Below are 57,671 nucleotides of genomic sequence, written 5' to 3' on the forward strand. Positions count from 1 at the left end.
GTGCAATACTCAAATGATTAAACAAATATACATCGCTCCTTGGTGTGATGGTATAAAATTACAATAACACAACGGATTAATGAGAGCGTGTAATGGTTGGTTATAGTTGTTTTTGACCGATTGGTTCTTAGAAGTACGTAGATTGAAATTTCCCCTTGCCATGTTATAATAAGGGCAGAAATAGCGTAAAATGCAAAGAGAGCCGTGCTCGAACACGACTCCCCGTTTGCAATAGCCGCTTTTAAGGGCGGCGGCTTCGGAATAGCAGTCATGGGATAGACCGTTTCCTTTGGACAGGGCGGTCTATTTCTTTTTGAGGTAGTTAAGCAGTGCAATAATGAAAACAATTTATCCTGATACCCATAGAGAGGTTTTAGAAATGACAACTAACTTTTGGCGTGACTTACCACGCCCGTTTTTTATACTGGCGCCGATGGAGGATGTGACGGATGTGGTGTTTCGTCATGTCGTAAGTAAGGCGGGCCGGCCGGATGTGTTTTTTACGGAGTTTGCGAATTCGGAGAGCTATTGCCACCCGGAAGGGCATCATGCGGTGCGCGGGCGGTTGACGTTTACGGAGGATGAGCAGCCGATGGTTGCCCATATCTGGGGAGATAAGCCGGAATATTTCCGGCAGATGAGCATCGGGATGGCCGAAGAAGGGTTTAAAGGCATCGATATTAACATGGGCTGTCCTGTAGCGAACGTAGCGGAGAACGGGAAGGGGAGCGGCCTGATCTGCCGTCCCGAGCTTGCAGGGGAGATCATCCAGGCGGCCAAAGCCGGGGGACTGCCGGTCAGTGTCAAAACAAGGCTCGGGTTCAGCGAGATCGGCGAATGGCGCGGCTGGTTAACCCATATTTTGCAGCAGGATATTGTGAATCTGTCGATTCACCTGCGCACACGTGAGGAAATGAGTAAGGTGAATGCCCACTGGGAGCTGATCCCGGAGATCAAAAAGCTTCGTGATGAGATCGCACCCAATACGTTGTTGACCATTAACGGGGATATCCCGGACCGTCAGACCGGCCTTAAGCTTGCTGAAGAGTACGGGGTAGACGGGATTATGATCGGGCGGGGGATTTTTCAGAATCCGTTTGCGTTTGAACAGGAGCCAAAGGAGCATAGTAGCGCGGAACTCTTGGATCTGCTGCGGCTGCATCTGGACCTCTATGATCAATATGCCGGACAGGCACCACGTTCCTTCAGCCCGCTTCAGCGGTTCTTCAAAATCTATGTCCGCGGCTTCCGCGGAGCCGGAGAGTTAAGAAATACCTTAATGAACACTAAATCAACAAGTGAAGTGCGTGCGCTGCTTGATGCTTTTGTAAGCAAAGAGTCTGACGACACGGAGAACCTATAGATTAAGCATTCAAGCTGAGGATAGGCGGATGGAGAGGGGAGGAGCCCGGAGCCAGCAAGCCTGTCCTCTGTTTGGTATATGGAGGGAAACACATGTCTTGGAGCAAATTGAAGCAACAGCTGGAAGGCTTTCTCAGTCCTGCATTAATTGAAAGGGTAGAGTACCGCGCGCCGGGTTACCGTTATCTGCCTGATAAATCAGGGATCTGTTACATCTCGGTAGACAAAAAGAACCTGCTCAATATGAGCGATAAAAATAATCCGATCAGGTGGTACCAGACGGAGCTGGACATCAAGAACGATCCGGACATCCGGATTCCTGTCACAAGTGACGACATCGAAGCAGTCAGACAAGCCACCAAAGGGCCAGTGCCGGAGGATCGCCTGATCGTAATGGCCAGAAGCCGCAAAAGCACAGAGCATGCCAAAGAGCTTTTGTCCGCCCAGACGGCATTAACGAAGTCGAATTTTATCGTGGTGGCTAATAAGTTTCTGGTTACTCCCATAGAGGAGAGTATGGAGAGCAGCGACATGATGCTGAATATTCTGGCTCTGCTGGACAGACGGGTCGGGAAAAAGCGGATCTTGAGCATGGCTGAGAAGATGGAGCTGAAGCATCCGGTTGTGCAGTATTTTTATGAGCTGCGGCGGGGGACGTTGTGAGGCTCTGATATAAAGGTATTCCGTCCATGGAATACCAGCTCGTTTACAAAGCTCCACTGACAGCGATGTCAGTGGAGCTTTTTTATTATGCAGGCCACCGGCTAAAGTTTATGGATTATGGAATGATTTTCACAAACGGCAATACAATAGACCTGTGGTTCGGCTTACGTCAGAAACCGGTAAACTAAATAAGGGAGGCTTCCCATTTTGAAAAAAGTTCCCGCTAGAGCCTTATCGCTTCTGGTAGTTGTAGCAGTATTTCTATCCATGTACTTCACGAGCTTAACGCCTGCAAACGCTGCCGCACGAGGAGCATGGGCTCCAAATACTGCCTACGCAGTAAATGATACAGTAACCTACAGCGGAAGTACGTATACCTGTCTTCAAGCACACACTTCCCTCGTTGGCTGGGAGCCGGCTAATGTTCCTGCCTTATGGAAAAGCGGAGGAGGAACAACCACACCGACTCCGACACCAACGCCTCCTCCGGCAACAAACGGAGCTACCTTCTATGCAGATATCAATTACGGCGGAAAGGCAGTCACGCTTGGAACAGGAAATTATGTACTGTCTCAGCTGAACGCTGCAGGTATACCGAATGACTGGATGTCTTCGCTCAAGGTTCCTGGCGGCTGGACGGTTGAAGTCTATGAAAACGATAACTTTGGAGGCACCAAATGGACTTATACGGCTAATTCCTCCTGGGTTGGTGACAATGTCAATGACAAGATGAGTTCGGCTAAAATCTATATCGGCTCACCGCAGACTTCTGTCACCAAGCCTTCCGAGGTTCCAAGCCAAATCTGGACCTATGTAATGAATGTAGACGATAAATTTGGTAAAGGCGGAGACTTTGCGCTATTGCTAAGTGCGGTTATCAAAAAAGAAAGCAGCTTTGGAGCAGGTCTGCCGGGCAGCCCGTCAGCCGGCGACGGCTTAATGCAGGTAGAACCTAATACCCGCAATGCCTATTTATCGCAATTCAGCGCCAAATTTGGCCGCACCTATAATCACAGCAGTGAACAGGATCAGGTAGCCTTAGGCGGACTGATTCTGGATGAGAAAATCTCCCGGTTCGGAAGCATCTATAACGGATTGTTACACTATAACGGTGGAGACAACTGGTATCCGGGAGCTACCGATTCCTATGGCCGTCCTATTCTGGCCGATCAATATGCAAATGCCGTTTATGCTACCTATCAGGGGTACGGCGGTAAGAATTAATAGAGAGGCACGAAGACGCTGGGGGAAGCCTCCTTGGCGTCTTTATTTTTTATAAGCTGCGGCGGGGAACGTTGTGAGGTAAACTATTTCTAATAGATTGTTGAAAAATGAGAGGGCTTATGTGATGCCGAAACAAGATAATATGCTGGCCATCCTATGGATGCTGAACTCCGGCGTGAAAATAACAGCGAAGCAGATTGCTGAGAAGCTGGAAATCAATATACGGACCGTGTACCGGTATATCGATGCATTATGTGCCAGCGGAGTGCCGGTCATCTCTGACTCTGGCCATAACGGCGGGTATAGCCTGCTGAGTAATGTGATCCGAGCACCGCTGCTGTTTGATATGGAAGAAAAGAAGGCACTCCTGCATGCTGCTCTTTTTGCCAAAGAGGCCGGATCTCCTATGAGTGAGGCATTGGACAATGCAGCAGCCAAGCTAATAGGGTATTCCAATCAGGAGCAGGAACAGGTGCTCAGCCGCCATCTGGCCGGCTTTGAAGTCATAAACCGGATGGAGCCTCCGTCTGTCCAGCCGGTGCTTGCGGAATTGGAATGGGCGGTAGCTAATGAATGCTCTGTCGAACTCGATTACCGCAGAAGCCGTGAAGAGCACGCGAAGACGAGGTTAATTGATCCCTACGGCATGGTTTATTGGAACAACAAATGGTACACGGTGGCATTTTGTCATCTGAAGAATGAAGTCCGCCGCTTTCGGGCAGACCGGATTCTGACGATCAAGCGGACGGCATTACCGTTTAAGCGCCCGGAAGCTTTTTCGGCCCGTGACAGCTTCCTGCACAATCTGCTGCCTGATCCGGCAGGCATGGAAGGGTTGATGACTTTAAGGATAGAAGGTATGCCAGATGCGCTGGACGACCTGTGTATGCACTGGTTTCTCGGGCATCATCTGAAGGAGCGGACAGCGGGTCAGGCCGTCTTTACCCTTGAGGAGGAGTCCATTCACCGGTATGTTCCTAATTTTCTTTTACCCTATGGAAAATCCCTTCAAGTAATAGAGCCGCTGAGTTTAAAGGAGAGACTTGTGGCTGTTGCATCGGATTTAGTGGAATATTACCGGCTTTAACGGCTTCACTGACAGCGGATGTCAGTGGAGCTGTTTTATTATGGAGATAATTAGTGAAGGGGGAATTAGAAATGAAGAATACTGTATATCTGTATGTGTGTGACACCATGGCGGACTGGGAAATCGGGTACCTGACTGCCGAGCTGAACTCGGGAAGATATTTTAAGAAGGGGCAAGCCTCGTCTAAGCTAGTCACCGTAGGGCTAGACAAGAAGCCCATAACCACCATGGGCGGATTAAAAATAATGCCTGACCTCAGCCTGCAGGAATGCAGCATGACAAGCGGGGATCTTTTGATTCTACCGGGTGGAGAGACGTGGACAGATAGCATTCACGAGCCCGTCCTGCAAGCCGCCGAGAGATGTTTGAAGGAAGATGTTTGGGTTGCGGCGATTTGCGGAGCTACGATGGCGCTGGCCCGGACAGGCCTGCTGGATACACGCGCCCATACAAGCAATGATCTGGAGTATCTGAAAATGGTCTGTCCCGCGTACACAGGCGAACCTTTCTATAAACCGGAGCCTGCTATTACAGACGGGAAGCTGATTACTGCTTCTGGAATAGCTCCGCTGGAGTTTGCTGTTCAAGTCCTCAGAGCCCTGGATGTATTCTCGGACCAAAAGTTAGAAGCCTGGTATAACCTTTACAAGACTCAGGAGCCTAAGTATTTCTATGAGCTGATGAGCTGACGAGCTAGATGTTTGGAACAGGATCGGCGGAATGGTGCGGGGGAACCCCTGGCCAGGAGGCTGGTCCTCTTTTTATATATATAAAACGTACGATATAAGAGCAGGAAAGCTGGAATATGCAGAAATATTGACGATCTGGCAAATTGCATAAATAGGAGATTGACCTATGGTAAATAAGAGGTTAATATTGGTATAAAATGGAACTAAGAGGGAGTGTGTATGTTGCTTGAACTCGATGGTATAGCTGCCGATTCACTTGTTGACATGATAAAACTATCATTTTCATGGGAGAACTGGCCAGCCGTAATTGAGGTGTCAGATAAGCTATTCGAAGTGATTACCATCACCTGCGAAACCTCACAGAATATCATCGGGATGCCTCCCAAGCCGCACTTAAAAAGAAGCACGGTTTACTATGTCGGATATAGCTTATTAATGAAGGGGGTGGCGTACCAGAAGACGGGACAATACGCAGCATCGAGAAATTGTATTAATCAATACAAAGATCTCAGCTGGATTAAGCATTTAGATGAAGCTGGTAACGCGGAAGTGGATTATTTTAAAAGCATGGCTATGGCGAACGGTTATGTTATTGAACTGCTTGAGGGGAATAGCGGGGTTCTGCGGGAGTATGTCCGTTTCTTGCAAGCGCTGGAAAAGAAGGAACTGTTGAACGGAATGTTGACTGTCCTGGAGTCTGCTATTAAATACAACTACTCTATCGATTGGGTGCTTGATCTATTTAGCGATCAGATCGAGGAGATTAACAGCATAGAGAAAAGAGAAGACGTGCGGAGTTATGTGGATTATAAGTATCTACTCGCTACCTATTTATATAGAAGAAATAATATCACCGATGCGCTAAATAGAATACTAGATATTTTACAAATATGTAGTAAACTAGAAGATGAGGCGGGATTTAGGAAATCTATTGCCTTTTACGAGCTTATCCGACACCGGGCATCAGATTCACAGCAAGAGATGTATCAAGGAATTATAAAAAATATCTTAGAGAGGGAGTTTTTTTATGACGAAAAAGATATCCTTGTTGCTGACGACGTTATTGTTACTTAGTGCAGTTGCTATCGGAGCCTCAGCTAGTGCTGATGCCGCTGCAAAGACAAGCCCTGCGGGCGGGATTACGCTATTTAATCATGGGACTGGGCATTAGAAATAGATTGATGAAAGACTCCGCGGAATGCGGGGTCTTTTTTGTGGTGGGGGAGACCCTCAAACTATTAGGCGATCTGTCAGTTATTATAAAGAAGATTTAAAGTCAGGAAATCTAATCGAGGTATGATATAATAAGACGTTATCAATTATGAAGGAATGATATTGTTGTCAAAACATTACACCGAAGAAGAAATGATAATTCTCGATTGGGTAACTTCAAAAATTTCTTACTCTTATGAAATGAAGGCAACTACTCCAGCGTTATCACGAATTTTAGATCCGACTGATGATACTGTACGGCTTAAATAGAGGATAGAAAGAAAGTACAAGGATTAAAAGGATGGATCATTCCTGCGTAGTATATGGTTTGTAAACAGTAAATCACATGAATTTTAAAAACTCTATGGAAATACTTTCATGACAGATATAAAGATCATCATAGATGCCTTTAAACGATATGCTAGAAGAAAAACAAGAATATTGCATAGTTATCTGAATATGGAAAAGGCAAGAAACTAAGGGGTTAGTAAACTTCTATCTAGAAGTGTTTCTATAATTAATGTATAAAATGAAAAATCGGAGGAATACAAATGTCAAGTGTAGCACAACGTGCCCAACTACAATCCCAAATCTGGAAAATAGCCAATGATGTCCGTGGCTCTGTAGATGGATGGGATTTTAAACAATATGTTTTAGGAACGCTTTTTTATCGCTTCATTAGCGAGAACTTTTCTAGCTATATTGAAGCGGGAGACGAAAACGTCAAGTATGTAAACCTTCCGGATGATATTATAACGAAAGAAATCAAAGAGGATGCCATTAAAACAAAAGGCTATTTCATATATCCAAGTCAACTGTTTGCTAATATTGCGAAAACTGCTAATACAAATGAAAGCTTGAATACTGATTTAGCTGCTATATTTTCTGCTATTGAAAGTTCAGCCAACGGTTATCCATCTGAACTCGATATTAAAGGTTTATTCGCTGATTTCGACACGACAAGCAATAGACTAGGAAATACTGTAAAGGATAAAAACAGTCGTCTAGCTGCTGTCATTAAAGGTGTTGCAGGGCTTAATTTTGGTGGGTTTGAAGAAAGTCACATTGACCTTTTTGGTGATGCCTATGAGTTTTTAATCTCTAATTATGCTGCCAATGCAGGTAAATCTGGAGGAGAATTCTTCACACCGCAGTCAGTGTCTAAGCTTATTGCTCAATTAGCTATCCACAAGCAAACAACCATTAATAAGATTTATGACCCTGCAGCCGGTTCAGGTTCATTGCTGTTGCAAGCAAAAAAACAGTTTGATGCTCATATTATCGAAGATGGTTTTTATGGACAGGAGATTAACCATACCACTTATAACCTTGCTCGTATGAATATGTTCTTACACAACATAAACTACGATAAATTTAATATTGCTTTAGGAAATACGCTATTAGATCCTCAATTTGGTGATGAAAAGCCTTTTGATGCCATTGTATCGAATCCACCTTATTCCGTAAATTGGATTGGTAGTGATGACCCAACGCTTATTAATGATGAAAGATTTGCTCCTGCAGGCGTATTAGCGCCAAAGTCTAAAGCTGATTTTGCCTTTGTACTTCATTCGCTTAGTTACCTTTCCAGTAAGGGGCGTGCAGCTATCGTTTGTTTCCCAGGTATTTTTTACCGTGGTGGTGCAGAGCAAAAAATTAGAAAGTATCTGATTGATAATAACTTTGTTGAAACGGTTATTTCATTAGCACCTAACCTCTTTTATGGGACATCAATAGCGGTTAATATCTTGGTTCTTTCTAAGCATAAAACCGATAATAAAACACAATTTATTGATGCAAGTGGAGTAGATTTCTATAAAAAAGAAACCAATAATAATGTACTTACAGATGATCATATTGAGAAAATTATGAAAGTGTTTGACAGCAAAGAAGACGTTGATCATGTTGCAAAATCCGTTGATTATGAAGCAATCGTTCAAAATGATTATAACCTGTCTGTGAGCTCCTATGTGGAAGCAAAAGACACAAGGGTAGTCATTGATATCAATGAACTGAATGCAGAGATAAAAACGACTGTAGCCAAAATAGATAAGCTTCGTGCTGAAATTGATGAGATTATTGAGGTGATTGAGTCATGATAAGGCCGAATTATATAGAGGAACTCCTTGAGGGGGTTGAGGTTGAATGGAAGGCCTTGAGTGAGGTAGGTGAATTAGTTCGTGGTAATGGTTTACTTAAAACGGACTTCACAGAATCTGGAGTTCCGGCAATTCATTACGGCCAGATTTACACTTATTATGGCACATTTACGACAGAAACAAAATCTTTCGTTTCGTATGAGACGGCAAAAAAATTAAAAAAAGTAGATACTGGTGATGTTGTTATAACAAATACGAGTGAAAATCTAGAAGATGTCGGAAAAGCCGTTGTTTATCTTGGTAAAGTGCAAGCTGTTACTGGTGGGCATGCAACAATTTTTAAACCATCGAATCAGATTTCAGGCAAGTACTTTGCCTATTTTACACAAACAGAAATGTTTGCAAGTCAGAAAAGAAAATATGCAAAAGGGACAAAGGTTATTGATGTTTCAGCTACTGATATGTCAAAAATTATCATCCCCATTCCACATCTAAAAGTACAAGAAGAAATCGTTCGTATTTTGGACACCTTTACAGAGCTTACAGCAGAGCTTACAGCAGAGCTTACAGCAGAGCTTACAGCTCGTAAAAAGCAATATGAGTATTATCGTGATGAGCTTATTTCAAATGTAGCTTTAAATGGAGCCAGAGAAGTACTATTACAGGACATTTCTGAATTTGTGACTGTTGGAATTGCAAATTCTGCAACTCATGCATATTCTGCTTCAGGTACAATTATGTTCAGAAATCAAAATATTAAAGTAAATCATTTAGACGATTCAGATTTGATATATATTACTCCTGAATTTGCAAAAAAATATCAAAATAAGTCATTAAAATCAAATGATATTTTGGTAACAAGAACGGGCTATCCAGGTCAAGCGTGTTTAGTACCAGAAAGATATGAAGGAAGTCAAACTTTTACTACGTTAATTGTTAGACTCAAAGAAACAGAAAGTATTTGTCCTATGTATATTTGTTACTTTATTAATTCTGGGCTTGGTAAATCATATGTGAATAAAATGAAGTCAGGTGCTGCACAACAAAATTTCGGTGCTAAATCCTTAGAAAAAATGCCGATCTTGTTACCCTCGATCGAGCAACAGAATAAAATAGTTTCAATGCTTGAGCGTTTTGATTCTTTTTACAATGACATTTTCACAGAACTTCTTGCCGAAACCGAAGCCCGTACGAAGCAGTATGGATACTATCGTGATAAGTTGTTAACTTTTGAATAGGGAGGTTGAGTGGAAATCGTTTGGCTGATGTTGCTAAATTTCGTCATGGCTCATTCCCTCAACCTTATGGTAAAGATAAGTGCTTCGATGGTGAAGGTGCAATGCCTTTTGTTCAAGTAGTCGATGTTGGGGAAGATATGCGACTTGTACAAAACATAAAAATAGACAAATTCGATGCCTTGCCATCCTCAATCACCGAGGGGTTACCTCGTGACATTAAATTTCGTCAAAAGCGTTACAGTAATATTCTTAGTTTTCCAAAAAGTGAGGTGTAAAAATGGCAGATTTCAAACCCATCGCGGAATCAAACAACTTTATAGTCTTAGATAAATATACGAAAATAGACCAACAAGGGGCTGGCTATCAAACAGAAGCTGATTTAGAACGAGAACTCATTCAAGATTTAGTAAATCAAGGTTATGAACATCTACCAAGTTTAAACACTCCTGAAAAAATGCTTGCCAATGTTCGTGTGCAACTGCAAACTCTTAACAATGTGCAATTCTCAGATGCTGAATGGATTAGATTCTGTGAGCAGTTTTTAGATAAACCCAGTGATAACCACATTGATAAAACCCGTAGAATTCATAACGATTATATATATGACTTTGTTTTTGATGATGGGCATATTCAGAACATCTACCTAGTAGACAAAAAGAATATGGCCAACAATAAAGTGCAGGTCATTTCCCAATTTGAACAAAAAGGAACGCAAGCCAATCGATATGATGTAACCATATTAGTTAATGGCTTACCGTTAGTGCAAGTAGAGCTTAAAAAGCGTGGGATTGCCATTCGTGAGGCCTTTAATCAGGTTCATCGATATAGTAAAGAGAGCTTGAATTCCGAAAACTCTCTGTTTAAATATTTACAGATTTTCGTGATTTCGAATGGGACAGATAGCCGTTATTTTGCTAATACGACGAAACGTGATAAGAACAGTTTTGATTTTACGATGAATTGGGCAAAATCGGATAATACCCTGATTAAAGATTTAAAAGATTTCACGGCTACATTTTTTCAGAAAATTACTTTATTGAATATACTACTGAAATATTCCGTTTTTGATGTGAGCGATAACCTGCTGATTATGCGTCCTTATCAAATCGCAGCTACAGAAAGAATTTTATGGAAAATAGAGAGTTCATTTCTAGCCAAAAATTGGAGAACCACTGAAAGCGGCGGATATATTTGGCATACAACGGGTTCAGGGAAAACACTTACGAGTTTTAAAGCAGCTCGTTTGGCTACTAAACTGGATTTTATAGATAAAGTATTTTTTGTAGTGGATCGGAAAGACCTAGATTTTCAGACGATGAAAGAATATCAGCGTTTTTCTCCTGATAGTGTGAATGGTTCAGAAAGTACCGCAGGATTAAAGCGTAACATTGAAAAAGATGATAATAAAATTATTGTGACGACGATTCAAAAACTGAATAACCTAATCAAAAGTGAAACAGAGTTACCTATATATAATAAGCAAGTGGTATTTATTTTTGATGAAGCCCACCGTTCGCAATTTGGTGAAGCTCAAAAAAATATCAATAAAAAGTTTAAGAAGTTCTATCAGTTCGGATTCACAGGTACGCCTATATTCCCGGAAAATGCGTTAGGTTCTGAAACGACTGCTTCTGTCTTTGGTCGAGAGTTACACTCTTATGTCATTACGGATGCCATTAGAGATGAGAAAGTTTTAAAGTTCAAAGTAGATTATAACGATGTACGTCCCAAGTTCAAAACAATTGAAACAGAACAGGACGAGAAAAAGCTATCGGCAGCAGAAAATAAAGAAGCATTACTACATCCTGAACGAATCAGAGAAATTTCTCAATATATTCTTAATAATTTTAGAGTAAAAACCCATCGACTAAATGCGAATGGAAAAGGATTTAACGCCATGTTTGCTGTGAGTAGTGTTGACGCAGCCAAACTCTACTATGAATCATTAAATAACTTACAACAGGGAAGCAGTAAACCCCTTAAGATTGCGACCATCTTCTCCTTTGCTGCTAATGAAGAGCAAACTGCGATAGGTGAAATTCTGGATGAAACGTTTGAACCAACAGCTATGGATAGTAGTGCAAAAGAGTTTTTAACTTTAGCCATTAAAGACTACAATGCCATGTTTAAAACCAATTATGGCGTAGATAGTAAGGAATTTCAAAATTATTATCGTGACCTTGCTAAACGAGTAAAAGACAAAGAGATTGATTTGTTGATTGTTGTTGGAATGTTTCTAACTGGTTTTGATGCACCTACATTAAATACTTTATTTGTTGATAAAAATCTTAGGTTTCATGGTTTAATGCAAGCTTTTTCGAGAACAAATCGTATTTATGATTCCACTAAAACCTTTGGAAATATTGTTACTTTTAGAGATTTAGAACAAGCAACCATAGACGCTATCACTCTTTTTGGGGATAAAAACACTAAAAATGTGGTTCTGGAAAAAAGCTACAAAGAGTATATGGAAGGATTCACTGATGTAGCAACGGGTGAAGCCCGTCGTGGTTATGTAGACGTAGTAAAAGAGCTACAAAAGCGTTTCCCTAATGTTGATGCGATTGTTACTGAGAAAGATAAGAAAGAATTTGCTAAAATTTTCGGTGAATATTTGCGTATTGAAAATATCCTACAGAACTACGATGAATTTTCAGGTTTAAGAGCTTTACAAACAGTAGATATGACTGACCCTAAGGCTTTAGAAGAATTTAAGTCTACTCACTATGTAACGGATGAAGAGATAGCTGCTATGCAAGAGATTCAAGTATTAGAAGAAAGAGCGATTCAAGATTATCGTTCTACCTATAATGACATTCGTGACTGGCTTCGTCGTGAAAAAACGGGAAAAGAAAAAGACAATACCTCTATTGATTGGGATGATGTTGTCTTTGAAGTAGACCTTTTAAAATCTCAAGAGATCAATTTGGATTACATTCTGGAACTTATTTTTGAGCATAACAAAAAAGTCAAAGATAAAGCATCCTTGGTTGAAGAAGTTCGTCGGATCATTCGGTCTAGTGTAGGAAACCGTGCGAAAGAAAGCTTAGTCGTTGATTTTATCAACCAAGCTGATTTAGATCGTATTCAAGATAAAGCAAGTATTATTGATGCCTTCTTCTCATTTGCTCAAACGGAGCAAAAACGTGAAGCAGAAGAATTGATTCACACTGAAAATCTTAACGAAGAAGCTGCCAAAAGATATATTTTAACTTCATTAAAAAGAGAATATGCCAGTGAAAATGGAACGGAGCTTAATGAAGTTCTTCCTAAAATGAGTCCTCTTAATCCTCAGTATTTAACAAAAAAGCAGAGCGTTTTTCAGAAAATCTCTGCCTTTGTAGATAAGTTTAAGGGAGTGGGTGGAAGGATTTAATAAAAATAATTATACCTAAGTTAAAGGAATGATTTCTCAAATAATTGTTGCTTCCTCCTTCCGACGATTAGGATAAGCTGAAAGAACTTGCTCAGAGATCACTAGAGCAGGGAGTTCCGCTCAGCGGCAATGAAGCGGTTCAAGCGCAGAGCCGTAGGGTGGACGAACTTATTAATCAAATTAATCAATAAAAGAACCGGTATCTAGAGGAGCTACGCTTAAACTTCTGTCATGGAGGAGATATGGTGAGCTTTCCGGCATGATTTGTACGGACGATTCAAGATAGATTAAATGAACTAACCGCACAGATTGAATACGAGTCTGAACCCAGGCTTGTTTTTGAAGAAGAGAGTAAGGCATTTCAGGCTCTGTTTGACTCTATGGACATTGCACGAATGTCTGAGTTTGAGGAGTGGGAAGATAAGCTTCAACTGAAGCTCTCCGTTCTCTATGACCGTTTATATCTCCAAGAATTAAAGGATTGCATGCAGCTTGCCAATGCCTTTACGGCTCCTTCTGTTCTTTCAAATTAGACAGCGAAATCTAAGCATACACATACTTTACATTTGGACTGTCACTTCGACAGTCTTTTTCTTATGTATATGTTTGGAAGGGATACATTCCCATATTGTCGAATAACCATACATATTGTAAATCTCAATGATACGGAGTTGTGCTATGTTTAAAGCGTTAATGTCTCTTTTCAAGAAATCCGACCCTAAACCACCACCAACTGTGCTTAAGGCACCAACTACCAAGGCGAAGCCGAAGGTCGCTGCCACAAGAATCGGAGAGCTAGGCGAGCATAAAATTAATATCCAATTGGATCAGCTGCCTAAGGAGTGTAAATCGTTAAGCGATTTGTTACTCCCTAATCCTAAGTCTCGCACAGGCTACTCTCAGATTGATCATGTTGTTATTTCCCCGTATTGCGTATTTGTCATTGAGACGAAAAACTACAATGGAGAAATAAAAGGTGGGCGAACGGATCAACAATGGTCAGTGAGCAACCGTTACAAGATGTATAATCCGCTGAAGCAAAATTATGGTCATATCAAGACCATCGAGAGCGCTTTAAAAAGTCTAGCTGCAGTGAAATTCATTTCTATGATTTCATTCACAATGAGATGTCGTTTTAGTATTGATCCGGAGCTGCGGAAAATTCAGTCAGATGAACTGGTTGTATATGATGTGGAATTAAGCGAGTACATCTCAAGGAAACTACTAAGTTTGAAAATGGGGGCTCCTGAGCCATCTATTTCTGCTACACAGGTTCAAGTGATATATGATCTGCTTGTTCAAGCCAATATTACCGATCCTGAGATTCGCAAGCTTCATGTACAGAGAATAAAGGAGAACACCAAAAAGTAGCAGTAAGATACTATGAATGTGCCAAGGGAGTTAACATAAATGATCAAGCAACTACGAAGCTGGTGGAAGGATACAGAAATTCCTAACTTAATTGGTCGCAAAAAAGTGGATTTTTCTATCTTTCGAGATGGTACGCATATTCCCGTTGAGTTTCATCCGGATTTTTTGGAAGCCAATCAAGGTCAGCAGCCTAACTTAGGTGAAGGAAGAAAGGCTAAGCTCATCTATAAAGATCGTAACTATGATGCAACACTTATTAAAATTGATCAAGTATCTGCTAGTCGGGAAGCTCTTCAACTTCGCTATAACGGAAACCAGGTGTTGAAGGATTTTCTAATTGAGATATTCGCTCATTCTTACTCCTACATCATGCAAGAAAGAGAAAATCAAAAAACAGACGATGCCAAAAGACCACAGGTCGTCGTTCCTGAAGATCAAGCTGAATATATTGATTTCTATGCGACAGGAGTGCCATTCGAATACCGTTTAGAATTCATTACATATCAGTCAAAGCCTAGCGTATGGTGGGTGAATCAAGGAACTACTATTCAGGCGGAGAAAGAAGAGGGAATTTTGTGGGCACCCCTCCTGAATACTCAAGGCCGAAAGTTATATCACTGGGAGACCATGAAGGAAGTTAAACAAGGTGATATCATCCTTCATTACTCCAATAAAGCTATTCGTTATGTTAGTCAGGTAACAGATGCGGCTGTAGAAGCACCCAAACCAGGTTCTATGGCTAATACGAGCTGGCAAGAGGACGGTAGACTGGTTCGGACTAGTTATACGGAGCTTAATCCGCCCATTGCATTACAACAGTTTAATCAACAAATTATGCAACTGAATATAACCCAAGGCCCGCTCCATTCAGGAGGCGGAGTGAATCAAGGGTATTTGTTCCGCTTTTCTAGACAAGGACTTAACGTGCTTCAAGCACTCACAACAGAAGTGAAATGGCCGGAGTTTACTATTCTAGATCAAGATGAGACTGCCTCCAGTATGGAGAGTTTGCGTGAGGTGATTACTATTTTGCCACCATCAGATCCTAATATTTCAACGTATCTCCACCAAATCCAATCCCACATCCGCCGCCAAGGCTTCTTTTTCCCTGAGCATCTTATTGAGAACTTCTACCTTTCACTAAAAGCCAAGCCCTTTGTCATCCTAGCGGGCATCTCGGGCACGGGGAAAACGCGGCTGGTGAAGCTGTTTGCGGAGGCGCTTGGGGCGACTCGGGATAATGGGCAGTTTAGCTTGATTCCGGTGCGGCCGGATTGGAGTGATCCTGCGGATCTGCTGGGGTATAAGGATCTGTCGGGCAGGTTCCAGCCTGGGCCAATTACGAAGGTGTTAGTGGATGCGCGGCAGCCGGAGAATCGGCATAAGCCTTATTTTATCTGCCTGGATGAGATGAATTTGGCCCGGGTGGAGCATTATTTCAGTGATATGTTAAGTGTGCTGGAGACGCAGGAGTGGCGGGAGGGGGCGATTCAGACGCAGGACCTTATCTCTCCTACCTTGCTGGATACGCCTGAGGATCAAGAAACCTATGGTGGCCTTGGCATTCCGGAGAATGTGTTCCTGATCGGGACGGTGAATATGGACGAGACGACGCATCCTTTTAGCAAAAAAGTGCTCGACCGCGCCAACACCCTGGAGTTTAATTACATCAATCTGCAGCAGTATCCGCAAGAGATTGGGCAGGAGGCGGATGATCCCGCTGAGCTTACGGAGCTGAATCATCTGTTTGTCCGCTCGGATTATCTGCAGCTGGCAGACGCCTATGAACCTCACAAGGAACTCGTTGTCCGGACGACGGGGAGACTGGTTAAGATTAATACGCTGCTTGAGGATATTCATGCTCATGTGGGCTTCCGGGTACGGGATGCGATTTGCTTTTATATGATATATAACGACCGTTATGGCCTGATGGAGGAAGAAGAAGCGTTCGACTGGCAGCTGCTGCAAAAGATTCTGCCGCGCATTCAAGGTAGTCATTCCTCTGTGCGCCGGGTTCTGCTCAACCTGATGAAGGTCGCGATAGGTAGCGGCGCTGGCATAACGGTAAATGTGCAGGACCTAACGGAGGATGCTTCTCCGCTCTATACGAGATGGGCTGGCGGGCAGAATCCGCCTGGGATCAAGCATCCGCAAAGTGCGCGTAAATTGGCTTATATGCTGAGGAGGCTGGAGGAAGATGGATTCACCTCATTCTGGCTCTCTTAATCAGGCGGTGGAATTGCTCCGTATTGAGACGGAGCTTTTTACGCTATATGTGTCAGGAAGGCCCTTTCATCCTACGGTGGAGGCATTGCAGCTTCATCGTTCTGCCGATCAGGAGTGGGTGAATGCGCAGCTTGGGCTTGTGTGCTCTGAGCGGTTAGGGGATGTGCAGATCAAGGTTTTTTCGCCGGAGACTTACGGGCTGGTGGATTGGCAGCCGGGGGAGGCGGTCTTTCCATGCTTTTATGAAACACAGTCGTATGAATTGGTGATTGAGAGCAAAACGGCGGGTAAGCTTTCTTTTTACCATGACAATGTGCTGCTGCGGCAGGCAGTTAAGCCTCTTGGCGGATCGCTTCTCGCGGGTGTGCTGAACTTTGGCAATGAGGTTGGCCTGACGGAGTGGGAGATCCGGAGTGAGGGGGAGATGCTGCTGCGGGTGGAGATGGATATTTTTCCGTCGAAGATGGATTACAAGCTGGATTACCAGAACATTCTGAATGAGGTGAATGCACAGATTTATAATCTGGCATTCGACTTCCTGCGCCGAACTTACCAGCTAACAGGCCTGCGGGAGACACAGCATCAGAGCCTGACGGAGTTTTTTACAATCCTGCAATATATCTTTAGACAGCTTCTGGATGCCGTTGAGCGGATCAACAAAAATCCTAATTATGCGCTGCTCCAGGATCGCCGGCTGGTGGATGCCAATCGGGTCAAAAAGGCCGGAAGAGAGAACATCCGTGAGCTCGCGAAGCACCCGGAACGGTTAAGAGAAGACATGAACCATGGATTCATCACCATCGGCAATCGGAGCTACGCAGCCACACATCTAATGGAGACGCGGAAGCGCCTCGCCTATGATACGAACGAGAACCGCTTCATCCGCTGGATGCTGGAACGTATTCATGGCAAGCTGAAGGAGCTCAAAACCCGCTGGAAGACGAAAAGCCGGACCGCAGATCCTCTGCTGATCAAAAGGCTGGATTCGATGCTTACGCAAATTGAGCGAGTGCTTAAGATGGATTTTTTGCGTGAGGCTGGGGTGCTGAAGCAGATGTCCGTTACGCTGGTGCTGCAGATGGCGCCCGGGTACCGTGAGGTCTATCGCTGTTATCTCATGCTGCTCAAAGGCCTGTCTATTCAAAGTGACCTGTTCCGCCTATCCATGAAGGATGTCGCTCAGCTCTATGAATATTGGTGTTTCCTCAAGCTCAATCAGCTGCTGGGGCAGAAGTACAAGCTGGTGAAGCAGGATATTATTAAGGTGAACCGGAACGGGATTTTTGTGACGCTGGACCGCTCGCAGAGCGCAAAGATGGTCTATGAGAACCCGGTGAACGGGGAGCAATTCATCCTGTACTATAATGCGATTCCTGGGACGGACAAGACGCCAACGCTAAGTCAACGCCCGGATAATGTACTAACCCTGAAGAAGAAGGATGCTGGACAGATTAAGGAGTATAAGTATGTTTTTGACGCTAAATATCGTTTGAACCCTGCTTACGAAGGTACTCCTTACCACAAGAAGTATGAACAACCTGGGCCTGAAGAAGACGATATTAATACGATGCACCGTTATCGGGACGCGATTGTGTATCAGGAGAAAAGCTCTGGGGAGTACGAGCGTAGCATGTTCGGGGCGTATGTGCTGTTTCCCTATCCTGACGAGGAGCGGTTCAAGGACCACCGTTTCTATAAAAGCATTGAGCTGCTGAACATTGGCGCCCTGCCGTTTCTGCCGAATGCCACCAGCCTGGTGGAGCACTTCCTGGACGAGATTATCCGGGACAGTCCGGAAAAAGCTTACGAGCGGTCCACACGTCCACGCGGCACGAGAGAGTATTATGCGGATCAGCTTGCGGGCAAAAATGTGCTGGTTGGCTCTGTCCGGGGGCCGGAGCAGGTGGGGGTGGCGGTTCGGAAAGCTTTTTACCATATGCCGTTAAAGAACCTTGCCAGTCACAAAATACTCACCCAAATCGAATACGTAGCCATGTGCCAATCCCGCAAAAAGTTCGTTGATCCTGCAAAAACAGGCATCCACTGGGTAGGAAAGGTAGCGGATTGGAAGGTGCTGCGGCGTAAGGAGATTACGGAAGTCCCTTGTCGGCCGGGTACGGAGGAGGATCTGTATGTGCGCTTTACGGTTGAGGAATGGAAGCCCTTGGCCGCTTCTATTGCGCTTGGCGGACAAGGGATTTATACGGTGCTCTACACCAGTAAGTACATCCTGGACCGGGCCCTGGAGCTTGCCGAGCTCCGTCTGGAAACAGAGGAAGCACTGCGGGAATGGCGGGAGAAGCGCCGTAAGGGCAGAGTGCAGGTGAAGCTGGATCATGAGGAGTATGTGGATTTGGGGCGGGTTGTGGAGGTTCGGAATATATAGTTTCCAATAACATATAAGATTCAATGTGCAACTAACTTTCATCTTTTAATCAATTACAGTATGTTTGTTATAGATCTATCGCTTAAGATTTTGCATATATCTAAGCAGTGGCTGTAATGGAATGGGAATAATGCTAGTAGGGGGGCAAGATTGTGATTCAATCGATTAGAATTGCAAACGAAATGGCGCTATTGGAAAAAGAAGCTCGTCGATATTGCGATCGAAAAAATAATCGAGTATCTTTAAAAGTTCCACGCTTGGCATTAAAAACTAATTATGAAGGATTCGAGCTTTCTGAACCCAAACATCCATTCGAACATTTGTATGAGAAAAGAAGAGAGCGGGACAGAACAAAATTAGACAGAATTCATTACAACAAAAGTAATTACTTTGGACCGATTGAAGAGCGTTTAGAACAGAGTAGAGATGCTATACATTTGTATTCTGATAATAAAAAAGAGGAAGCAATCAATTTATTTATTAAAGTAGTTGAAGAATCTTTAAGTGTAATAAAAACACCTCAATTATATTTTAATCTTGGGAAGGTTTTATTAGAGGAAGGATATTCTCAGGGGATTTTTTATCTGGTCGTGTATGCACTTCATGTGGATAATGGAGATTGGTATGGAGAGCTTATTCGTGAATGGTTTCCTATTACTGTAAAGCATGACCGAATTTCTGTGATACTACCTGATGGGCAAATTCTTAATATTCTAATTGAAAGCGATATATATAAATTAGATGATAATATTCCTGAGATAGAACCTTTGGTTCTTCCATTACATTATAAAACTCCCATTTCATTAAGATTAGAGAGAGAGGATAAAGATTTAATTACTTATCTTGACTATAAATATTTGCATCGCATATATGACCAATCAGATATATCTATTGTGTATGAAATCATGATCCCTAAAAGCTATTTCCCTGTATTTTATCAGGAATTTATGGGGACTATTGAGCAGATGGGTAATTACTCAATCTTAACTGATTTTGATGCACTTTATTTAGAATGTTACATTCATGAGCTCAAAATGAAATTTGATCATCCGTATCACTTTGATTCTAATGGACAAGAGCCTAAATTGCTGCTGATGAAAGAAGTAGTGTCTATTTTAACAATTAATTTACCTCTGGAATTAGAAGAGGGGTTTATTGAAAGCTTTCGTTACTTTTTAGATAAATTTGTTACTCAGGAAAAAAGCGATGAGGAAATGGATGCTGACGAAGATCAATATATTGAAGATGAAATGGAAAGAATGGGGGAGGAGTTTGAATTACTAAATGATTATGCAGTAAAGATGCAATTTAGTCACGAATATTCTTATTACCAAACTATGGGGGAATTATTTGCCGAGTTAGGCGTCGTTGATGATAATTTATGTAAGGGGATTGAAAACCCATACGAAACTAAAAATATTGTTTTAAATCAACAACTTATTAATGACTATATGGAACTATTTGAGAATATTTTTGATGAATTTAAATTAGAAGAGAAACTTTCTATAGTACAACATCAACCAAAGGATGACATAGAACAATTGATTCAAAGGATTAGAGATTTAGAGACTAAAAATGTTATTGCTCAACGTATCTCGTCTATTAAATCTGTTATTACAGTTGATCCTCCTAGTGCTCTAAGTCATATGCGTGTTGTACTTGAGGTGATAATGAAAAAACTATTCTTAAAATTAAGAAGAGAAATTACATATCCAAACGGCAATGCAATTGAACTGGATAAATTAATGGGGTTAACAAGAAATGATCGTCCAAAATTGATTGATAATGCGATGTACAATATTAAAAGTAAGGCTAATACAGTACTGCATTTTACCGCTCTACAAGAAAAGAATAATATTCCGATGCCTCTCGTTGATAAGGAAAATGCGTTGCAGTTATATGATTCGTTGAAAAAAGTAATGCGTTATTATATTGACAATCACGGATTATAATAGCATATAGACTTGAACTATTCAGATCCTAAACGTACGTTCGCTGACAATTCAGCCAAAGGCAGTATGACCCAATTCGAGGATGGGCTGTTTAGCCCGAGAATGGAGCCGGCTCCTGAGCATCGCTCTATTTTATACCGTTGGACGCAAGAAATTTGCCTTTACAGGCTGCATCATCATTTTGAGCGTAGAGAGCAAAAGCAAGGAGTCATTGAGTAATGGCAATTGTATGGCCTTTATCCTTTCATTTCACATATACCGAAGCAGTACTTTAAAAAGAGCTCAAGCGCAGCCCCCTGCCCTTGAGCTTTTTCTATACCTCCCAAACTCCCCCTCTGGAAATTTTTTCTCCCGTCGTAATACTTCCGCCATGTTCGTTCCGCCTGATTTCAGCGATGATAGAACCTGTAAGCAGCAGCTTTAACGCTTAGCAAGTTGATAACGCCGGGCGCGTTCATCATACATTAGGTTCTTATCCGGGCGGGCGGAACGAGGCGGGGATCTCAAGAAGATCCCGCAGTGCCGGCATGTATGTTACGGTATCCTGTACGGTTCGTTTCGGTAAGAATCCACCAGGGGTTCGAATCCCCAATCGCCTTGGGAGCGATATTTGGTACAGTACTCGATTTCCATCGAGCGACAAATTCAAGCGTATTTTGAATGAAGGAGACCAAGGGGCAGAATCTCTGGCGGCTGGTACAGCGCACTGCGGAAAGGCTTTGCAATCCGTGGATACCGATGGTACGGCAGCAGGGAAGGCTGGCAAGAACAGAAGGATACGAAGGCTGGCTGAAGCAGGGTTTAGCTTTTGAATCACAATGTTCTTCCGGACCTCCCGGCAGACCGACTGTCTCAAACGAGGTTCCGCCGGAACGCAGCGGGGTTCTGTCATACATTGGTCACACATGAAGGGGGTATAACTATGTTAAAACCAATCACGATTCAAGCGGACCAGCGCGGTCTGCTCTTTCATAAGGGAAGTTATGTGAAGCGGCTGCTTCCGGGAACCTACCGTTACTTCTCGTGGTCGCAGCATACGGTGGTGGTGCTCAATATTGGCAAACCGTTCGCGGTGGAGGGTAAAGACCTGCAGCTATTTTTACAGGATGAAGAACTCCTGCGGGAGCTCGATGTCGTAACTGTGCAAGATCATGAGATTGTCTTGCGCTATGAGGATGGTCAATTTGCACAGCTGCTGAAGCCGGGGGTGTATGCCTATTGGAACCTGCTGAAAAAGCAGACCTTTGTCCACACGGATATCCGGCAGCCGGAGCTCCCGGCTGGGATCGACCGCTCGATTATAGCGAAGCTTACTCCATGTGTGCAGTCGAGTGAAATTGCCAGCTATGAGCTGGGCTTCCTGTTCTATGATCATACGCTCCAGCGGGAGCTGACGCCTGGTAAGTATTATTTCTGGAAGGGGCCGGTCTCGGTGGTGGTGAAGACGGTCGATCTGAGGCAGCAGCAGATGGATCTGATCGGCCAGGAGATGATGACGGAGGATAAGGTTACGCTGCGCCTGAACTTTGTATGCCAGTACAAGATTGTGAATCCGCAGCGTGTGCTGGAGCTGAAGGCTTTTGACGAGCAGATCCACATCCAGCTTCAGCTGCTGCTCCGGGAATATGTCGGGACGCTGAAACTGGATGATCTGCTGAAACGCAAAGAGGATGTTGCATCCTTCATCCTATCCCGGATTAAGGATAAGGAAGAAGAGTTCGGAGTGCGTTTCCTCGGGGCAGGCGTGAAGGATGTCATTCTACCGGGGGAAATGAAGGAGATCCTGAACACCGTCCTGCTCGCAGAAAAGAAGGCGCAGGCCAACCTGATCACCCGCCGGGAAGAGACGGCCTCAACGCGCAGTCTGCTCAATACGGCGAAGCTGATGGACGAGAATCAGACGCTGTTCCGGCTGAAGGAGCTGGAATTCCTGGAGAAGATCTGCGACAAAATCGGCTCTATCTCGGTAACAGGCGGCGGTGACCTTCTGGAGCGGTTAAGCTCGCTGATCAGCGTGAATAAGTAGACCGCTACCAGGCGGTCTATTTTCTTTGTCTGATAGAGAATGAACAGGGCCGGTGCCTCGGGTGAGCCGGGTGTTTTGCATGCAGGTAATATAATAGCTAGTATAGAACTAAGCGTGCATAGCCGACTAAGCCAAACGGAGGGAAGTGAACCCATGGACAAAAAAGCGAAAAAGATTCTAATGAACTCCTTCTGGACATCAGCCGGCTGGAGGAGTACCCGGGGGGCTTTTGCCGGGGAGGATTTCGAGTATGCCAAGAGCAAAGGATTGATGTTCGATCCTGTAACGATTACTCACGATGAGATCATCTTACGGCTGCATGAGCTGCATCAGACGATTACTAAGGAGCGGGTAGCCGCTGCGTTCCTGCACAGTCTGTCTACGAAAAAAGTCCATCTGCGCAGTGCTCTCTCCAGCTGGGCTCTTACTTCGCGTCTGCCTATACATATCTATGAGCAGCGGAGTGCAGTACGGCCGAATTATAGCAGCTGCGGGGATTGCAACTTTCACGGACTAATGTCAGACCGGGACTATATAAATGAAGATTTGAATGTGCTGAATTTCGAACGGGTCAAATGGGGCGGGATACGTCTGAACTGGCTTTTATATTGCTGGCTGGATCTTGAGTTATTCAGTAAGGAAGAGTCTTACGAGAGTACCGCCGAGGATGCTGCCATACTCACCGGAATGCTCGAAGCCGTTCGGGCTTGTGCTGACTATGATGGTGCGCGGATGCTGGAGAAGCGGTGGAAGGACGTGGTTCCCTCCAGTAAGAATGAACGGGATGTGCTGATGGAGATCTGGGGGTATGCCGGACTGCTGGTGCCGGGTGATGCTCCACGTAAGCGCAGAGGCGGGAGCTCTGATTACAACGCTATGGCGGAGTGGCAGGGGGATGACGGGTACTCCCAGGAGGCGGCGGCATTTTATTTTGGCGCGTTTTTGTGAGTTCTCTGTGACCAATCATAAGAATAATCAGCGTTATGACCCTTCCTTAAATGGAGGGGTCTTTCGTATGAAATTACCACTAATAGAACTTCGCATTTCTGCCGAAATATAGGTATATCGTATCAATGTGAGGTTTCTCTCAACTATACATAATCTACCAGGAATCATGGAGGGGCCGTCATGGCGTTAGCTTATCTTTTTTCTTTAGTGTTATTTATTGCGTTCGCGCTTTATTTCATTCTTGGGATGTATATTCTGTCCCTTAATACAGGCAGCAAGCTGAACCGGCTCTATTGTGTAGCCTGCCTGTCTCTTTCCATATGGGCCTTTTGTTTTTCGATTACCAATTCTGCACCGGATTATGAGACAGCTATCTTGTGGCGCAGGTTGTCTTCGCTTGGTTATGGAACGGTGTACAGCTTACTGCTGCATTTTTTTCTTATTTTGACTGAAAGAGCTAAGATCCTGAAAAACAGATGGGCGTATGTGCTCTTATACCTTCCGGCCGTAGTGAACGTCTATGCTTTTGGTTATAGCAGTGCCGCGAAGGAACAGTACAAGCTGATCTATACTGCAACGGGATGGGTTAATGTTTCGGCGAACAGCTGGGGCGATTTGTATTTCAACCTGTATTATATTTGTTTTACCACTGCGGGCTTGCTGCTGCTCTGGAATTGGGGGAGAAGATCGAAAGACCCGCTAAAGAAGAAGCAGGGCTATCTCTTTATGTTCTCCTATACTATGGCTATGATCACCGGGACTGTAACAGATGTAATCCTGAATACATTCGCATCGGTTAAGGTTCCTCAGCTGGCGCCAGTCATTGTGCTGTTACCGACAACAGCTATGTTCTATGCGATTAAGCGGTATGGTCTCATGAGTCTGGGAAAAAGCGGCCGGGCTGAACCCGGTAAAATATTAAGTGCTGTGAACATGAACAGATTTATTAATATTATGTCCTTTGTCTATGTTATTGGCGGAATGCTGAATTTTGTTTCGCAGTACTTTTTTAACCAGCAGGCTCCCCGGTTCAGCTTTATTCTGTTATTCAGTCTTTTCTTTTTTGTCACCGGATTACTATTGACGATTATTAAACATATACCGATTAAGGCGGATGTTAAAGAAGGCGTTTTTGTTTTCATCATGCTGGCGTCGATCCTTCTGATTGCCGTTAACTTTATCGATACTGCAAGTGTTACCGCATGGGCGGCACCGTTCATTATTGTGATGCTGTCGGTTCTTTTCAATAAACGGTTAATGATCTTCTGGATAGGGATACCTATTCTAATTACACAAATCTATATTTGGGTGAGGATGCCGGAAGCGATGGTCCAGGTGGATGGTTCGGATTATGTGGCCAGAATCGGCATTCTGGGCATCACCCTTTGGCTGGCCTATTTTGTTAACCGGGTGTATATCCAGCGTCTTGAAGATAATGAAGCTCAAATCAGGTTTCAGAAAATGGTTGCTCAAATATCCGGTGATTTTGTTAAGGTATCTGAATCGGACCTGGATGAAAAAATCAACGGGCTGTTGGAGCTGTGCGGTGAGCATTTTCAAGTAGACCGGGCTTTTTATATTTCCTTGGCGGATCAGCAAAAAACGTATGAATGGTGCAATGCGGGAATTGAACCTGCGGCTGACCTTATTCCAGGGTTGAACGGCGGTGCCTTCCCCTGGTGGATGAACGAGATCGTACACAATGACCTGGTAAAGGTAGCGGATGTGGACATGCTGCCGCCGGAAGCCGGAGCAGAACAAGAGATACTTAACTCTCATAAGATGAAGTCGCTGATCTCCATTGCGGTAAGAAATAAAGGTAAACTCCTGGGCCTGTTATTCTTCGCATCCGTCAAGGCGGCCAGAACCTTCGGCCAGAATCAGCAGGAGCTGCTGCGAATTCTCGCCAATCTATTGTCAGATGCGCTGGTAAAAGTGCAATCCGAACGGGAAATCAGCTACATGGCTTATTATGATGCGCTGACCGGGTTCCCAAACCATACGTTATTTAAAAAAGAGCTGGAAGCGACGATTCAATTAGCCGGGGGAACCGGCAAGCATATTGGTGTTCTTTTCATAGACCTGGATTCCTTTAAAATCGTTAATGACACGATAGGCCACCTCGGCGGAGACGAGATGCTTAAACAGGTGACCAGCAGAATATCCGGGTGTCTACGTGAGCAGGATATGGTATCGCGTTTCGGCGGAGATGAATTTCTGATCAAGCTGGCCGGTATAGAGCGGATAGAAGACATTGGGGAAATGGCTGAAAGCATCATTAAGTCGATTGCCCAGCCCGTGATTGTCAAAGGCCAGGAATTCTTCATTACGGCCAGTGCGGGGATCGCGGTCTATCCCGGAGATGGTGAAAGTACGGAAGAACTGATCCGGAATGCTGATCTGGCGATGTACGCTGCAAAAGAAAAAGGAAAAAATCAGTACACCTTATGCTCATCAGCCATGAAGGAACAAGTATTGAAGAAAACAAAGCTCACGAAAAGCCTGTACAGGGCGCTGGAAAGAAATGAATTTGTTCTTTACTATCAGCCCCAGGTGAGTGTACAAACGAAAGAAATTGTGGGTCTGGAAGCGCTGGTGCGCTGGAATAATCCGGAGCTTGGGATGATTTCCCCGGCTACCTTTATTCCCTTGGCTGAACAGACCGGACAGATCCTTCCGATTGGCCAGTGGGTGCTTGAGACTGCGTGCCGGCAGATGAAGCAGTGGCAGTCGCTGGGGGTGGCGGATATACGCATGGCAGTAAACCTGTCGATTGTTCAGTTCCAGGACCGGAACCTGCTTGGTATTATTGATAGAACCCTTAGTGAAACAGGCCTGGAAGCGAAGCATCTGGAACTGGAGATTACGGAAAGTACTGCAGCTGATGGAGAAGACTATATTGTCGAGGTGCTTCATGAGCTGAAGAAGCTGGGGGTCAGCATCTCTATTGATGATTTTGGATCCGAGTATTCTTCTTTAAGTAGATTAAAGACAATGCCTGTTGACCGCATTAAAATTGACATGCAGTTTGTACGCGGCATTGCAACAGGGAACGATGATGAAGCTATAGCCAAGACCATCATTCAGCTGGCCAGAAACTTGAAGCTGAGTGTGATCGCCGAAGGCGTTGAAACCGAAGAGCAGTTTGCTTTTTTTAACAAGAATAAGTGTGATGAGATCCAGGGGTATTTCTTTTATAAGCCTATGCCTGCGGCAGAGATAGAGTCGATTCTGTTAAATGTGAACCGGATTCCAAATATTCCAAATAATAGATAATTAGTGATAACTATTACAAGTGTTCCTATTCAGTGTATACTTATAGCCGGGAGGTGAAATAGTTTCTGAGATTTTGGCGGAATACTAGAGGCCGTCTGCTGAGAATATAAGTAGGAGGGAACCTTTTGAAGAAAATCACTAAAGCGTTTTCTTTGGTAATGGCATTCTTTCTGTTACATACAATGGTTGCACCGGCACCTGCAGTGGGGGCCGAAGGCAGTACGGTTGCTGTGGAGCAGCTGACGCAGTTAAGCGGAGAAGATATGCTGGACACACTGCTTGAGAACGGACTCCAGATACCGGAAGGCCTGGAAGACGATGAATTCACACGTAATGCGGCCAAAGAGATCGTTACAGGTATTGAGAGCGGGGCAATTACCGCTGATCATATCCCGTACAGTTATACGAAGATGGTTGAATTGGCGCAAAATATATTAGATGTCACCGCTGCTCCCGGCATTGCTGCAAGAAGTTTCTCTGCCCTGGCCGGCTATACGCTGCAGGATAGTACCGCAATCGGGACCTGGTCGAATGACTACAGATATTATAACTGCTACGGATATGCGATTGGCCAGCAAGTATTTAAGGACCCGGGCTACCACTCCGGCAAAAGCTTTTCTGTAAGCATGAGTGTTTCAGAATTAGCGGATTTAACAGTAAGCGACCTCGATGCGCTCGGTTATTGGGGTTACAAAACAACGGCGAAGCCTGGCTCCCTTGCTTATTACGAGCGGGTAGTTGCGGTCCGTAAAGGAAGCAATGATTATCATTTTATGAAGGGCGATACTTCAGGCAGTGACTGGACGCATAAACCGGCGGGAAACCAGCCTATGCGCTGGAACTATGCTTCTCCTGGATATAAGAATTGGAGTAATGAAAGTTCCTTCCAGAATGTAAACTATGCACCGACCGTCTACTATAACAGCACTATTTACTACGTTATTTATTGGGCTAAAAATGGTCCTGGTCCGCAGCCTACCAAGAAAATTCAGCCGGCAATCTAAAGGTAACGGAGGAGGATGCCCGGCACTGCAGATCCACCGACCTTACGGCCTGGAACTGACAACTTTAAAACAACAGCAGAGCAGCGCTTCTACCTTAGCTGGTGAAGCGCTGCTCTGCTGTTTCACTTCTAACACACTGCGATGACCAAGAAAGTGCTGTGTCTGATTGCCGCCTCGATTTAGCTCCTGTCCCTGAATGAGCCGGATTATGGGCTGATGCTGAACCTGTTCTTCTGAAAATGGATTGATTTTTATGCAGAAAGCTGTATAATCTACTTAATTAACGTTAATTAAAATCAAGAAAAGAGGTTGACCATGACCAGAACGAAGCTGAAAGAAGCTGCGCTGAGGCTGTTCGGTGAGAAGGGCTACGACGGGACGGCATTATCGGAAATTGCGAAGGAGGTCGGTGTCAAAACACCGGCAATCTATGCTTTTTTTGCGGGTAAGGAAGATCTGTTCATGGCGGTCTTTGAAGAATCCATGAGCTCCTACAACGAGTTTATCCAGGCTTTGACGGACAGCAGCGAAGGGATGAGCACGGAGAATAAGCTGCATGCACTGCTGCTCCGCCAGTATGATTTTCACCAGAACAAGCAGGAGCTCGCCGTATTTACCTTCAGGTATCTGGTATTCCCGCCCGATTTCTTGCTGGACCGGATGCAGGAGGCCTTCGAGCGTTCTGACCTGCTGTTGGGCGGCATTGTCCGCGGCATTATGCTGGAAGGGCTGGAGCGCGGCGAATTGGCGGAGGTTCAGGTTGAGACGCTTGTGGATGCTTACCTCGCATTAATGGACGGGCTGGGGATTCAATATTACTACTATAAGTCGCCGGAGCTGTTCGAACGGAAACAGCAGCATGCTTTTGACATGTTCTGGAGAGCGGTCAAAGCTTAGCAAACAACAAGACTGGACAGAAAGCAGAGGTTAGGAAATGAGTAACGAAACAAAGATAGAAGATTACGAAAGAGAGCCCGTGCCGCAGCATTTGCGCAAATCCTGGTTGTCCATGGCGCTCGTCTGGATTGCTATCGGTATTGATTTATCCGCGATGTTCCTGGGCGCACAGCTTGGTGCGGGAATGAGCATCGGAGATTCGCTTACTGCAGTCATCGCGGGCTCGGTCATTCTGGGAATCATCGGGGCAGTTTGCGCTTATGTCGGGGCCAAAACCGGCCTCTCTACAGCGATGCTAAGCCGTTTTTTGTTCGGCAATAGAGGAGCGCTGATCGTCTCCGTGATTCTTGGGATTTCATCGCTGGGCTGGTTCGGCGTACAGGTCGGCTTCTTTGCCTCTAATTTTCAGACGGCGCTAAGCGAGCTGCTGGATTGGCACTGGTCTCTGGGGGTATTGTCTGTCATCGGCGGGCTGCTCATGATGTCTACGGCGGTCTGGGGCTACCGGGCAATTGAAAAATTGAGCGTCTGGTCGGTGCCGCTGCTGGTCGTATTTATTATCATCGCGCTTGTGATGGCGCTTCGCGGTGAAGGCGGCAGTACCGTCTGGTCGCCATTTGAAGGTGAAGCACTGCCGATGGGAACGGCAATCTCACTGGTTATCGGTATCTTTGTACTCGGTACAGCGTTGTCTCCCGACATCGCCCGTTGGGCCAAAACGCCTAAGCATGCCATATCGGCAGCGTTTATCGGCTTCTTTGTCGGCAACAGCTTTATGACCATCATCGCGATTTTCTTGTCCCGCTCGATGAATTCCAGCGATTTGACGGGAATTTTTCTGACGCTGGGACTGGGCATTCCGGCGATTATCGTGCTGACCCTGGCGCAATGGACCACCAATACGAGCAATCTGTATTCCGCAGGGCTTGGCTTCTCCGTTGTATTTAAACGGATACCCAAACCGGTAATTACGATTGTTGCAGGCTTGCTTGCGACGGTGCTCGCTTACTTTGGCATATATGACCGTTTTCTGACGTTCCTGACCTATATTACTATGCTTGTTGCCCCGCTTGGCGGGATTTACACGGCCGAGTATTTGCTGGTCGACCGCAACAGGTTCTCGTTTGAGGGGCTGGACAGCAACCGGAACTGGATTATCCGCTCGATCGCAGTATGGATATTAGCCTCCTTCTTCGGGCTCATGACAACTGCGGGTCCGGACGGACTCGGTCTCTTCCGGGTTACGCAGGTTCCGGCGCTCGACAGCTTCCTGATTGCATTTATTTTGCAGGCATTGATTGGCAAGTGGGCCGTTAAGAAAGGATGACATCATGAATAAGACAGATAGACTAACAAGCTTGGATGAACGGGCAGTTGAATATATCGCGGTAGGCGCTGCTGTGCTCGGAACGGGCGGCGGGGGTGATCCTCATGTCGGCAAGCTGATGGCGCTGGAGGCGATCCGCAAGCATGGTCCGGTACCAATAGTACAGCTTGAGGAGCTGGACGACGAAGGCCTCATTGTGCCGGTATCGATGATTGGAGCTCCGACGGTAATGCAGGAAAAAATCCCTTCGGCTGAGCAGCTGACGAGGCCGCTGGATCTGATGGAAAAAGAGCTCGGCCGCAAGGTGACTGCGGTCATGCCGATCGAGGTCGGCGGCGGCAATTCGCTGGTTCCGGTTCTTGCGGCGGCGGAGCGGGGGATCCCGCTCGTCGATGCCGATGCGATGGGGCGGGCTTTTCCGGAGTCGCAGATGGTGACGTTCCATCTGGAAGGCATCGCCTGCAGCCCGGTAACGATGGCGGATGAGCGCGGCAACACCGCGCTGCTGCATACGATTGACGGCGTATGGGAGGAGCGGCTGGCACGCGCCCTGACTGTAGAGATGGGCGGCTCTGCCTCCATCTGCGATTATCCGTTATCCGGCGCACAGGCGAAGTGCAGTGCGATCGGCGGTACGCTGACACTGGCCTATGAAATTGGCCGTACGCTGTTTGAAGCGAAGCAGCAGAAGCTGAATCCGGTCCGCGAGCTGCTGGCGCAACTGGACGGTCATGCGTTATTCCAGGGCAAGGCCGTGGACATCCGCCGCCGGATGGACGGCGGGTTCACACGCGGCGAAGCCGTATTTGAAGGAACCGGTAAGGATAAGGGGCAGCTGATGAAGCTGTTTTTCCAGAACGAATTCCTGCTCGCAACCGTGGAAGATCAGCCGCTGGCCATTACACCCGATCTGATTGCACTGCTGGATCAGGACACGGGCATGCCGGTGACGACGGAGAACTTAAAGTACGGGGCCCGGGTGATCGCGGCAGGCTTCCCTTGTGATGCCAAATGGCGCACGGACAAAGGGATTGAGACGGCAGGCCCGCGCTACTTCGGTTATGACTTCGACTATGTGCCGATTGAGACGCTGGCTTCGAAGGGAGGTGCAGCGGAATGAATAGTACAGTGAATAATACTTCTGTTGCTGACAAGAGAGAGGTTTACCGCATCGGGATTGATGTGGGTGGCACGAATACGGATGCCGCACTGCTGGATTCGGGCTTGCGCTGTGTCCACAAGGTGAAGGTGCACACGACAGCCGATGTCAATGAAGGTATCGTCGAGGCGGTTCGCCGGCTGCTGCAGGAAAGCGGCGTGGATGCTGGGGATATCCGCTACGCGATGCTTGGTACCACGCATTGCACGAATGCCATCGTCGAGCGTAAGCATCTTGGCCGCGTCGGCCTGATCCGCATCGGCGCTCCGGCGACAACTGCGGTTCCGCCGCTTGCCGACTGGGACGAATCGCTGCGTGCTGCGGTTGGACCGCATAGCTATATTGCCGCCGGGGGCTATGAATATGACGGCCGGATGATTGCGAAGCCGGAAGCCGTGGAAATTACCGCACTGTGCCGCCGGATGGCCGGCGAAGTCGATGCGGTGGCGGTATGCGGAGTATTTGCTCCTGTAAACCGGGCGCAGGAGAAGCTGGCCGGAGACATCGTCCGCGAGGTACTTGGGCCGGACATGCCCGTCACCTTCTCCAGTGAGATCGGCACCATCGGGCTGCTGGAGCGGGAGAACGCCTCCGTGCTGAACGCGGCTCTGCTGCAAGTCATTGCAGGCGTTGTGCATGGCTTCGAGGAAGCGCTGAACGGTTTCGGCATTGATGCGCAGCTGTATATCTGCCAGAACGACGGTACGTTGATGAAAAGCGAGTATGCGCTCCGTTATCCGATTCTGACCATCGCCTGCGGGCCGACGAATTCGATCCGGGGGGCGGCGCATCTGTCGGGACTGAGCGACGCGCTGGTCGTCGATATCGGCGGCACGACGACGGATATCGGCGTGCTTGTGCAGGGCTTCCCGCGCCAGTCTTCGGCAGCGGTTGAGCTGGGCGGCATCCGTACAAATTTCCGGATGCCGGATATTTTGTCGATCGGCCTGGGTGGCGGAACGATTGTCCGGCTTGACGGCGCGGGCAGGGTGACGGTCGGCCCGGACAGCGTCGGCTATGGGCTGACGAAGCGGGGCCGCATCTTCGGCGGCGATACGCTGACGACTACCGACGTAGCCGTCAAGTTAGGCCGCGCCGTATGGCCGGGTACGGACGCTGCTGTGCTTGATGAGGCGGTATGTCGTGAAGCGGATGAAGTGATGCAGCGGGCCCTGGAGGATGCCATCGACCGGATGAAGACCAGCGCCGATGAGGTGGATGTGATTCTGGTCGGCGGCGGCAGCATTTTGGTGCCGGATCATCTGGCCGGGGCGCGCCGGATCATCCGGCCGGACCATTATGATGCGGCGAATGCCATTGGCGCTGCGCTCGGAGAGGTAAGCGGTGAGTCGGAGCGCATCTATTCGCTGGATGACTGGAAGTACGACGACGTCATTCAGGATGCGAAGCAGCGCGCCATAGATGAGGCGGCCGCTGCCGGAGCGAACGCGGAAACAGTGCAAATCGTATCCGTCGAGGATATTCCGATTGCCTATCTGCCGGGCAATGCGCTGCTGGTGAAAGTGAAGGCGGCGGGCAAGCTGTAACAACGCAGAGGGATAAGAGCTGCGCTGGACAGAAGCTATGGATGAAGTGTGACAAAGGCAAGGGGATGTCCCGGCAGCTGATTCATGGGCTGTTGGATATCCTCTTTTTTTTGCGTTTGCATAAGGGAAGCTGATCATATGTTTGACAAACCGCTGAAAAAAGAATGAAACGTAACGCACTCACCGCGCTGTACTCGGGGGAACGCAGAGATTCTGGGAATTGGTGAGCTTTCCGTTTAAGTTTGGTTAAAGGTATGTAAGTTATTCTTTGTGTAAGCCAGGGAGCAATAAGCTTTTGTAAATAACAAAAAGGATTTGCAACCAATTATACAAGGAGTGTTCATTCATGAAAAATAACCAATTTATCAGCATAAAGGTCCTAACGTTTGCCGCATTGCTAAGTTTATCTGTCGTAGGGTGCTCTAATGCACAGGACAATAGCGCTGCAGTAGTTACAAGTACACAGGCAGTAGCAACGCAAGCTGCAAGCTCTACCGCGTCATCCGGCACAACGTCAACAGGAGATGCAACTGAAGGCGCTGCAACAACCGGAACAACCGGAACAACTACGGCTGCAGACACATCAGCACTATTCAGTGACCGCGATCTGGAGCAGACGGCGGATCTGACAGCTGCCACCCGGATGAATCTGGTAAGCAATCAGGATGTGACCCTGAGCGAGGAAGGTGTATATGTACTAAGCGGTGATGTGGAAAATGTAACGGTGGTGGTCGATGCAGCTGAGGAAGCAAAGGTACAAATCGTCCTTGACGGTGTCAGTATAACTAACGATGACGCACCAGCCATTTATGTAAAAGCAGCAGATAAAGTATTCGTTACCTCGACTGACAGTGACAACGATATGGAGGTAACCGGAACCTACGTGGCAGACGGGGAGACCAATCTGGATGCCGTGATTTTCTCCAGAGCCGATTTAACCCTGAACGGAACCGGCAGCCTGGATATTATATCGGCTCAAGGGAATGGCATCTCTTCCAAGGATGATCTCAAAATCACTGGAGGCGTGTATACCATAAAATCCTCAGCAGATGCATTGGAAGCGAACGATGCTATTCTGATCAACGACGGAACGGTTACGATTGAAACCGGTAAGGATGCGCTGCATAGCGAAAACGAGGAAGACACCACTCTCGGCAATATCTATATCGAAGGCGGTACTTTAAATATCACTGCAGCGGATGATGCTATCACGGCCAACAATCTTGTGCAAATCGACGGCGGTACCATTAACATTGAGACCGCTGTGGAAGGCATCGAGGGCAATAATATTATAATCAATGATGGCCAGATCACAGTGTATGCGACAGATGACGGCATCAACGCTACGCCAAAAGTGAGCGATAATGCGTCCATTGAAGTCAACGGCGGGACGATCAAAGTAACCATGGGCAGCGGAGATACGGATGCGTTTGACTCAAACGGTAACCTCTATATTAATGGTGGAACCATTGATGTTGAAGCCACTTCCGCTTTTGATGCGGATGGGACTGCTGAACTGAACGGCGGCACGGTCACAGTTAACGGTGAGCAGATTACGGAAATCACGGAATCACGCGGTGGAGGCGGTGGAGGCGGCTTCCGGGGTGGTGCTGGCGGCGGTAGAGGGACTGGGCAATGATTTAAAGAGTCTGGAGGCAAACATTTTCATTAATGAATGACAGCAAAGAAGATGGGGGCGTGAGATGTTCACGTCCTCTTTCTTGAATGAAAGGAATATGATTTTCCTAGTACAAAATTATTACATTTTTTTAAAAAAATCATCTATTATTAAAATAAATAGGATTTGGTATTCCAAATAATCTTTATTATCACGCAAGCCCACAAACACAAAAAGACAAGTTACGTTGGTTATCATCAATTAACGAATTATTACCCTAAAGGTCTGGAGGGATGCACCTTGTATTATAAAAAAAATGATTGTTTTCATACAATTCGTATCTTACCAATGTCAAAAGAAGAGTTCAACAATGCAAGTTACGAAAGCGTTCAAAATAATTTTTTTCTAGGAATCTTACAACACAGAGAATATCGTTTCAAGAGTTTAGGGATGAAAGCTGATAGTGGAACACTGGTACTCTTCCAATATGCTGGACAGATAATTGCCATAGCTATTTTAGAAGATATCGTTTTCTTTGAGCAGCCGCTCAATGATATCTACACTGGTGCTTACCAATTTGATCCGAAATCAATTGTTGTTTTTGATCCAATAACTAGGGAGGAGACTCGAAGTATTTGGTCGAACTTTAAACAATTTAGCCAGTCCAAACAAATTCTTGATCCAAAATTATTTGATCTTTTACATACACTACTGCTAAGTAAAAAAATGAAGTGCGCTATTAGCTAAATAATAAGCTGGGTAGTTCTTTTACTGTAGCATCACTCAGGACAAAGGTGTTGTTTCCAGTTTGTATAACTTTCGGTCGGAGGCTGGGCTGCCGTTTATCGTTAATGAGCCGAAACTAGGTAAGTCTGCTGAAGAAGTTATTTATTGAATTATGTTTCACACGGTGAGCTCAAGCGCCTTTTGGCTAAGTACGTCGTGATCTCATTGCGGGTTCACCATATTACGTAGCAAAGACTTTCTTCCACAGCTCACGGGATGGACATTTTAGAAAGGAAGTGTAGCTGATTATACCGTTAAATTATTATACAGAAAGTTTAAAGGTTAGAGGTATAGTTCGTATTTCTGTAGAAGTATCACCTGTCGCTACTAATAGAGTTAGAATTAATGAGGAAATTGTCTGTATAAGTGGTGAATATTATAAAGAAATTCTTGTTAGTAGAATTGATGCTGAAGACCCTTACAATCCTCATTTCAGGAAGTCAGAAACATTGATAAGCAAAGAGAAGTATGAATCTCTGAAAAGTAAATATGGTGTTATTGATACAGAAGGATATTGGAGAAAAGTTGAGCGTTATAATCAATTGAAAAAAATGATTGAACTTGCTTACAAAGAAGGCATTCCAAAATGCCCGGTTTGTGGAACAAAAACTGAAATAAAAAATAGACATTATGACGGAAGACCCTTTTGGAGTTGTAAAAGGTATCCATCGTGTATGGGATTGATTGATATTGATAAAGCAGGAAAAGTGGATACTTTAGCTCTGACTAGTGAACTGGAATGTGTATCGATTGAAATCAAAAAAATGGAAACTGGTACAGCAGATTAAAGAATCAGGAAGAAATAATACTTTAAATGCCGGAATCCTATAAAAGGGTTCGGCATTTTTTATATTTTTATAATTTTTTATATAAAAAAACCGTATTCTTCAATAGATTAGCCCAAAATAGCGCCTCATGAAGAATTTAAGGGTTTTATTATGATTGAATTGCATATATAAAATATGTTTGATCAAGAAGACTATGAGGAACGGCTTTACATGCTTGAGATGGAGATAGAACTGCTTCTGGAGGCGCAAGGTAAGTCCTATCCATATAATAATCCAAGATTGCTCTTGCATTTGTCATCGTACAAGAGCTTTTCGAGCGGTTTGAAGAAGTGCAGATTTTTTTTGGAGTAACCATCCCCGGCCAAAAAGGGTTTAATATCTTGGCTTATGATATCCGTAAATAGCTTCTGTATATAAATCCCTCCTGCTTGAAGTCTAACGTAATGCTTAAAAACGTAGAAATGTAGGTCTATATTATCAATATTATTAAACCAAAGGAAAAATATTGAAAACTGTCGAATGATTTATAGTGATAAAAGGGGGATTATTATGATACTTGTCAGAAAAAAGCGAATCCGGGCAGTTCGCAGACAGCTTGTGCACTTGCTGCAGGGTACGTTTCTCTTCATCATGCTCACCGGAATGGTAAGTACAGGAATATTCGGTGCAACCGGTACGGTTGCTGCGGCAGATACATCTGTAGAAGGAGCCGGGTATACCTCAGACCAGCAGGAAGGTCTAAACTTCCTGAATGCGGTGCGCGCCCGCGCCGGTATTCCGCCTGTGCAATTGAGTGCCTCCATTACCAGGGCAGCCATTGCGCATGCTGAATTTTACAATGCTAATCAGGCAGATCTGCCAGGCCTTAGTGCCCACTCCGAAGTTTCGGGTAAACCCGGATATACAGGAAAGTCGGCAATGGAACGGATGCTTGCGGCCGGCTGGAGCTCAGGCTCTCGGGGATATTCCTACGGTGAGGTTATGCATTTTGGCCAAAAAAGCAGTAAAGCAGCTATCCAAGGCTGGCTCGATACAGCGTATCACCGTGCCATTATCTTAGATCCCGGCTACACCGAAATTGGAATTGCCCTCGTCGGCGGGACAGCGGTATTAGATGCCGGAGGTCCCGGAATGAGCCAGCAGACCAAGGTGGGGATTACTGTGTACCCCTATAATCAGCAGACCGATGTTCCTGTCGGATTCTATGGCGGCGAAATTCCGGATCCGCTGGCCCAGTTTGCTGCCGAATACTCTGGTTACATTATATCTGCCAAAACCGATAAAGACATGACTTCGCATACGGCAGTACTCACTGATGAGACGGGAGCAGAGGTTCCTTTTTATGAGGAAGCTAGAGGTGATGATTTATATATTTTTCCTAAGTCAGTATTAAAGGGGTATCACAGGTATACCATATCGCTGAAGTATCGCATAGAAGATTCTGCGGATGATCTGGAAAAGGTATGGTCGTTTACAACTGGAAAGGGTCATGCTCTAACACAACTGCTGCCAGAGTATAAGGAAATCATGATTAATGAGGGTGGACAGTTCCAGCTTCATGTTAAAGGCGGTTATGATGACGGGACAACGGAAATGCTGCCGGGTAGTGAAGTGAAATATGCGGTTAACCAGAAGAATGGCCTGAGTGTCTCAGCAAACGGTACGATAGCGGGTGTCAAATCAGGAGATTACATGCTCACGGTATCTTCAGCGGGGGTATCTTCACCCGTAAAGGTGAAGGTGTACTCTAAATGGAAAACAAAGGCCTACCCTGCAGCTAACCCGGGCAAGCTGACAGACATTAAGGGACACAAAGCGCTGCCTGCAATTGAGTGGGCACTTCAGGCCGGCATCATGACCGAAGCCGGAAAGGGGCTTTTCAAACCTGAAGCTGCAGTAAGCGAAGCTGAATTCTGGACTATGCTGCTGAAAGCTTATAAGATCAACATCGAAGCTTACCGGCCTGCTGCAAGTAAGCATTGGGCTGACACAGCGTATCTTATTGCCAAGGAACGAAACTTTCCGCTTAGCGGATTAACCAATCCATACGCAAGGGATAGCCGGATCACCCGGTTAAAGATTGCAGAAATTATTGCTGCTGCAGACGGGCTGAATTATAAAGGCAATGATGCTGTGAAGCTGGTGCTGGGCAAGGATTATGTAAGATGTGAAACAGAGCTTTCACTCGCGGGCTATCAGGGGGAGAAGACGATTACACGTGCTGAAGCTGCCCAGATTCTTTATTATTTGCGTCCTAAGCTTAGTGAACTGCGGGGGCGGCCGGTTAGTGCAACGCCAGCATCCAGTCTGCCGGAGCTTCCTCCCAAGGAAGTGTATATTGAGCCGGTTACTCTTGAAGACCGGACCTTCTTTGCGAAATTCAACGAAGATCATTCACTCACGTTAAAGGGGAAATTCATTCAATTTGCCGGCCAAACGCTCAAGGTGAGTATGCAGACACAGGAAATGCCCCGTAAGATGCTGGAAGAGGTGACGGTAACCTTAGACAATGAAGGAAACTTTCAATTAGACTGTGGGCCCTATGAGCAAATCGGATTGAATCTGTATCTGAAAACGCCCAAAGGCAGCTTCTATCTGAATATACAATATAAGACGATGAATAAATATCTTTATTCCGCTTCATACAACAGTTAAGTTATTCCATTACCTTCCCCCGGTGTCCCCAGCTTTTCTTATAACAAGAAGAGAGCATTTGGGTAATAGTGTAGTATTGCTGAAGAAAGGGGAGTACGGTATGAAGAAAAACGCCAAAATTCTATTCTTTGTCTTTTTGTTTGCCGTTGTTAACATCATCCTGTTCGGCTGGGTTCTGCCTGTGGTGTTCCAATACTATCTCCACAATACATACATAAGAGGAATAACGCTGCTGCTGATTTTTAGTATTGTGGTGCTTGCCAAACGGTTTACGTGGAAAAATAATATTGTCTATGTTATTGCAGTATTCACACTGTTCAGTATGATGATTGATACGTCAGGAAATCCTATTTTTAATAAACCGCTGGAGTGGATCGTTTCGCCGGTCGGAGAGCTGCAGGTTATGCAGGACATCAATAACTATGCGCCTGGTGAATATGCCATTAGGGATAATATAACGATTCTGAAGCAGAATGGCGAGGTGCTTGAGCTTAGTACGGTATGGCTGTATCTGTACCGGTTCGTGCAGTATATGGTGCTGTATTCTATTGCCGGGACGCTGCTTGGTGCCATTGCCGGAAGGAGGCCGCAGCCGAAAGTGGCATTTGTTCAGACTGCAGCAGATCAGCCGCTCACAGCAGAACAGGAGCAGCGGGCCGCCGCTGAAATAAAGCGCAGAGGGGAAGCTGTTAATACACCGTATCTTCCTCCCGAGGAGATTCTGGACACGGTCCGCCAGATGAAGAAGGACGGTAAGCTCATTCAGGCGATCAAGCTCGTCCGCCAGCATAGCAATCTGTCACTGGGCGAGGCGAAGCAGTATGTGGAGCGGTTATAGGAAGTATTGAATGCTTTGAATACCTGTAGCGATAGGCTGCGGGTATTTTTTTGCCGACAGGTACTTAGAAATTTCCGGCCGCATCCTTTATACTGAATAAAGCACATTTTATCTAAGGAGCCCCGAATCCATTATGAATAAAAAAGAAGTAGCGCATATCCGCAAGCAGTTCAAGCTGGACCATGACTTGCTGAGCCTGTACGATATCCTGAACGTGTATGTGATGAAGGAAACGAACGAGATTTATCACTGGGAGCGCCTGCCGTTCGGCCTTGTAGACCGGGAGAAGCAGGAGCTGTATATGGGCAATTTCAAAAAACTGCTGACCGGCGAGCTGGACCACAAGCTGTTCGAGCTTAAGTTTCAGGATGAGGTGGAGGAGCCTGCCAAGGTTATGCTGCATCAGGGGCTGATCACAGGTGATCCGGAAGAGTGGCAGGACCTCATGCTGATGCTGGTCGACCGGATGCTGGCTGATACCAAGTATGAAAAAGATACCGTAATCACCTTCGTACGCGGACAATACCACCGGCCGACCAAAGCCAGAAATGAAGAAAGCGAAGAGAGCGAGAAGAACGAGACGTTCGCGCATCAGTTTATTCTGTGCAGCGTGAATTCCACGGAGCAGCAGCGTAAAAACCTCATGTTCGACTATGTGGAACGCGAGTTCAAGTATAACGTCATCGTTGATCCGATTGTGAAGCTTAGCTCACCGGAGCAGGGATTCTTTTATCCGAGTGTGACGGACAACTATTCCGATATTAACCGCGTGCTGTACTGTACGGGCAAATCGAATTATCCGGACCCGCAGTTCATCGAGCAGGTGCTGAATGCAGAGACTTCTGTGACAGCGATGGAAGAGAGAGCCTATTTCGAGGACATCGTGAAGGAGATTGCCGGCGAACATCTGGATACAACCACCATCGCCCAGGTATATGAGCAGATCCAGCAGGTTATCGAGGACGGCCAGGGTGAGGAAGAGCCGGCTACGCTGGATTTCAAGGATGTGGAACGCGTTCTGAAGGTAAGCGGTGTAGAGGATGTCACGGCGGAAAAGGTGGAGCGGGCCTTCGAAACGATCATCGACGACCGGAATTACGAGATGAAGGCAGCCAGCGTGATCCCGAAATTCACGACCAAATCGATCAAAATCGAAACCAAGGTAGCCACCATCTCCGTCAGCCCGCAGGATCTGCGGTATGTTAAGCAGGTTAATTACCAGGGTAAACGCTGCATCATGATTGAGGTTGATGAGGATGTGGTGATTGAAGGGTTTACGCTTAGTACGGAGATTTTGTAATACCAGACAGGAGCTTGGCATATAGGGCAGAAAAATAGACCGCTACCTTTGGTGAGGGCGGTCTATTTCTTTTTGAGGTAGTCTCATTTTTTTGACTCACCAAAGAACTTCGCCGCTGCCTTCCGGATAGCAATTTCCTCCTGCATATCAGCAATCCATTTATTCTTCATTATTCCTCACTACACCCAGCCCGTAAACTCCAGGATCGACGCCTTCGCCGACTGTGCCTCAGACTGAGCCCCCTTGCGCCACTCTTTGGGCGAGGCGCCCATCAGCCGGGAGAAGCAGCGGTTAAAGCTGGAAATGGAATGAAAGCCGACCTGCTCGGAGATGGAGAGGATCGAATCATCCGTGCTTTTTAGCTGCTTGCAGGCTTCTTCGATGCGGGTGCTGGTCAGAAAATCGAGCGGGGCCGTGCCCATGATTTCGTGGAATTTTCTGCGGAAATGGGTGGTGCTCAGGTGGCATAGCTCGGCCAGAAAATCGATGGTAATCGGCGTCATGTAATGCTTCGTGATATACTCCAGTGCCGGCGAGATCACAAAATCCCCCTTCAGGCTCTGGTCATTCTCCTGCTCAGCCAGCAGCTCATTCGCTGAATAAATCCTCAGCAGCTCAATATAGAGCGATTGCAATAAACCATAAGCACTCTCCTGATAATACGGCCGCTGCTGCTTCAATTCCTCCACGATGGAGGTGGCCAGATAATAGACCTTGGGATGCTGCTCCCTGCTCAGCACACAATTGTGGCCCTGGACCCTCCAGAGATTGGGCTCGAAGCTGGTGTAAGCGCTTTTGAAGGAATGCTGGAACAGCTCCTCCGGTGAGAAAAAAAGATAGGACCACAGGCTGGCCGAATCCTTCGAGCTGTACGTGGTATGGGGAAGGAAGCGCGGCAGAAAGGTGATATCTCCGGCTTTAAAAGGGACGGCCTCTCCTTTAATCTCCATGATCCCGCTGTCCGAATAGCAGATGCCGATTTCCAGATGGTTGTGAAAATGCAGATGCTCTGATTTGATGTCGGAAATTCTCCAGCGGTCTCCGCTCAGCAGCAGAACCGGGAACTGAATAGGCAGGCTGTAGTGGCGGTACTCGATGACGGGCTTCTTTTTTCTGGGCATGTCCGTAAGGCCCCCGTTCCAGTATGTGGATTAGTAATTAAATTACACTATGGTAGCTAGAATGATAGCATTGTGCCGGCGTTAAGAGAATGGGATAGAAATCCCAACTTTACAGAAATGAATTATAAATGATCGAAAATGCGCAGGTTTGTTATGAATATGCTTAGAATATGACCATTATACATCATACAATAGAATCTATAAAGCGTTTACAAACTGTCAGACGGCTCTCAAGCGCCATTGGGGGGCGTGTGCGAAGGAGAGGGATTTTTACATGCTGCAATTGGATTATGACAAGGAACTGATTTTAAGCGTAATTGATAAGGTTACCAAGAAGACACTGGCTATGGACTTAACCTGGGACTGGCCTTGCGGCGTTGCTTATTACGGGGTATCGAGAGCTTACAAGGTTACGGGCAACAAAGAGTACCTCGATACGCTGATCCGCTGGGCAGATGAATATATTGAGCTGGGTCTGCCGACCTGGACGGTTAACACCTGTGCGATGGGGCACATGCTGATTACGCTCTACGAAGAGACAGGCAATCAGAAATATTGGGATATTGTAATGAGCAAGGTCGATTATCTGCAAAATAACGCGCTCCGCTTCGGAGATAACGTGCTGCAGCATACTGTGTCGGCGAACAATGATTTTCCTGAGCAGGCTTGGGCGGATACGCTGTTTATGGCGGCCTTCTTCCTGCTGCGTGTCGGCAGTAAGCTGAACGACCAGACCTTGATCAACGATGCCTTGAACAATTATTACTGGCATATTAAATATCTGCAAAATCCAAGCACAGGCTTCTGGTATCACGGCTACAACAATGTGAAGCAGGATCACATGAGCGGATTCTACTGGGGCAGAGCGAATGCCTGGGGTGCCTACACGATGTCACAGGTTAAGCCGCTGCTGCATGACTGGTATCTGTATCCGCAATGCATGGATGTGGAGTGTTCGCTGCGTGATCAGCTGGCTGCACTCAAGCTTGTCCAGACCGAAAACGGCCTCTGGCGGACGGTGCTGAATGATGTGGAGTCCTATGAGGAAGTGTCTGCGTCTGCAGGGATTGCGGCAGCCATGGTCAACAACGGTAATCCGCTGCACACCAAATACGTACAGAAGGCGCTTAAGGGCATTCTCGAGAACATCAGTGAAGACGGACGTGTACTCAATGTATCCGGCGGCACTGCTGTGATGAAGGACCGTGAAGGCTACTGCAACATTCCCAAAGACTGGATTCAGGGCTGGGGCCAAGGCTTAGCGCTTGCCTTCCTGTCCGATATGATTAAATAGGAGGTAAGCAAGTTGACTAAACATACTAAGGGCTCTTTTACCCTGCCGGGCGAATCCGGTTACGAAAAGCTGACACTGGAGCTGGCTGAACGCTGGGGTGCGGATGTGATCCGTGACAGTGACGGCACCAAGCTGTCTGATGAGATTATCAATGCAGGCTACGGCATCTATTCCACAATCTGTATCATCCGTGACCATAATACCTGGGCATCGCAAAATCAGGATAAGCTGCAGCAGACCTTCCTGATCACCAATCCGAAGGTTGCCGTGCAGGATTACTTGTCCATCTATGTGATGGAGGACTTCTTTGCTGACCAGTTCAGAGTGAATGACTCCAAAGAAGCGTTCAAATACTGGCAGGTTACCGACCGGACGACGGGTGAAGAGCTGCCGCGCGAGCAGTGGAATTATGACCGTGAATCGGGAAATGTGGTGCTGACTGGAATTACGCCTTGGCATAAATACACCGTCAGCTTCATGGCTTACCGCATCTGGGAAGAGATCTCTATGTACAACCACACCACCAATAACTGGACCAAAGACCACCTGATGCAGATTGATCCGATGTACTCGGAGACTCAGGAGTATATGCTGGACTGGATGGAACAATGGTGTGTGGAGCATAAAGAAACAACTGTAGTCCGGTTCACTTCCTTATTCTATAACTTTGCATGGATCTGGGGCAGCAGTGAGCGCAACCGTCACCTGTTCTCCGACTGGGGTTCATATGATTTTACCGTGAGTGCAAGAGCGCTTGACCTGTTTGCCAAAAAATACGGCTATTCCCTGACCGCTGAGGATTTCGTTAACGGCGGAAAGTACCGTGTCAGCCACATTCCGGCCGAGCAGCGCAAGCTGGATTGGATGGAGTTCATTAATGACTTTGTCATTGGCTTCGCTAAACAGCTCATTGATATTGTGCACAGTCACGGCAAGCTGGCCTATGTCTTCTACGATGACAGCTGGGTCGGCATGGAGCCTTACAATGACCGGTTCGAGGAGTTTGGATTCGACGGCATGATCAAATGTGTATTCTCGGGTTATGAAGCGCGGATGTGCTCCGGCGTCAAAGTGGACACGCACGAAATCCGTCTGCATCCTTACCTGTTCCCGGTTGGACTGGGCGGTGCTCCTACCTTCATGGAGGGCGGAGATCCTACGCTGGATGCAAAGAAATACTGGATCAACATCCGCCGCGCCCTTTTGCGCGAGCCGATTGACCGTATTGGACTTGGTGGCTATCTGCATCTGGTTGAGCCATATCCGGACTTCTGCGACTACATCGAGAAGATTGCCGATGAATTCAGAGAGATCAAAGAGCTGCACAGCAAGGGCAAGCCTTACCAGGTGAAGACCAAGGTAGCGGTGCTGCACAGCTGGGGCAAGCTGAGATCCTGGACGCTGTCCGGCCATTTCCACGAAACCTTTATGCATGATCTGATCCATATTAATGAAGCATTGTCCGGCTCGCCGGTGGAAGTGCAGTTCATCGACTTCGAGGACATCCGTCAAGGCGTACTGAATAACGTTGATGTAGTAATCAATGCAGGTGCAGCAGGTTCTGCCTGGAGCGGCGGCAAGCACTGGAACGACAGCAAAGTGGTCGACATTCTGACCAAGTGGGTATATGAAGGCGGGACGTTCATCGGGGTGAACCAGCCTTCGGCAGTAGAAGGATATGATACGTTCTTCAGAATGGCCCATGTTCTTGGTGTGGATGAGGATACAGGTGCCAGAGTGGTGCATGGCCGGTGGGCTTTTGAAGCCAAGGATGAGCTGGGTCTGTTGCCGGAAGGAGCAAGCATTGAAGCGAAGCAGGGCGTTTATCTGACAGATGGTGCGGCTTCGGTTGTGCAGCAGTCGGGGGGCAGAATCACGCTGTCCTCGAACGCTTTTGGCAAAGGAAAAGGGATCTACCTGCCTTCCTTCGAGTTCAACCTGGAGAATACGAGACTGCTGCTCAACCTGATCCGTTATGCGGGCGGCGAGCTGAATGACAACAAGTACATCACGGATAACCTCTACACAGAGTGCGCTTACTATCCGGAGAGCAAGATTCTCGTTGTGATCAATAACAGCTCGGAGACGCAGAAGACCTCGGTGGAGACGGAGTTCGGCGTGCAGACGCTGGAGCTTGCTCCTTATGATACTGTGATTAAGACGATTGGCTAATAGATTTGTTTAGTGAAAAAAGCTCAAGTATGCGGCTGTCTGCCGGGTGCTTGGGCTTTTTGCTGTTGATAGATGTGTGAGGGGAGCAGGAGCCTCTTAAAATATGATAGGATAGGAGTACATTATTACCGCCATGGGGCTAGAAAAGAGAGTAGCATGAGAATCATTATTTCACCTGCCAAGAAGATGAAGATCGACACGGATATTTTTGCGGAGCGGCATTTGCCGCAGTTTATTAGTGAATCGGAAACACTGTTAGCTGCATTACAAAAACTGAATTATGATGAGTTAAAAAAGATCTGGAAATGCAATGACGACATCGCTGCGCAGAATGTGGAGCGGATTACCCATATGAATCTGGAGCGGAATCTGACGCCGGCGGTATTCTCCTATGAAGGACTGCAATACCAGTACATGGCACCGGGCGTGCTGCAGACGGAGGAGCTGGAATATCTGCAGGAGCACCTGCGGATTCTCTCCGGATTCTACGGAATGCTGCGGCCGTTCGACGGCGTGGTGCCTTACCGGCTGGAAATGCAGGCCAAGCTGGCCGGACCCGGCTTCAGCTCGCTGTACAAGTTCTGGAACCGGAAGCTGGCGGATCAGCTGTTTGCCGAAACGGACTGCATCGTGAACCTGGCTTCCAAGGAATACAGCAAGTGTATCTCCCCCTATCTGGGCGAGAACGTTCGTATGGTCACTTGTGTATTCGGACAAGAGGCCAATGGCAAAGTAACCGAAAAAGCCACCTTCGCCAAAATGGCCCGGGGCGAAATGGTCCGCTTCATGGCTGAGCAGAAGGTCAGCCGCGTGGAGGAGATTAAGGCGTATACAGGGCTTAATTTCGCTTACTCGGATGAGCTGTCTGATGAGGGGACTTTTGTGTTTTTGCAGGGGTAGTGAGGAGAGCGAATAACGAGTTTTAAGGAGGAGAACTTATGATGTTCAAAAAAGATCTGCTGAAGAAAGAGAATCTGCTGAAAGAACTGGATTCTGCCGGATTTTCGGGTAGGGCTCATACAATAGCCTTGCTAGGACGCAGTCACAAGGGATCGCCTGAATACTCTCAATTGCTCCATTCAATGCTTGAAGGAGGCGTTTATGAGGCGCAGCTGGCATTAATCGGGGCTGCTGCTACACAGGATGCAAATGTTATTTTGTCAGCGCTAAAGCATCCTAAGGCCAGCATCAGAAACCAGGCTTCCGGCCTCGTGGCTAAAGTAGCTGCAGATGATGATATTATGGGTGTGGTTTCTGAATTATCGCATGAATGCCGCCTTAAATTACTGCGTTCGATTTCATTCTTAAATCGTCAGGGAGCGGCGGAGCGTCTACTGCCGGTCGTCCATGCTTCGTGGGGGGCGGAGGAGGCTGCTATTCTGCTGACTGCTTGCCGTAAGGAAACAGCCGGCAAATGGCTGACGAACATCGGATATGCCGTTAACAACTGGGGCAAGCTGGCCGGCCGTCAACCGGAAGCGGTTGCGGAGTATTTCCGGTCAACGCTGGAGCAAGCCGCCCCCCGGGAAAAGAGTTTTGTCTGGGGGAGATTTTCATCCGCTGTAGAGATTCTATGCCGTTCACATGCAGAGCTGATTCTGGATTGCGCGAATAATCATGCACCTCAAGAGCGCTTGCCTTCTGCACTAAAAAAACAAATGGGCACCTTGGTCCGTCATCATCCGGTTGCAGTATACGGGCTGTTGATCCGGAGTGAGTCGCGCAGCGACTTGATAGCCTCCGGGGTCCCGGATAGTATTTTAAAGCAGAATAAGTACTTTACGATAGATCAATGGATTGAACTTGCAAGACTGCTTACCGATTACCCGTTACATATAGCCAAAATCCTGAAGAATATGGCCCCGTCCAAACGTAAAGTGATCTTTGATTCAGTTTATGAGGAAGATAAACGCGGGGAGCTTGTATTTCCGGAGGTCCTGTTATATGAGCTGCCGCATGCGTTACGTGACAAGGAAGCGGAGCGGATGCTGGGCCTGCGTAAAATTAACGAATACCGCGATAAAAAGCTGAGCGTTACTGCTGCTCTATCTATTGATAAATCAAGAAAGCTGCTCGTACAAGCAACTGCTGTATCTGGTGCAGACGAACGGGCAATGGCGCTTGTGCAGCTGATCCGTAGTACCGTTCTTTCCAGAAGAGGTATGAACGAGACGCTTCTATACGCCGGCAGAATTAGAAATGATCAGGATCCTGTACGTAATGCCGTTATGCGAGAGCTCTCCGCTAGTCCAGCGTCTATGTTTACGGATGAGGATGTACAGGCGCTTACTGTGCTGGTAGATAGTGTAATTGAGGCAAGGGATACGTCTTATGCTACCAGGGCGGCTACTCAGGCACTGGCACTCAATATTCTGAGGTTCAATTCAACCCGGTCTGAAAGTGACATCTTTACCTTCGCCTTAAGCACAATTGCCAAGCTCGTTAAACAGACGGGTCAGCTTGCGCTGCCTTTATTGGAGGAGAATTACCCTCCGGGAATAGAACAGCATATATTTGAAGAGCTGTACCCGCTGGCTGTAAAAGCATTGCAAAAAGAGGATTATAGTCTGGTAATGAATATGGCCGGCTCCTTCGGAAAGAAAGCCGGTAATATTCCCAAATTGCAGCAGCTCTTAAAAGAAGGACTAAAGGCGAAATCAGATGCTAATGTAAAATGGGCCGCGAGATTATGGCTGGTTCCGTATAAAACGCGGGATGAGCGAATTGAAAAGTTGTTAAAGCTGGATAAATCTTTTATTACATTAAATGAAGTCTTCCAGCATCTGCATCATAAACGGCAGGAATGGCTCACGCCCTTCATTTCGGGAGCGTTAATTAAAGGCAGATTTCTGTCAGGCAAAACCATCTATGCTATATCTGCTGATGATGGATTTAATAGATGGCTGCCAAGCCAGCAGCGATCCTTCGGGACTATATTAGAGCGGATTGCTACAGACTCCAGACATAGCCTGCATGAGCGTACGAGAGCTATTAAAGCAATGGGAAGAATGCCTGACCTGAATCCGGATATCCTGCTGAAGTTTTTGCAAGATGAAGAGACTATGCTCGTAGAAGCTGCTCTCCATGCATTTTCTTTTATAGAAGAACCAGAAAAGGCACTTCCGATGTTGCTTAATCATCTGGACGGGGACAGAGCCCGCGTAGCTATGTATTCGATACCCAGATGTATCCGCAGAGTTAATCCTATTATGTTGTCAGGGATATTGAGGGAGCTCCTGGGCCGGGAAAAGTTGAAAACCACAGTCAGAAAAGAAGCGATCCGTTTATTGGGCGCTTATCGGAGCGTTGACAGCATTCCGCTGCTGATGAACGAATTCAACAAACCTGACGCACACAAGGACGTTATTATTGCGATAGGGCATGCAGCAAGGCAGCTTCTGGATGACGGGCATAGCTGGACGATTCTGCACACCATGGCTTCGTCGGAAAAGAGTGATATCCCGCAAAGTCTGTTAATGCAACAGCCAGGAGCACTTCCGGAAGCCTATAGATCCCGCTATCTGGAATTAGTCTTAACGATCACAGGTCATGCTGACCCTGATACAAGCAGAATGGCTATAAATAGTATGATCCGTTGGATCAACGGGAATGAGCAGGTTATTGCGGCTGCCGCTGCGAGGATTATCCTTGATTTAAAAGACAGCTACAGGTGGGAGTCCGCAGTGCGTACGCTGACTGAAGTGTGCCGTGACGGTGAGGTTAATGAGACCGTTATTGATGTGGTTAGAGACTTGGTGAGTACTGTAATTAATGAGGACTGGAATGCCACACCTCAAAGAGATTTGCCGCACCGTCAGCGTCTGCTGAAGCTTGTGAATCAGCTGACCTCTCTGCCCAAAACCACACGTGCAGGACTGGAACCTCTGTATGGGGGGATTATCGGGTGCCTGCTAGAAGATGAGACCTTAACGCATGCCATTGTGAATCTGTATGTTGCAGCGATAGACTGGAATAATGCGGACGGAACATTGGAGTACTTGGGCAGGATAGTCAAGGTTACCTCCAATCAGCGGCGTCTATTAGATACTGCATACAGGCAGATACAGCAAAGTCTGAAGGAAAGCAAGGGACATTGGAGCCCGGAAGCGGTATTAAAATTGGCAGAGAGTATTTGGGCAAAGGGCGGTGCAGATATTCAATATCTGGGGCTTGCTGTGCTTGAAGCTGCGGGAAAAGTGCTGATGTGGAGCCAGAGTAGTGCAAGCTTATTAAAATTATACAGAAAACATACCAATGTTGAGATCCGTTCACTTGCATCGGACATTTGGACAACAGTTGAGTGAATATGTGTTTAAACAAAAGAATGACCGCCCTGAGCGGTCATTCTTAGTCTGGTTGTTAAACAGTGAGCTTAAAATTACTCGAAAGTAATAGAGTAGCTGATGGAAGGGTAAGGAGTCGTTGATCCGGGAACGCGCTCTACCACAGTGACCAGGGTACCGGGTTCATAGTAACCTGAACTGCCGCTGTAATTAATCTTGTTTACTATAGCTGTACCAAGGTCAATGGATGTATTGTTGTAACTCCAGTAGTAGTGCAGACGGAGTGTATTGGCGACGGATGTGGTAATCTTCACACTTGTACCGGACGTTTTGGCGTTAGGGAGAATGTAGGCGTAGGATTGGCCTGAGGTAAGGGTCTGAGTATAGCTGTTTCCGTAGCTTACCATAGCAGGGTTAGCCGAGGCAGTCAGGCCAAAGCTCATTGACAGGCCCACAAGCAAGACAAGTACTGCGGTAAACAATCTTCTCATAAAAATAGTTCATCCTCTCAAATGAAATATTTTGATAGTTTATCCGATGTAAACTAAAAACCTTCCAGAACAGAATGGATATTTCTTTAAATATATACCGAAAAAATACATGCGTAAAGAATGTGTTTTTGTTGCAGTTTCTGCTATTCTATTTTCAAAAGAACCTTTTGTGAGCGGGTTTCTACCCTGCTTGATGGAGGACCACAATGGACAAAATAGCCCGTTTCAAGAAGTCCATCTCTTACATAGAAGAACATCTGCACGGTGAGATTAACCTCGAGCTGGCGGCAAAGGCCAGCTATACCTCTTTAATGCAGCTCTACCGGGACTGCTATACCTACACCGGGCATTCGGTGAAGGAATACATTCGCAAGCGGCGGCTGTCTGCCGCCCTTGCACTAATCAGAGGGGCAGAGCTGCCGCTGGCCGAGATTGCCTATGCCTGCGGCTACAGCTCCCAGCAGGCATTGTGCAAATATGTGAAATCCGCCACAGCTATGACCCCGCTGGAATATCAGAAGAGCGATGCCTGCTACTACTTCCCCGCATATGACAGCCAGCCTGTAAGGCAGGTTACGGTTACTACAGACACTATCCCCAAGACTCTGCATACTGCTTTTTATGATCCTGAACCTGACGGCATTGAAAACCGGGCATTACACGCACTGAGCACTCTTTTACCGGGATATAAAGGAAGAATCTTTGGCAGGGGCGGGCAGCCGCGCAGCGGAGAGTTCTGTTATAAGCTCGCTGTAGAATGTGAGTATGAGTTAATAAATCGCTTTGCTGGCAGTGTTTTTCAGGAAACTGCTGTTCATCCGGCGTTCACCCGCACTTTTGCCAAAATAACGGTTAACAATAATGAAGCTGAGATTACGTCGGCCTGGAACTACCTTTACGGGGAGTGGCTGAGAGTAAGTATGTTCAAGCAGGCTGAGGACGGTTATTTTGAAGAGTATATTTGTAAGAGAGGTGCCGTGAACAGGCTGGTTTTGTACCTGCCGGTGGTCAAGCGGATGGATTACAACAGCATCCGCGTGGAGTATTGCGATGGCCGGTTGTTCCTGACTGCAAGCCGCTCAGGAGAGGATGCAGAGGAGAAGGCAACTGCGGCGGTAATCGCCTACTTATCCATCCATAATCCCGGTGCGATAAGAAAAGACGGAGAATTCTACGTATCTCAAAATGGCCTGAGCTATACGTGTGGTGTACGGTTGGAATCAGCTCACATGCTGCCTGAGGATTGCGGGCTTGTGTTTGTCCAGCTTCCCGCAGGCCATTATGCCGTAGTAGAGAGCAGCTGCTGCAGCGACAGCAGGGTGTTCGGGGAATTGCTGGACAGCTGGATCAGAGAAAACGGATGGAGCAGGGGGAAGGCGTCCGCTTTTACTACATATAAGACAAACGGCAGTCAGGACCCGGAGAAGATACAGATGAAGGTATGGATCAGGCTGGAAGCTGTTATAAACCGATAATACCGCGGGCTTGATTGTATATAAAATTGAGGTGTGAAAGGAGCTGGAACACTCATGAGTCTAAGAAAAAAGGACCTGCTGCAGCAGGCCTCGGAAGGCTACAGCCCCCGGGTTAAGCCGGCAATACTAAGAATGGTGGAGGAGATGAGCCAGATGGAGCATTCAAATGAAGTGCTTGTGGAGCAGGTTACTGAGCTATGCGCGATTGTAGATAGGCCGGAGATGAAGATTGTCGGGATTGCGCTGCCGGTGACGTTCGAAAGCCGGGGATACGGGGGATTTTCTGGATTCGGGCATGCGGGCTGTATTCTGAATGACTACTTTTATACGAAAAAGCTGATAACGGAAGGAGATATGACGCTGCTCTCCGGCATAATCAGCAGCAGACTCCAAGACGGGGACAACGTTATTACCGTGCGGACAGAGGTTAAAGGTGACGGGAACTATAAGGTGTTTGTGGGCTATGAAGTGGACAGTCTGGAGGACTTGCCTGATTATTTGCCGGAGTATACGGAGACGCTTACAGTGCCGGCCTGCCGGTATGCCAAGGTCCTGATTAATGAGGGCGGGCAGGAAGGGCGGCTGGGGTACGGTGAGCGCATGCATGCGGATGAGTACTTTGTGGGGGAATTTCGTAAAGATACCAGCTATGTATATAATCCTGCGGGCTGCGGGTTCAATACATATGACAGCAAGGGAGAGATTCTGACCAAATATGAACCAGTTATGCTGGCACAGACGGTTGCTGAGCGCTATGCCTCCCTGCGTTTTAAGGCCGTTACTCTCCCGGAGTTGAAGATCGCCTGCAGTATGACTTTACCGGATAGTGAGGAGTTTGTGATTACGAAGTATTTTGGCGTACAGGACCAGGTGTTTGCCACTGAGGCAGCAAAATATTATCTGCATGATTACTACGGGTTTCCGGTGGACAGCGGTCAGGAGGGGAAATACAATTCCTGCTTCGGAACCAGGGTCAGCTCGTTTGCCGGACTTCCGGATTGCGTAGAAAAGCTTACTCTGCCGGGCGGCCTCTATCTGCACATCAGCCAGCTTGAGGTGAACGGCGATAATCCGGGTATTCCTTATGATGCTGCGTTCAATCATCTGGAGGAGCTGTATCTGACCGGGCACCCCGAGTACCAGCGCGACTGGAGCAGACAGGTCATCGCCCGGTTCAGACAGGCTAATGCGGCTTCGGTGTTTGTGCCGTTGGTGATGTGAGATGGAATGATGAGGGCTGCGAAATAAAAGATGACTAATGAACGATGAGGCCCTTCCCGGCGGGAAGGGTTTTTTCGGCTATAAGGGGAATTTGTATGTATGGCGTAATTGAAACAAGAGGAGAATCAATCATGACTTTTGAAGTGCTTATGGCTGTTCCTGTTATAGTAGCTCTTATTGTAGTAATCTGGTGTATAACTGTAATCATACGAAGAAAAGCAAGCCGGAAAACGATGGGGGATCGGCTGCTGATCGTCAGGGATGCAAAATTTACTTTTGATGTAATTTTTGGGGTGTTATTTTTAGCTGTCGGAGGGTATCAAGTGATCCGCTTCTATGGAGCAGAGGGCGGCACAGAGCTGATGTTTCTGTTTTGGCCGATGTATTTAATCCTGTTGGCACCTGTTTATTTGGTAAGAGCGCTCAGTAAAATTGAGATTTATGATCAGGGTATCTTAACGAGAGATGGTATGTGGAGATGGGAGCAGACAGAGAAAGTGTCCGTTAAAGATGAGGGCAATTCTGTGATAATCAATTTTAAATTAAAACTAAAACGTAATTGGCTTGATAGCAAGAAGATAACCATAAACAAAAGGGAGAAAGAGAAAGTAATAACGTTGCTGAATGATGTCATTAAATGATAAAGGTGTGAACAGCTATGGCGAACCAGCGCAAGCTAGAAGAAGTGCTGAGAGAATTGTCCAAAGAAGAGCTGATTGCGATTATTGCTGAGGCTGCCGGGCAGGATGAGGTATTTAAGAATACAATTCTTTTGAAATATGGTAGTGAGGAGCAACCAGCTCTGCTTAAAACCTTCCAAAAGCTGATAAAAACAATCGTAAAACAATATACAGGCAGGGAGGGCTTCATCTCTTACCGGGAGACGAGCAGCTTTGCAGCAGACCTGACGGCTTTGCTGGATAGTAAGGACAGTGTGAGTGATGATACAGTGAAGCTGGAAATGGCCTTAATGGTACTGGAAGAAGGAGTAGAGGCGTTTCAGTATGCAGATGACTCGGACGGCGAGATTGGGGGACTGGTGGATGATATTTTGGATCAGATTGACGAGCTGGCAGAAAGTCAGCAGAAAGCTGATGAGTCCGTCCGGGAGCACTTTTTGAAACGTCTGATTAAGATGAGCCAAAATGCTGTATTCGACGGATGGGATGATTATCCGGTTACTCTGCTGCGGATATGTACTGTATTTGCTGATGAGAAGAAGCGCAGAGAACAATTGCTGGCGGCTATCAGAGCGCAGATTACAGCTACTGCTGGTAAGGGGTATAGGGAGTATTTGAATGAGGAACTGCACGAAATTCAATATGACCTTATCGAAAAATATAGCTCCGCAGAAGAAGCGGATAAGTTTATGCAGGAACATCTTCATATGAAATCATTCGGGGAATTAGCGATCCGGAAGAGCAAGGAGGCTGGTGACTACCGGCGGGTAATCCAGTTGGCGGAGCAAGGGGGACGGGGAGACAGATCCGACTTTAAAAAAGCAAGATACGAAGCCTATAAAGCATTATCGCTGAAGGAAGAGCAGAAGCAACTGGCTAAGGAGCTTTTGCTGGATGGTGACTACGAATATTACGCTGAGCTTGAAGCATTGTTTGAAGGGGATGAGGAGGAGTTTTACCGTGGCATTCTTGCTGAACTCAAACAATCGGATACATGGTCTGCCCATGCGCTCTATACGAAGCTGTTCTCAGATAAAAATGACCTTGCAGAAATGCTGTCCTACGTAAAAGCAAATCCAGATGCGATAGAAGAGTACGCCGCGCGGCTGTCGCCAGACTATAAAACAGAAGCGGAACAAGTGTACAGCCAGTATATTTATGACACTGCCGCAGCAGCTTTCAACAGGAAAAAGTACTGGAATGTCTGCCAAATGCTTAAACGCTACGGAGAGCTGGCCGGCAAGTCCGGTCAGTCCGCCATCATTCAGCAGCTGCAGGAGCAATATTTCAACAAGCCGGCTTTTTTGGACGAGCTGTCCAAGCTTTGATGAAGGGGGCGGTAATCCGCCCTTTTTTCTCAATCCTCCGTCATCAGTCCCCAGCGGAAGCCGAACCTGTCCACCACGGAAGCCATAGAAGAGCTGTATGTCGTTGTGCGCAAAGGCTGGATGATGCTCCCGCTTGCCTTTAACGTTTCGTAGGCCTGTTTCACCTGATCGTCAGTTTCAAAGGTAATAGTCAGAAAAAGAGTGGTGTTTCCGGGCGCCTCGGTTCCGATCTCATCCGCCAGCATGATGCGCTGTTTGCCGATAAAAGCCTCTGCATGATACACGTAGTTCCGCTGCTCAGAAGTTAAGCTGAAATTCCAGTCCTGCGGGTCTGCGTCTGCATAATACAGGAGGTAATTCATTTGCAGACCAAACGCTTTTTGATATAAGCCGATTGCTTCCTCACATTGTCCATAAAAATGCAGGGTAGGCGTAACAAGCATGGATATGCAGCTCCTCTGTACGTTTTTTCAATATTCTACCATATTGCTTGAGGGGAGTATGATTACTATAATGAACAAAATGTGGAGGGTTCCGGCATGAGTACGTGGAGAAGAAAGGGCTTGGAGCTATTCTATGACAGTAGACATTCGTTTAACGGCAAAGATGACACGATATACACTCTGATGGTTCAGCTGCGAAGTCGGGTAGAGGATGCCCACCGGGAAAATGACTCCGCAGAGTTGGATAAGATTTATGGGTATGTGGAGTGGTGCTTTAACCAGCAAAAACGATGCTTTGACCTATGCAATGCGGCGGCGGTGGGGTTCTACGAGCATTTGGTGGAAGAGGAGATTACCAGACTTGCGATTCCTCACCGGGTGCCGCCGGATATTTTTGGACAGGTGCAGTCGTTGTTCGAGTGGATGCTGCAGCGTGACGTTGAGAAGTATAAAGAGCTGGTGTTAGAGTACAACCGGGTCAATCATACAGAGTTTGAGTGCTAGGTTGGTGGAGTGTGGGGCGGTTGGCTAGAGTGTGGAATACTAAAGGCAAAAATGCCTTTGATTCCGCCCGCCTGAGGCGGAACGGCGAAATCAAAGGCAAAAATGCCTCTGATTCCGCCCGCCTGAGGCGGAACGGCAAAATCAAAGGCAAAAATGCCTCTGATTCCGCCCGCATGAGGCAGAACGGCGAAATGAAAGGCAAAAATGCCTCTCATTCCGCCTGCATGAGGCGGAACGGCGAAATGAAAGGCAAAAATGCCTTTGATTCCGCCTGCATGAGGCGAAATGGCAAAATCAAAGGCAAAAATGCCTCTGATTCCGCCTGCATGAGGCGAAGCGACAGAATCAAAGGCAAAAATGCCTCTGACTCCGCCAGCATGTCCGCCACCTTGCTCACTCCGCCGGAACGTGCTTTTTCCACTTCCTGATCTTCGCCCGGAAGGTTTTGAACGGGGCGGACGAGTTAATATGGATCCAGCGGGCCATCGGCCAGTTGTCCTTGCTGCCTGTCCACGCCCGGATCCCTTGAGTGAACAGCTCCTCCTCGCTCAAGCCGCCAGTCCAGGCTAACCACTCCTGCTCCGCCTGACGAAGCTGCTCCCGTAGCTCGGTAAGTGTATAACCCTCGTACTCCTTGTAGAAGGACTGGTACAGACCGCCGAGCTGGTTCCATTTATAGTCCGCAGACGGCATCGTCACACTTTGGCCAGCCAGCTCTGCCTTGTCCCAGCTCATCACGAGATGCAGCCAGCCCAGCTGGTAGGCGATGATCTCGCCCGGTGTTTTATCCACCTCCGGTATCCGCGTGTTCCTGTAACTGTCGCTGATCCCTGTAAATTCAGTATCAAACAATATGTAGTTAGTATGGATCGCATCCAGCAGCTCCTGCTTGGAGCTATATTCATAGCTTGCCATTTTATCCATATCCCTCCCTGTATCGTTAACTCCGTTATACCATAGAGCAGTGACACCAGTATGTCCGGTTTAGCTCCATTAACACCATTAATTGATATAACCTCGGCCTCTCGCGAACTCGGCTCCTCGAACGCTTACCCACCGCCACCCCCGTCATTCCTGCATTCCCGTAAGCTCCGGCCCATCGTCACTCCGGCCACACCTGCCACCCGTCACTCCACAGTACTCAATTGGATACTCAATCCCTCCCCCGCTCACACACACTCTCTCTCACTGTCACTGTCACTCTCTCGCACTGTCACTCCGTACAACTCCGCTCCCTTCCCCTAATCAGCCTAATCCCATAGCTTGTTTATGTTCAGTTCATCCAGCTGGGTTATGGTATAGGCATTATCTTTTGCGGGGGAGAGGCTTATGGGTATAAAAAATTGGCTGTTGAATGCTACCGTTAACTCCATTAAGTTCAAGCTGGTGCTGGCGATTGTGATTGTACAGGTATTGAGCACCAATATCGGCCAGGCTGTGAATTATCTGCTGGACAGAAGCGGAGAGGTGATTGAGATTGTCGGAGGGGACTCCAGGTATATCGAGGGAAACGTCGGATTCCTGGTCTCATCGGGCCTCAGCATTCTGATCTCTGTGTTCATTATTGTCTTTGTGTACGATAGGCTGGTCCTGAAACGGCTGAAA

Annotated in this window: 46 protein-coding genes (2 of these 46 only partly in view); 41 read left to right on the forward strand and 5 right to left on the reverse strand. The window is 46.7% G+C overall.

Going from position 1 to position 57,671, the window contains the following annotated elements:
• A protein-coding gene (locus NST84_RS03360) for a phosphotransferase (protein ID WP_342564245.1) crosses the window boundary here: on the reverse strand, window positions 1–25 show its 5' portion. It extends 953 nt beyond the left edge of the window; only the first 25 of its 978 coding nucleotides appear in the window; it begins with the start codon at window positions 23–25; its stop codon lies beyond the left edge, outside the window.
• Window positions 26–379: 354 nt separating this feature from the next.
• On the opposite strand from NST84_RS03360, the gene NST84_RS03365 reads away from it, so the two are divergent.
• From NST84_RS03365 to NST84_RS03510, 30 genes are all read left to right on the forward strand, one after another.
• Complete coding sequence (locus tag NST84_RS03365) at window positions 380–1,363, forward strand: tRNA-dihydrouridine synthase (RefSeq protein WP_342564246.1); 984 nt, start codon at window positions 380–382, stop codon at window positions 1,361–1,363.
• A gap of 92 nt (window positions 1,364–1,455) precedes the next feature.
• Window positions 1,456–2,025, forward strand: coding sequence for a hypothetical protein (locus tag NST84_RS03370; protein ID WP_342564247.1), 570 nt, complete (start codon window positions 1,456–1,458; stop codon window positions 2,023–2,025).
• 207 nt (window positions 2,026–2,232) lie between these two features.
• On the forward strand, window positions 2,233–3,249 hold the full coding sequence (locus tag NST84_RS03375) for a carbohydrate-binding protein (RefSeq protein ID WP_342564248.1): 1,017 nt from the start codon (window positions 2,233–2,235) through the stop codon (window positions 3,247–3,249).
• A 124-nt stretch (window positions 3,250–3,373) separates the two neighbouring features.
• On the forward strand, window positions 3,374–4,336 hold the full coding sequence (locus tag NST84_RS03380; RefSeq protein WP_342564249.1) for a WYL domain-containing protein: 963 nt from the start codon (window positions 3,374–3,376) through the stop codon (window positions 4,334–4,336).
• A gap of 71 nt (window positions 4,337–4,407) precedes the next feature.
• Window positions 4,408–5,025, forward strand: coding sequence for a type 1 glutamine amidotransferase family protein (locus NST84_RS03385; protein WP_342564250.1), 618 nt, complete (start codon window positions 4,408–4,410; stop codon window positions 5,023–5,025).
• 219 nt (window positions 5,026–5,244) lie between these two features.
• Window positions 5,245–6,099, forward strand: coding sequence for a hypothetical protein (locus tag NST84_RS03390; RefSeq protein WP_342564251.1), 855 nt, complete (start codon window positions 5,245–5,247; stop codon window positions 6,097–6,099).
• A 26-nt stretch (window positions 6,100–6,125) separates the two neighbouring features.
• Complete coding sequence (locus tag NST84_RS03395) at window positions 6,126–6,299, forward strand: hypothetical protein (RefSeq protein ID WP_342564252.1); 174 nt, start codon at window positions 6,126–6,128, stop codon at window positions 6,297–6,299.
• 489 nt (window positions 6,300–6,788) lie between these two features.
• Entirely contained in the window at window positions 6,789–8,336 is a 1,548-nt protein-coding gene (locus NST84_RS03400; protein WP_342564253.1) for a type I restriction-modification system subunit M, read from the forward strand.
• Entirely contained in the window at window positions 8,333–9,574 is a 1,242-nt protein-coding gene (locus NST84_RS03405) for a restriction endonuclease subunit S (protein ID WP_342564254.1), read from the forward strand. The genes NST84_RS03400 and NST84_RS03405 overlap by 4 nt, the downstream gene beginning before the upstream one ends.
• A gap of 5 nt (window positions 9,575–9,579) precedes the next feature.
• Window positions 9,580–9,849, forward strand: a complete 270-nt coding sequence (locus NST84_RS03410; protein WP_342564255.1) for a hypothetical protein — start codon at window positions 9,580–9,582, stop codon at window positions 9,847–9,849.
• Window positions 9,850–9,851: 2 nt separating this feature from the next.
• Window positions 9,852–12,950 (forward strand): type I restriction endonuclease subunit R, encoded by a 3,099-nt coding sequence (locus NST84_RS03415; protein ID WP_342564256.1) that lies wholly within the window; start codon window positions 9,852–9,854, stop codon window positions 12,948–12,950.
• A 380-nt stretch (window positions 12,951–13,330) separates the two neighbouring features.
• The gene (locus NST84_RS03420; RefSeq protein WP_342564257.1) at window positions 13,331–13,483 is read left to right on the forward strand and encodes a hypothetical protein; all 153 of its coding nucleotides are present in this window, start codon (window positions 13,331–13,333) and stop codon (window positions 13,481–13,483) included.
• A gap of 145 nt (window positions 13,484–13,628) precedes the next feature.
• Window positions 13,629–14,321: a nuclease-related domain-containing protein gene (locus tag NST84_RS03425; RefSeq protein ID WP_342564258.1), complete on the forward strand. Its 693-nt coding sequence runs from the start codon at window positions 13,629–13,631 to the stop codon at window positions 14,319–14,321.
• A 39-nt stretch (window positions 14,322–14,360) separates the two neighbouring features.
• Window positions 14,361–16,547: an AAA family ATPase gene (locus NST84_RS03430; protein WP_342564259.1), complete on the forward strand. Its 2,187-nt coding sequence runs from the start codon at window positions 14,361–14,363 to the stop codon at window positions 16,545–16,547.
• Window positions 16,519–18,933 (forward strand): restriction endonuclease-like protein, encoded by a 2,415-nt coding sequence (locus tag NST84_RS03435; RefSeq protein WP_342564260.1) that lies wholly within the window; start codon window positions 16,519–16,521, stop codon window positions 18,931–18,933. The genes NST84_RS03430 and NST84_RS03435 overlap by 29 nt, the downstream gene beginning before the upstream one ends.
• A 152-nt stretch (window positions 18,934–19,085) precedes the next feature.
• Window positions 19,086–20,885, forward strand: coding sequence for a hypothetical protein (locus tag NST84_RS03440; RefSeq protein WP_342564261.1), 1,800 nt, complete (start codon window positions 19,086–19,088; stop codon window positions 20,883–20,885).
• Window positions 20,886–21,807: 922 nt separating this feature from the next.
• Window positions 21,808–22,911 (forward strand): slipin family protein, encoded by a 1,104-nt coding sequence (locus NST84_RS03445; RefSeq protein ID WP_342564262.1) that lies wholly within the window; start codon window positions 21,808–21,810, stop codon window positions 22,909–22,911.
• Window positions 22,912–23,064: 153 nt separating this feature from the next.
• Window positions 23,065–23,859 (forward strand): hypothetical protein, encoded by a 795-nt coding sequence (locus NST84_RS03450; protein WP_342564263.1) that lies wholly within the window; start codon window positions 23,065–23,067, stop codon window positions 23,857–23,859.
• Between the two features lie 180 nt (window positions 23,860–24,039).
• On the forward strand, window positions 24,040–27,135 hold the full coding sequence (locus tag NST84_RS03455; RefSeq protein ID WP_342564264.1) for an EAL domain-containing protein: 3,096 nt from the start codon (window positions 24,040–24,042) through the stop codon (window positions 27,133–27,135).
• A 125-nt stretch (window positions 27,136–27,260) separates the two neighbouring features.
• Entirely contained in the window at window positions 27,261–28,139 is an 879-nt protein-coding gene (locus NST84_RS03460) for a hypothetical protein (protein WP_342564265.1), read from the forward strand.
• Window positions 28,140–28,454: 315 nt separating this feature from the next.
• Window positions 28,455–29,036 (forward strand): TetR/AcrR family transcriptional regulator, encoded by a 582-nt coding sequence (locus tag NST84_RS03465; RefSeq protein ID WP_342564266.1) that lies wholly within the window; start codon window positions 28,455–28,457, stop codon window positions 29,034–29,036.
• A gap of 37 nt (window positions 29,037–29,073) precedes the next feature.
• Complete coding sequence (locus NST84_RS03470) at window positions 29,074–30,363, forward strand: cytosine permease (protein ID WP_342564267.1); 1,290 nt, start codon at window positions 29,074–29,076, stop codon at window positions 30,361–30,363.
• A 4-nt stretch (window positions 30,364–30,367) separates the two neighbouring features.
• The gene (locus NST84_RS03475; RefSeq protein ID WP_342564268.1) at window positions 30,368–31,483 is read left to right on the forward strand and encodes a DUF917 domain-containing protein; all 1,116 of its coding nucleotides are present in this window, start codon (window positions 30,368–30,370) and stop codon (window positions 31,481–31,483) included.
• Window positions 31,480–33,069, forward strand: coding sequence for a hydantoinase/oxoprolinase family protein (locus NST84_RS03480; protein WP_342564269.1), 1,590 nt, complete (start codon window positions 31,480–31,482; stop codon window positions 33,067–33,069). The genes NST84_RS03475 and NST84_RS03480 overlap by 4 nt, the downstream gene beginning before the upstream one ends.
• 346 nt (window positions 33,070–33,415) lie before the next feature.
• Window positions 33,416–34,708 carry a carbohydrate-binding domain-containing protein gene (locus NST84_RS03485; protein WP_342564270.1) on the forward strand — a complete coding sequence of 431 codons (1,293 nt, stop codon included), beginning with the start codon at window positions 33,416–33,418 and terminating at the stop codon, window positions 34,706–34,708.
• Between the two features lie 279 nt (window positions 34,709–34,987).
• Entirely contained in the window at window positions 34,988–35,434 is a 447-nt protein-coding gene (locus NST84_RS03490) for a hypothetical protein (protein ID WP_342564271.1), read from the forward strand.
• A gap of 488 nt (window positions 35,435–35,922) precedes the next feature.
• Window positions 35,923–36,261: a hypothetical protein gene (locus NST84_RS03495; RefSeq protein WP_342564272.1), complete on the forward strand. Its 339-nt coding sequence runs from the start codon at window positions 35,923–35,925 to the stop codon at window positions 36,259–36,261.
• 549 nt (window positions 36,262–36,810) lie between these two features.
• Complete coding sequence (locus tag NST84_RS03500) at window positions 36,811–38,916, forward strand: CAP domain-containing protein (RefSeq protein ID WP_342564273.1); 2,106 nt, start codon at window positions 36,811–36,813, stop codon at window positions 38,914–38,916.
• 100 nt (window positions 38,917–39,016) lie between these two features.
• On the forward strand, window positions 39,017–39,754 hold the full coding sequence (locus NST84_RS03505; protein ID WP_342564274.1) for a hypothetical protein: 738 nt from the start codon (window positions 39,017–39,019) through the stop codon (window positions 39,752–39,754).
• A 133-nt stretch (window positions 39,755–39,887) separates the two neighbouring features.
• Window positions 39,888–41,054, forward strand: a complete 1,167-nt coding sequence (locus NST84_RS03510; protein WP_342564275.1) for a DUF4317 domain-containing protein — start codon at window positions 39,888–39,890, stop codon at window positions 41,052–41,054.
• A 179-nt stretch (window positions 41,055–41,233) separates the two neighbouring features.
• Here the strand turns inward: NST84_RS03510 and NST84_RS03515 are convergent, their stop codons facing one another.
• Window positions 41,234–42,175, reverse strand: coding sequence for an AraC family transcriptional regulator (locus NST84_RS03515; RefSeq protein ID WP_342564276.1), 942 nt, complete (start codon window positions 42,173–42,175; stop codon window positions 41,234–41,236).
• Between the two features lie 274 nt (window positions 42,176–42,449).
• Between NST84_RS03515 and NST84_RS03520 the strand changes: the two genes are divergently transcribed.
• The 4 genes from NST84_RS03520 (at window position 42,450) to NST84_RS03535 (ending at window position 49,945) form a co-directional block, all read left to right on the forward strand.
• Window positions 42,450–43,469, forward strand: a complete 1,020-nt coding sequence (locus NST84_RS03520; protein WP_342564277.1) for a glycoside hydrolase family 88 protein — start codon at window positions 42,450–42,452, stop codon at window positions 43,467–43,469.
• 12 nt (window positions 43,470–43,481) lie between these two features.
• Complete coding sequence (gene gnpA, locus NST84_RS03525; RefSeq protein ID WP_342564278.1) at window positions 43,482–45,641, forward strand: 1,3-beta-galactosyl-N-acetylhexosamine phosphorylase; 2,160 nt, start codon at window positions 43,482–43,484, stop codon at window positions 45,639–45,641.
• 156 nt (window positions 45,642–45,797) lie between these two features.
• Window positions 45,798–46,541: a peroxide stress protein YaaA gene (yaaA, locus tag NST84_RS03530; protein ID WP_342564279.1), complete on the forward strand. Its 744-nt coding sequence runs from the start codon at window positions 45,798–45,800 to the stop codon at window positions 46,539–46,541.
• Between the two features lie 38 nt (window positions 46,542–46,579).
• Window positions 46,580–49,945 carry a HEAT repeat domain-containing protein gene (locus NST84_RS03535; protein ID WP_342564280.1) on the forward strand — a complete coding sequence of 1,122 codons (3,366 nt, stop codon included), beginning with the start codon at window positions 46,580–46,582 and terminating at the stop codon, window positions 49,943–49,945.
• 74 nt (window positions 49,946–50,019) lie between these two features.
• On the opposite strand, the gene NST84_RS03540 is transcribed toward NST84_RS03535, so the two are convergent.
• The gene (locus tag NST84_RS03540; RefSeq protein WP_342564281.1) at window positions 50,020–50,415 is read right to left on the reverse strand and encodes a hypothetical protein; all 396 of its coding nucleotides are present in this window, start codon (window positions 50,413–50,415) and stop codon (window positions 50,020–50,022) included.
• 206 nt (window positions 50,416–50,621) lie between these two features.
• Here NST84_RS03540 and NST84_RS03545 point away from each other — a divergent pair, with 206 nt between their 5' ends.
• The 4 genes from NST84_RS03545 to NST84_RS03560 all read left to right on the forward strand — a co-directional run bounded on the left by NST84_RS03545 (window position 50,622) and on the right by NST84_RS03560 (window position 55,119).
• The gene (locus NST84_RS03545) at window positions 50,622–51,890 is read left to right on the forward strand and encodes a helix-turn-helix domain-containing protein (RefSeq protein ID WP_342564282.1); all 1,269 of its coding nucleotides are present in this window, start codon (window positions 50,622–50,624) and stop codon (window positions 51,888–51,890) included.
• A 54-nt stretch (window positions 51,891–51,944) separates the two neighbouring features.
• Window positions 51,945–53,111, forward strand: a complete 1,167-nt coding sequence (locus tag NST84_RS03550) for a GyrI-like domain-containing protein (protein WP_342564283.1) — start codon at window positions 51,945–51,947, stop codon at window positions 53,109–53,111.
• A 131-nt stretch (window positions 53,112–53,242) separates the two neighbouring features.
• A complete protein-coding gene (locus NST84_RS03555) occupies window positions 53,243–53,752 on the forward strand; it encodes a hypothetical protein (RefSeq protein ID WP_342564284.1) in 510 nt (169 codons plus the stop codon).
• A 17-nt stretch (window positions 53,753–53,769) separates the two neighbouring features.
• Window positions 53,770–55,119 (forward strand): hypothetical protein, encoded by a 1,350-nt coding sequence (locus NST84_RS03560; RefSeq protein ID WP_342564285.1) that lies wholly within the window; start codon window positions 53,770–53,772, stop codon window positions 55,117–55,119.
• Window positions 55,120–55,148: 29 nt separating this feature from the next.
• Here the strand turns inward: NST84_RS03560 and NST84_RS03565 are convergent, their stop codons facing one another.
• Entirely contained in the window at window positions 55,149–55,562 is a 414-nt protein-coding gene (locus NST84_RS03565) for a VOC family protein (protein WP_342564286.1), read from the reverse strand.
• A 96-nt stretch (window positions 55,563–55,658) separates the two neighbouring features.
• Between NST84_RS03565 and NST84_RS03570 the strand changes: the two genes are divergently transcribed.
• Both NST84_RS03570 and NST84_RS03575 read left to right on the forward strand, forming a co-directional pair.
• Complete coding sequence (locus NST84_RS03570; RefSeq protein WP_342564287.1) at window positions 55,659–56,066, forward strand: hypothetical protein; 408 nt, start codon at window positions 55,659–55,661, stop codon at window positions 56,064–56,066.
• Between the two features lie 29 nt (window positions 56,067–56,095).
• Complete coding sequence (locus NST84_RS03575) at window positions 56,096–56,494, forward strand: hypothetical protein (RefSeq protein WP_342564288.1); 399 nt, start codon at window positions 56,096–56,098, stop codon at window positions 56,492–56,494.
• Here NST84_RS03575 and NST84_RS03580 read toward each other — a convergent pair.
• Window positions 56,460–56,981 carry a ClbS/DfsB family four-helix bundle protein gene (locus NST84_RS03580; RefSeq protein ID WP_342566338.1) on the reverse strand — a complete coding sequence of 174 codons (522 nt, stop codon included), beginning with the start codon at window positions 56,979–56,981 and terminating at the stop codon, window positions 56,460–56,462. The two genes, NST84_RS03575 and NST84_RS03580, sit on opposite strands and share 35 nt — an antisense overlap.
• A gap of 414 nt (window positions 56,982–57,395) precedes the next feature.
• Between NST84_RS03580 and NST84_RS03585 the strand changes: the two genes are divergently transcribed.
• Window positions 57,396–57,671, forward strand: the 5' portion of a protein-coding gene (locus tag NST84_RS03585; RefSeq protein ID WP_342564289.1) for a methyl-accepting chemotaxis protein. The gene runs 1,056 nt beyond the window's last position; only the first 276 of its 1,332 coding nucleotides appear in the window; it begins with the start codon at window positions 57,396–57,398; its stop codon lies beyond the right edge, outside the window.

The organism is Paenibacillus sp. FSL R7-0345 (assembly GCF_038595055.1).
Taxonomy (GTDB): Bacteria; Bacillota; Bacilli; order Paenibacillales; family Paenibacillaceae; genus Paenibacillus_AQ.

Excerpts from the sequence above, each read along its gene's own strand:
- NST84_RS03365 (WP_342564246.1), top strand. The coding sequence starts at position 380 with ATGACAACTAACTTTTGGCGTGACTTACCACGCCCGTTTTTTATACTG.
- NST84_RS03370 (WP_342564247.1), top strand. The coding sequence starts at position 1,456 with ATGTCTTGGAGCAAATTGAAGCAACAGCTGGAAGGCTTTCTCAGTCCT.
- NST84_RS03380 (WP_342564249.1), top strand. The coding sequence starts at position 3,374 with ATGCCGAAACAAGATAATATGCTGGCCATCCTATGGATGCTGAACTCC.
- NST84_RS03385 (WP_342564250.1), top strand. The coding sequence starts at position 4,408 with ATGAAGAATACTGTATATCTGTATGTGTGTGACACCATGGCGGACTGG.
- NST84_RS03390 (WP_342564251.1), top strand. The coding sequence starts at position 5,245 with ATGTTGCTTGAACTCGATGGTATAGCTGCCGATTCACTTGTTGACATG.
- NST84_RS03400 (WP_342564253.1), top strand. The coding sequence starts at position 6,789 with ATGTCAAGTGTAGCACAACGTGCCCAACTACAATCCCAAATCTGGAAA.
- NST84_RS03405 (WP_342564254.1), top strand. The coding sequence starts at position 8,333 with ATGATAAGGCCGAATTATATAGAGGAACTCCTTGAGGGGGTTGAGGTT.
- NST84_RS03415 (WP_342564256.1), top strand. The coding sequence starts at position 9,852 with ATGGCAGATTTCAAACCCATCGCGGAATCAAACAACTTTATAGTCTTA.
- NST84_RS03420 (WP_342564257.1), top strand. The coding sequence starts at position 13,331 with ATGGACATTGCACGAATGTCTGAGTTTGAGGAGTGGGAAGATAAGCTT.
- NST84_RS03425 (WP_342564258.1), top strand. The coding sequence starts at position 13,629 with ATGTTTAAAGCGTTAATGTCTCTTTTCAAGAAATCCGACCCTAAACCA.
- NST84_RS03430 (WP_342564259.1), top strand. The coding sequence starts at position 14,361 with ATGATCAAGCAACTACGAAGCTGGTGGAAGGATACAGAAATTCCTAAC.
- NST84_RS03435 (WP_342564260.1), top strand. The coding sequence starts at position 16,519 with ATGGATTCACCTCATTCTGGCTCTCTTAATCAGGCGGTGGAATTGCTC.
- NST84_RS03445 (WP_342564262.1), top strand. The coding sequence starts at position 21,808 with ATGTTAAAACCAATCACGATTCAAGCGGACCAGCGCGGTCTGCTCTTT.
- NST84_RS03450 (WP_342564263.1), top strand. The coding sequence starts at position 23,065 with ATGGACAAAAAAGCGAAAAAGATTCTAATGAACTCCTTCTGGACATCA.
- NST84_RS03455 (WP_342564264.1), top strand. The coding sequence starts at position 24,040 with ATGGCGTTAGCTTATCTTTTTTCTTTAGTGTTATTTATTGCGTTCGCG.
- NST84_RS03465 (WP_342564266.1), top strand. The coding sequence starts at position 28,455 with ATGACCAGAACGAAGCTGAAAGAAGCTGCGCTGAGGCTGTTCGGTGAG.
- NST84_RS03470 (WP_342564267.1), top strand. The coding sequence starts at position 29,074 with ATGAGTAACGAAACAAAGATAGAAGATTACGAAAGAGAGCCCGTGCCG.
- NST84_RS03475 (WP_342564268.1), top strand. The coding sequence starts at position 30,368 with ATGAATAAGACAGATAGACTAACAAGCTTGGATGAACGGGCAGTTGAA.
- NST84_RS03480 (WP_342564269.1), top strand. The coding sequence starts at position 31,480 with ATGAATAGTACAGTGAATAATACTTCTGTTGCTGACAAGAGAGAGGTT.
- NST84_RS03485 (WP_342564270.1), top strand. The coding sequence starts at position 33,416 with ATGAAAAATAACCAATTTATCAGCATAAAGGTCCTAACGTTTGCCGCA.
- NST84_RS03500 (WP_342564273.1), top strand. The coding sequence starts at position 36,811 with ATGATACTTGTCAGAAAAAAGCGAATCCGGGCAGTTCGCAGACAGCTT.
- NST84_RS03505 (WP_342564274.1), top strand. The coding sequence starts at position 39,017 with ATGAAGAAAAACGCCAAAATTCTATTCTTTGTCTTTTTGTTTGCCGTT.
- NST84_RS03510 (WP_342564275.1), top strand. The coding sequence starts at position 39,888 with ATGAATAAAAAAGAAGTAGCGCATATCCGCAAGCAGTTCAAGCTGGAC.
- NST84_RS03515 (WP_342564276.1), bottom strand. The coding sequence starts at position 42,175 with ATGCCCAGAAAAAAGAAGCCCGTCATCGAGTACCGCCACTACAGCCTG.
- NST84_RS03520 (WP_342564277.1), top strand. The coding sequence starts at position 42,450 with ATGCTGCAATTGGATTATGACAAGGAACTGATTTTAAGCGTAATTGAT.
- yaaA (WP_342564279.1), top strand. The coding sequence starts at position 45,798 with ATGAGAATCATTATTTCACCTGCCAAGAAGATGAAGATCGACACGGAT.
- NST84_RS03535 (WP_342564280.1), top strand. The coding sequence starts at position 46,580 with ATGATGTTCAAAAAAGATCTGCTGAAGAAAGAGAATCTGCTGAAAGAA.
- NST84_RS03540 (WP_342564281.1), bottom strand. The coding sequence starts at position 50,415 with ATGAGAAGATTGTTTACCGCAGTACTTGTCTTGCTTGTGGGCCTGTCA.
- NST84_RS03545 (WP_342564282.1), top strand. The coding sequence starts at position 50,622 with ATGGACAAAATAGCCCGTTTCAAGAAGTCCATCTCTTACATAGAAGAA.
- NST84_RS03550 (WP_342564283.1), top strand. The coding sequence starts at position 51,945 with ATGAGTCTAAGAAAAAAGGACCTGCTGCAGCAGGCCTCGGAAGGCTAC.
- NST84_RS03555 (WP_342564284.1), top strand. The coding sequence starts at position 53,243 with ATGACTTTTGAAGTGCTTATGGCTGTTCCTGTTATAGTAGCTCTTATT.
- NST84_RS03560 (WP_342564285.1), top strand. The coding sequence starts at position 53,770 with ATGGCGAACCAGCGCAAGCTAGAAGAAGTGCTGAGAGAATTGTCCAAA.
- NST84_RS03565 (WP_342564286.1), bottom strand. The coding sequence starts at position 55,562 with ATGCTTGTTACGCCTACCCTGCATTTTTATGGACAATGTGAGGAAGCA.
- NST84_RS03570 (WP_342564287.1), top strand. The coding sequence starts at position 55,659 with ATGAGTACGTGGAGAAGAAAGGGCTTGGAGCTATTCTATGACAGTAGA.
- NST84_RS03580 (WP_342566338.1), bottom strand. The coding sequence starts at position 56,981 with ATGGCAAGCTATGAATATAGCTCCAAGCAGGAGCTGCTGGATGCGATC.